Annotated in this window: 54 protein-coding genes (2 of these 54 only partly in view); 23 read left to right on the top strand and 31 right to left on the bottom strand. The window is 56.8% G+C overall.

Annotated elements, in window-relative coordinates; translation table 11 throughout:
- The 8 genes from ACZ5FP_RS18945 to minC form a co-directional block, all read right to left on the bottom strand.
- Nucleotides 1-429, bottom strand: partial view of an amino acid ABC transporter ATP-binding protein gene (locus tag ACZ5FP_RS18945; RefSeq protein WP_464663596.1) — the 5' portion only. The gene continues 324 nt to the left of window position 1, outside the view; only the first 429 of its 753 coding nucleotides appear in the window; the start codon lies at nucleotides 427-429; its stop codon lies beyond the left edge, outside the window.
- Between the two features lie 22 nt (nucleotides 430-451).
- Entirely contained in the window at nucleotides 452-1423 is a 972-nt protein-coding gene (locus ACZ5FP_RS18940) for an amino acid ABC transporter permease (protein WP_464663594.1), read from the bottom strand.
- 14 nt (nucleotides 1424-1437) lie between these two features.
- Nucleotides 1438-2721, bottom strand: coding sequence for an NAD(P)/FAD-dependent oxidoreductase (locus ACZ5FP_RS18935; RefSeq protein WP_464663593.1), 1284 nt, complete (start codon nucleotides 2719-2721; stop codon nucleotides 1438-1440).
- Between the two features lie 95 nt (nucleotides 2722-2816).
- Complete coding sequence (locus tag ACZ5FP_RS18930; protein WP_464663592.1) at nucleotides 2817-3644, bottom strand: transporter substrate-binding domain-containing protein; 828 nt, start codon at nucleotides 3642-3644, stop codon at nucleotides 2817-2819.
- Between the two features lie 364 nt (nucleotides 3645-4008).
- Nucleotides 4009-4191: a hypothetical protein gene (locus tag ACZ5FP_RS18925; RefSeq protein ID WP_223614463.1), complete on the bottom strand. Its 183-nt coding sequence runs from the start codon at nucleotides 4189-4191 to the stop codon at nucleotides 4009-4011.
- 57 nt (nucleotides 4192-4248) lie between these two features.
- A complete protein-coding gene (gene minE, locus ACZ5FP_RS18920) occupies nucleotides 4249-4512 on the bottom strand; it encodes a cell division topological specificity factor MinE (protein ID WP_464663590.1) in 264 nt (87 codons plus the stop codon).
- Entirely contained in the window at nucleotides 4509-5324 is an 816-nt protein-coding gene (gene minD, locus ACZ5FP_RS18915) for a septum site-determining protein MinD (protein ID WP_223614465.1), read from the bottom strand. Before minD ends, minE begins: the two co-directional genes overlap by 4 nt.
- Before the next feature lie 29 nt (nucleotides 5325-5353).
- On the bottom strand, nucleotides 5354-6106 hold the full coding sequence (minC, locus tag ACZ5FP_RS18910) for a septum site-determining protein MinC (protein WP_464663588.1): 753 nt from the start codon (nucleotides 6104-6106) through the stop codon (nucleotides 5354-5356).
- 368 nt (nucleotides 6107-6474) lie between these two features.
- On the opposite strand from minC, the gene ACZ5FP_RS18905 reads away from it, so the two are divergent.
- The 3 genes from ACZ5FP_RS18905 to ACZ5FP_RS18895 are packed head-to-tail and all read left to right on the top strand — an operon-like array spanning nucleotide 6475 to nucleotide 11146.
- Nucleotides 6475-9300 (top strand): xanthine dehydrogenase family protein molybdopterin-binding subunit, encoded by a 2826-nt coding sequence (locus ACZ5FP_RS18905; RefSeq protein ID WP_464663586.1) that lies wholly within the window; start codon nucleotides 6475-6477, stop codon nucleotides 9298-9300.
- A complete protein-coding gene (locus ACZ5FP_RS18900) occupies nucleotides 9297-9842 on the top strand; it encodes a (2Fe-2S)-binding protein (RefSeq protein WP_463012558.1) in 546 nt (181 codons plus the stop codon). Before ACZ5FP_RS18905 ends, ACZ5FP_RS18900 begins: the two co-directional genes overlap by 4 nt.
- A gap of 11 nt (nucleotides 9843-9853) precedes the next feature.
- Nucleotides 9854-11146 (top strand): c-type cytochrome, encoded by a 1293-nt coding sequence (locus ACZ5FP_RS18895; RefSeq protein WP_464663584.1) that lies wholly within the window; start codon nucleotides 9854-9856, stop codon nucleotides 11144-11146.
- 191 nt (nucleotides 11147-11337) lie between these two features.
- On the opposite strand, the gene ACZ5FP_RS18890 is transcribed toward ACZ5FP_RS18895, so the two are convergent.
- Nucleotides 11338-11688, bottom strand: coding sequence for a YciI family protein (locus ACZ5FP_RS18890; protein ID WP_464663583.1), 351 nt, complete (start codon nucleotides 11686-11688; stop codon nucleotides 11338-11340).
- Nucleotides 11689-12006: 318 nt separating this feature from the next.
- Here ACZ5FP_RS18890 and ACZ5FP_RS18885 point away from each other — a divergent pair, with 318 nt between their 5' ends.
- The 3 genes from ACZ5FP_RS18885 to ACZ5FP_RS18875 all read left to right on the top strand — a co-directional run bounded on the left by ACZ5FP_RS18885 (nucleotide 12007) and on the right by ACZ5FP_RS18875 (nucleotide 15102).
- Nucleotides 12007-12981 carry a DUF2971 domain-containing protein gene (locus ACZ5FP_RS18885; RefSeq protein WP_464663581.1) on the top strand — a complete coding sequence of 325 codons (975 nt, stop codon included), beginning with the start codon at nucleotides 12007-12009 and terminating at the stop codon, nucleotides 12979-12981.
- Nucleotides 12982-13170: 189 nt separating this feature from the next.
- On the top strand, nucleotides 13171-14193 hold the full coding sequence (locus ACZ5FP_RS18880; protein WP_464663579.1) for an LLM class flavin-dependent oxidoreductase: 1023 nt from the start codon (nucleotides 13171-13173) through the stop codon (nucleotides 14191-14193).
- 177 nt (nucleotides 14194-14370) lie between these two features.
- Nucleotides 14371-15102 carry a response regulator transcription factor gene (locus tag ACZ5FP_RS18875; RefSeq protein WP_464663577.1) on the top strand — a complete coding sequence of 244 codons (732 nt, stop codon included), beginning with the start codon at nucleotides 14371-14373 and terminating at the stop codon, nucleotides 15100-15102.
- A 142-nt stretch (nucleotides 15103-15244) separates the two neighbouring features.
- Here the strand turns inward: ACZ5FP_RS18875 and ACZ5FP_RS18870 are convergent, their stop codons facing one another.
- The 10 genes from ACZ5FP_RS18870 to ACZ5FP_RS18825 all read right to left on the bottom strand — a co-directional run bounded on the left by ACZ5FP_RS18870 (nucleotide 15245) and on the right by ACZ5FP_RS18825 (nucleotide 27242).
- Nucleotides 15245-16684, bottom strand: coding sequence for an HlyD family type I secretion periplasmic adaptor subunit (locus ACZ5FP_RS18870; RefSeq protein ID WP_464663575.1), 1440 nt, complete (start codon nucleotides 16682-16684; stop codon nucleotides 15245-15247).
- An 11-nt stretch (nucleotides 16685-16695) separates the two neighbouring features.
- Nucleotides 16696-18411, bottom strand: a complete 1716-nt coding sequence (locus ACZ5FP_RS18865) for a type I secretion system permease/ATPase (protein ID WP_464663573.1) — start codon at nucleotides 18409-18411, stop codon at nucleotides 16696-16698.
- A 97-nt stretch (nucleotides 18412-18508) separates the two neighbouring features.
- Nucleotides 18509-19087 carry a PE-PGRS family protein gene (locus ACZ5FP_RS18860; protein ID WP_464663572.1) on the bottom strand — a complete coding sequence of 193 codons (579 nt, stop codon included), beginning with the start codon at nucleotides 19085-19087 and terminating at the stop codon, nucleotides 18509-18511.
- Nucleotides 19088-19414: 327 nt separating this feature from the next.
- The gene (locus ACZ5FP_RS18855; protein WP_464663570.1) at nucleotides 19415-20494 is read right to left on the bottom strand and encodes a hypothetical protein; all 1080 of its coding nucleotides are present in this window, start codon (nucleotides 20492-20494) and stop codon (nucleotides 19415-19417) included.
- 287 nt (nucleotides 20495-20781) lie between these two features.
- A complete protein-coding gene (locus tag ACZ5FP_RS18850) occupies nucleotides 20782-22101 on the bottom strand; it encodes an MGH1-like glycoside hydrolase domain-containing protein (protein WP_464663569.1) in 1320 nt (439 codons plus the stop codon).
- 22 nt (nucleotides 22102-22123) lie between these two features.
- A complete protein-coding gene (locus tag ACZ5FP_RS18845) occupies nucleotides 22124-23182 on the bottom strand; it encodes an ABC transporter ATP-binding protein (protein WP_464663567.1) in 1059 nt (352 codons plus the stop codon).
- A gap of 13 nt (nucleotides 23183-23195) precedes the next feature.
- Nucleotides 23196-24029 (bottom strand): carbohydrate ABC transporter permease, encoded by an 834-nt coding sequence (locus tag ACZ5FP_RS18840; RefSeq protein WP_464663565.1) that lies wholly within the window; start codon nucleotides 24027-24029, stop codon nucleotides 23196-23198.
- On the bottom strand, nucleotides 24026-24877 hold the full coding sequence (locus tag ACZ5FP_RS18835; RefSeq protein ID WP_464663563.1) for a carbohydrate ABC transporter permease: 852 nt from the start codon (nucleotides 24875-24877) through the stop codon (nucleotides 24026-24028). The genes ACZ5FP_RS18840 and ACZ5FP_RS18835 overlap by 4 nt, the downstream gene beginning before the upstream one ends.
- A 36-nt stretch (nucleotides 24878-24913) precedes the next feature.
- A complete protein-coding gene (locus ACZ5FP_RS18830) occupies nucleotides 24914-26191 on the bottom strand; it encodes an ABC transporter substrate-binding protein (RefSeq protein WP_464663561.1) in 1278 nt (425 codons plus the stop codon).
- A gap of 16 nt (nucleotides 26192-26207) precedes the next feature.
- Nucleotides 26208-27242 (bottom strand): LacI family DNA-binding transcriptional regulator, encoded by a 1035-nt coding sequence (locus ACZ5FP_RS18825; RefSeq protein WP_464663559.1) that lies wholly within the window; start codon nucleotides 27240-27242, stop codon nucleotides 26208-26210.
- A gap of 340 nt (nucleotides 27243-27582) precedes the next feature.
- Between ACZ5FP_RS18825 and ACZ5FP_RS18820 the strand changes: the two genes are divergently transcribed.
- From ACZ5FP_RS18820 to ACZ5FP_RS18800, 5 genes are all read left to right on the top strand, one after another.
- The gene (locus ACZ5FP_RS18820) at nucleotides 27583-28191 is read left to right on the top strand and encodes a CDP-alcohol phosphatidyltransferase family protein (protein ID WP_464663557.1); all 609 of its coding nucleotides are present in this window, start codon (nucleotides 27583-27585) and stop codon (nucleotides 28189-28191) included.
- A 28-nt stretch (nucleotides 28192-28219) separates the two neighbouring features.
- Nucleotides 28220-29998 carry a bifunctional alpha/beta hydrolase/class I SAM-dependent methyltransferase gene (locus ACZ5FP_RS18815; protein WP_464663555.1) on the top strand — a complete coding sequence of 593 codons (1779 nt, stop codon included), beginning with the start codon at nucleotides 28220-28222 and terminating at the stop codon, nucleotides 29996-29998.
- Complete coding sequence (locus tag ACZ5FP_RS18810; RefSeq protein ID WP_464663554.1) at nucleotides 29995-31338, top strand: phosphatase PAP2/dual specificity phosphatase family protein; 1344 nt, start codon at nucleotides 29995-29997, stop codon at nucleotides 31336-31338. Before ACZ5FP_RS18815 ends, ACZ5FP_RS18810 begins: the two co-directional genes overlap by 4 nt.
- Before the next feature lie 159 nt (nucleotides 31339-31497).
- Nucleotides 31498-32154 carry a lysophospholipid acyltransferase family protein gene (locus tag ACZ5FP_RS18805; protein ID WP_223614486.1) on the top strand — a complete coding sequence of 219 codons (657 nt, stop codon included), beginning with the start codon at nucleotides 31498-31500 and terminating at the stop codon, nucleotides 32152-32154.
- Complete coding sequence (locus tag ACZ5FP_RS18800; RefSeq protein ID WP_463012565.1) at nucleotides 32147-33088, top strand: phosphatidate cytidylyltransferase; 942 nt, start codon at nucleotides 32147-32149, stop codon at nucleotides 33086-33088. The genes ACZ5FP_RS18805 and ACZ5FP_RS18800 overlap by 8 nt, the downstream gene beginning before the upstream one ends.
- Nucleotides 33089-33175: 87 nt before the next feature.
- On the opposite strand, the gene ACZ5FP_RS18795 is transcribed toward ACZ5FP_RS18800, so the two are convergent.
- The 4 genes from ACZ5FP_RS18795 to ACZ5FP_RS18780 form a co-directional block, all read right to left on the bottom strand.
- Nucleotides 33176-34033, bottom strand: coding sequence for a sigma-70 family RNA polymerase sigma factor (locus ACZ5FP_RS18795; protein WP_464663552.1), 858 nt, complete (start codon nucleotides 34031-34033; stop codon nucleotides 33176-33178).
- A gap of 66 nt (nucleotides 34034-34099) precedes the next feature.
- Nucleotides 34100-34414 (bottom strand): EthD family reductase, encoded by a 315-nt coding sequence (locus ACZ5FP_RS18790; RefSeq protein ID WP_464663550.1) that lies wholly within the window; start codon nucleotides 34412-34414, stop codon nucleotides 34100-34102.
- Nucleotides 34415-34466: 52 nt separating this feature from the next.
- Complete coding sequence (locus ACZ5FP_RS18785; RefSeq protein ID WP_464663548.1) at nucleotides 34467-34772, bottom strand: putative quinol monooxygenase; 306 nt, start codon at nucleotides 34770-34772, stop codon at nucleotides 34467-34469.
- A 394-nt stretch (nucleotides 34773-35166) separates the two neighbouring features.
- Complete coding sequence (locus tag ACZ5FP_RS18780) at nucleotides 35167-36891, bottom strand: FAD-dependent oxidoreductase (protein ID WP_464663546.1); 1725 nt, start codon at nucleotides 36889-36891, stop codon at nucleotides 35167-35169.
- Nucleotides 36892-37052: 161 nt separating this feature from the next.
- Here ACZ5FP_RS18780 and ACZ5FP_RS18775 point away from each other — a divergent pair, with 161 nt between their 5' ends.
- Nucleotides 37053-37577, top strand: a complete 525-nt coding sequence (locus tag ACZ5FP_RS18775; protein ID WP_464663544.1) for a LysR substrate-binding domain-containing protein — start codon at nucleotides 37053-37055, stop codon at nucleotides 37575-37577.
- 58 nt (nucleotides 37578-37635) lie between these two features.
- On the opposite strand, the gene ACZ5FP_RS18770 is transcribed toward ACZ5FP_RS18775, so the two are convergent.
- A complete protein-coding gene (locus tag ACZ5FP_RS18770) occupies nucleotides 37636-38268 on the bottom strand; it encodes a LysE family translocator (protein ID WP_464663542.1) in 633 nt (210 codons plus the stop codon).
- A gap of 227 nt (nucleotides 38269-38495) precedes the next feature.
- On the opposite strand from ACZ5FP_RS18770, the gene ACZ5FP_RS18765 reads away from it, so the two are divergent.
- Both ACZ5FP_RS18765 and ACZ5FP_RS18760 read left to right on the top strand, forming a co-directional pair.
- Nucleotides 38496-39485 (top strand): cupin domain-containing protein, encoded by a 990-nt coding sequence (locus tag ACZ5FP_RS18765; protein ID WP_464663540.1) that lies wholly within the window; start codon nucleotides 38496-38498, stop codon nucleotides 39483-39485.
- Between the two features lie 59 nt (nucleotides 39486-39544).
- Complete coding sequence (locus ACZ5FP_RS18760) at nucleotides 39545-40753, top strand: MFS transporter (RefSeq protein ID WP_464663538.1); 1209 nt, start codon at nucleotides 39545-39547, stop codon at nucleotides 40751-40753.
- Nucleotides 40754-40898: 145 nt separating this feature from the next.
- Here ACZ5FP_RS18760 and ACZ5FP_RS18755 read toward each other — a convergent pair whose 3' ends face one another.
- Complete coding sequence (locus ACZ5FP_RS18755; RefSeq protein WP_464664005.1) at nucleotides 40899-41837, bottom strand: AraC family transcriptional regulator; 939 nt, start codon at nucleotides 41835-41837, stop codon at nucleotides 40899-40901.
- A 133-nt stretch (nucleotides 41838-41970) separates the two neighbouring features.
- Here ACZ5FP_RS18755 and ACZ5FP_RS18750 point away from each other — a divergent pair, with 133 nt between their 5' ends.
- Entirely contained in the window at nucleotides 41971-42687 is a 717-nt protein-coding gene (locus tag ACZ5FP_RS18750) for an SDR family oxidoreductase (protein ID WP_464663537.1), read from the top strand.
- Between the two features lie 76 nt (nucleotides 42688-42763).
- On the opposite strand, the gene ACZ5FP_RS18745 is transcribed toward ACZ5FP_RS18750, so the two are convergent.
- From ACZ5FP_RS18745 to ACZ5FP_RS18725, 5 genes are all read right to left on the bottom strand, one after another.
- Complete coding sequence (locus tag ACZ5FP_RS18745; protein ID WP_464663535.1) at nucleotides 42764-43579, bottom strand: SDR family NAD(P)-dependent oxidoreductase; 816 nt, start codon at nucleotides 43577-43579, stop codon at nucleotides 42764-42766.
- Nucleotides 43566-44048 carry a MarR family winged helix-turn-helix transcriptional regulator gene (locus tag ACZ5FP_RS18740; RefSeq protein ID WP_464663533.1) on the bottom strand — a complete coding sequence of 161 codons (483 nt, stop codon included), beginning with the start codon at nucleotides 44046-44048 and terminating at the stop codon, nucleotides 43566-43568. The genes ACZ5FP_RS18745 and ACZ5FP_RS18740 overlap by 14 nt, the downstream gene beginning before the upstream one ends.
- A gap of 256 nt (nucleotides 44049-44304) precedes the next feature.
- Nucleotides 44305-47043, bottom strand: a complete 2739-nt coding sequence (locus ACZ5FP_RS18735) for an autotransporter outer membrane beta-barrel domain-containing protein (RefSeq protein WP_464663531.1) — start codon at nucleotides 47041-47043, stop codon at nucleotides 44305-44307.
- Between the two features lie 672 nt (nucleotides 47044-47715).
- Nucleotides 47716-47979: an autotransporter domain-containing protein gene (locus ACZ5FP_RS18730; RefSeq protein ID WP_464663529.1), complete on the bottom strand. Its 264-nt coding sequence runs from the start codon at nucleotides 47977-47979 to the stop codon at nucleotides 47716-47718.
- 205 nt (nucleotides 47980-48184) lie between these two features.
- Complete coding sequence (locus tag ACZ5FP_RS18725; RefSeq protein WP_464663527.1) at nucleotides 48185-49231, bottom strand: LacI family DNA-binding transcriptional regulator; 1047 nt, start codon at nucleotides 49229-49231, stop codon at nucleotides 48185-48187.
- A gap of 201 nt (nucleotides 49232-49432) precedes the next feature.
- Between ACZ5FP_RS18725 and ACZ5FP_RS18720 the strand changes: the two genes are divergently transcribed.
- From ACZ5FP_RS18720 to ACZ5FP_RS18690, 7 genes are all read left to right on the top strand, one after another.
- Nucleotides 49433-50458: an ABC transporter permease gene (locus ACZ5FP_RS18720; protein WP_464663525.1), complete on the top strand. Its 1026-nt coding sequence runs from the start codon at nucleotides 49433-49435 to the stop codon at nucleotides 50456-50458.
- A gap of 29 nt (nucleotides 50459-50487) precedes the next feature.
- Complete coding sequence (locus tag ACZ5FP_RS18715) at nucleotides 50488-51498, top strand: substrate-binding domain-containing protein (protein ID WP_464663524.1); 1011 nt, start codon at nucleotides 50488-50490, stop codon at nucleotides 51496-51498.
- 269 nt (nucleotides 51499-51767) lie between these two features.
- The gene (locus ACZ5FP_RS18710) at nucleotides 51768-53333 is read left to right on the top strand and encodes a sugar ABC transporter ATP-binding protein (protein ID WP_464663523.1); all 1566 of its coding nucleotides are present in this window, start codon (nucleotides 51768-51770) and stop codon (nucleotides 53331-53333) included.
- A complete protein-coding gene (locus tag ACZ5FP_RS18705; RefSeq protein ID WP_464663521.1) occupies nucleotides 53330-54355 on the top strand; it encodes an ABC transporter permease in 1026 nt (341 codons plus the stop codon). Before ACZ5FP_RS18710 ends, ACZ5FP_RS18705 begins: the two co-directional genes overlap by 4 nt.
- 23 nt (nucleotides 54356-54378) lie before the next feature.
- On the top strand, nucleotides 54379-55380 hold the full coding sequence (locus ACZ5FP_RS18700) for a dihydroxyacetone kinase subunit DhaK (protein ID WP_464663519.1): 1002 nt from the start codon (nucleotides 54379-54381) through the stop codon (nucleotides 55378-55380).
- A 9-nt stretch (nucleotides 55381-55389) separates the two neighbouring features.
- Complete coding sequence (locus ACZ5FP_RS18695) at nucleotides 55390-56034, top strand: dihydroxyacetone kinase family protein (protein WP_464663517.1); 645 nt, start codon at nucleotides 55390-55392, stop codon at nucleotides 56032-56034.
- Nucleotides 56035-56054: 20 nt separating this feature from the next.
- A complete protein-coding gene (locus ACZ5FP_RS18690; RefSeq protein WP_464663515.1) occupies nucleotides 56055-56648 on the top strand; it encodes a sensor histidine kinase in 594 nt (197 codons plus the stop codon).
- Nucleotides 56649-56720: 72 nt separating this feature from the next.
- On the opposite strand, the gene ACZ5FP_RS18685 is transcribed toward ACZ5FP_RS18690, so the two are convergent.
- Nucleotides 56721-57038 carry a hypothetical protein gene (locus ACZ5FP_RS18685; protein WP_464663514.1) on the bottom strand — a complete coding sequence of 106 codons (318 nt, stop codon included), beginning with the start codon at nucleotides 57036-57038 and terminating at the stop codon, nucleotides 56721-56723.
- Between the two features lie 66 nt (nucleotides 57039-57104).
- Between ACZ5FP_RS18685 and ACZ5FP_RS18680 the strand changes: the two genes are divergently transcribed.
- Nucleotides 57105-57407: the 5' portion of a hypothetical protein gene (locus ACZ5FP_RS18680; RefSeq protein WP_464663512.1), read on the top strand. 48 nt of this gene lie beyond the right edge of the window; only the first 303 of its 351 coding nucleotides appear in the window; it begins with the start codon at nucleotides 57105-57107; the stop codon falls past the right edge of the window.

Below are 57407 nucleotides of genomic sequence, written 5' to 3'. Positions count from 1 at the left end.
CGGATATTTGTTGGCCTGCTCGGGGATGCGCACACGCTCAAGATAATGCATGGCGATCTCGACGGCTTTTTTCTTTGGCGTTTTCCGCACCCACATGGGCGCCAAAATGCAGTTCTGCAATATGGTCAGGTGAGGAAACAGATTGAAATGCTGGAACACCATGCCGACTTCCCGCCGCACTTCATCGATCCGGTCTTCATCAGCGGTCAACTCAATCCCGCCCACGACGATCTTACCTTCCTGATGGGCCTCGAGCCGGTTGATACAGCGTATCAGGGTGGATTTACCTGAACCGGACGGTCCGCAGATCACCACCTTTTCCCTGGGAGCGATCACAAGGTTGATGTCGTCCAATGCATGGAAGCTCCCAAACCACTTATGGACGCTGTTCAGTTCAATTTCGACCGATGAAGCGGCGGATGTTGTCATGGCGTTTCCCTTGGAGCGAGCATTAGCGTTTCAACGACCGGCCGAACCGCTCTTCAATGCGGGCCTGCACAATCTCGAGGCCGATGGACAGGAGCCAGTAGATCATTGATGCCGTGATGAGCATTTCGATGTGCCTGAATTCTTTCTGGCCCATCGTGCGCGCCAGATACATGATCTCCCAGACGCCCACGACCGATACCAACGAGGAATCCTTGAGCATGGCGATGAATTGATTGCCGGTCGGCGGAATGATGACGCGCATGGCCTGCGGGAGGACAACCAGAAACATCGTATGATTGGGCCGCAGACCGAGCGCTGTTGCGCCCTCACTCTGGCCGCGCGGTATGCTTTCAATGCCGGCCCGGAAAATCTCGGTCATATAGGCGCCATAACAAAGCGACAGCGCAAGAATGCCGGCCGGGATCGCACCGATCACATAGCCCACCTGCGGCAAGCCCAGATAGATGATGTAAATCTGCATGAGCAGCGGCAGACCGCGGAACAGCGATGTGTAGAAACTCGCAAGTCCGTAGATGACACCGTTCTTGGAGAGCTTGGCGATTGCGCCAATCAGCGCAATGACCGTGGCAATGAAAATTGAGATCACCGATATATAAAGGGTCGTGACGACGCCTTGCGTTATGAGGAAGCCAATCTTCTTTGCAATGAATGTGAAACTGAGATCGAATGAATAGAAGAACAGCAACAGCAGGCCGAACAGTTCCGCCCATACGGCGCCGATCTGGTACGTCCTGGGCAGAAGCCCCAGGAGCTTCCAGTTAACTGCAATCAGCAAGGCGAAGCAGATCGCCGCTAAGGCGCGTGTTATCTCGGGCGAGGCTGCAATTCCCGGCGCCAATGAAGGAAACAGGGTCGTAATCCAGTTTCCGCCCACGCCCATCCAGTAGAGCATGGCCGCAACAAACACGACAGCGATGACGGCTGCGATGCGTCGTGTTGTCTTTGGGTAGGAAAGAACGAGAGTTGCAATCATTTTGATCCCCATAGTCAGACGGACGATCGTTCTCGCCACCAATCCTGAGCCTGTAGTTTCCAGTAAGTGAGTTGTGCCACCGTCAGCCCGGCCAAGCCTCCAGCCCAGACAAGGCCGAACGGCTTGAACAAATTGTATCGGTCGGATTGTCCCAGGATGGCCTCGGCCACGAGCTTGCCGCCAATGGCGGTCGTGTTCAAACCATGTCCACCAAATGCGGTGCAATACCAGACGTTCGTCTGCAGTTGCCCGATCTGCGGCATGAGGTGCCTGGCATAGGACATCAATCCGGACCAGGATGTTTCGATCTTAAGATCGGCAAGTTGAGGATATGTGCTTACCATTTCCCGCCGCAGCTCGGCGGCAAGCGCAGCCGGTGACGCTGCCCTTGTGGTAATCCGGCCGCCCCATAGCAGGCGTTTGCCCCCCTCGACGACCCGGTAATAGTCCCCTGCCCTGCGGTTGTCACCCACGGCGTGCGTCGTATCGACGGCCTGCCGGATCAGTTCGGGAGCTTCTTCGGAAAGCATCACGTAGGTCGCGATCGGCAGAAAGCTTCGCTTCAGTTTTGGCAGAAAACCGGTGGTGTAGCCGCCCGTCGTCACCACGATGCAACGCGCCTTGACCTTTCCCGTGTCGGTGTGAACAATCTTTTCAGGTTGGGAAAAGTCGTTGGCAATCGCGGGGCTCGCTTCGAAGATCTTTCCGCCCAACCGCTCAATCTCCGCGGCAACGCCGCGCAAATAATTCAACGGATGCATGTGAAAGGCTTGCGGATCGCGCAATGCCTGGAAATAGCGCTTGGACCGGAGTTTGGCCTGCACTTCATCACGGCTCAGATAGTCCACGCCATAGCCGAAATCCCGTTGAAGGACTGCAGCGCGGGCCTTCAGAGCCTCCCCATCGTCATATCGCAAGACAGACATGATCCCGTGGATAGGGTCTGCCGACGCAATGTTCAGATCGTTGATCGTGTCGCGTACAAAGCGCATGCCTTCAATGGACAGGGCATGAAGCTTGTGCGCGCTTTCAGGCCCAACCATGCGGGCTATGGCATCGCCGTCATTGGCAAAACCCGAACCGACGAAGCCGCCGTTTCGCCCGGACGCTCCCCAGCCGATACGCTCGGCCTCCAGCACAACGACCGTCTGGCCGGCCCGTGCCAACTGAAGAGCAGTGGTAATTCCGGCGAGACCACCGCCAATAACGCAGGTGTCGCACTCGACAGTGCCCGACAGAAGCGGAAATCGTCTGTCTTCGGCAATTGTCCGTCGATAGAACGTATCAATGTAACTCATTGCTTGCTCGCGGGGGGAATGCGTTTGAAGGATCGAATACCAGGAGGATGGAGCGCGGGTATTGCCACAATCGTCGGCGCCCGCGCTCTTCCTTGTCAGTTGGTGCTATAGTCCTTGCCGTACCATTTGGTGGTCAACGCCGTGAGCGTGCCATCCGATCGCATGGCCCCGATGATTTCACCGATCTTGGCGGTCCACTCGGGATCACCTTTTTCGGCGATCACGACAAGCGGTTCACGGAAGGCATAGCCGCCATCAAGAATTCGGACGGGATATCCGTTCTTGATTGCGTTCTGTGCTGTCTGCTCCGGGGCGATGACCGCATCCAGACGGACCCCGTCGCCAAGGCGAAGATCGTCAAATGGCAGCATTGAATCGGCAAAGGTACGAACTTCACCTGGTTCGACTTTATACTCGACTGGTGGCAGGCCCGGAGCATCGATCTCAAGCTGACGACGGATAAAATCTTCTGACGTCGTTGCCGTCTCGACACCGATGGTCTTGCCGTTCAAATCCGCGCTCGATTTGGCTTTGCTGTCCTTATGGACGACGTAGACATAGGGGCTGTAGTAATACACCGATGCGAAATCGATAACCTGCGCACGGGCTTTTGTCGGCGTTACGGAACCGACGCCCACGTCATACCGCCCTTGCCAGCGACCGCCCGTCAGAGTAGCCCAGTCCGGGGTCTGGAAGGAGACTTCGACGCCAAGTCGCTTGCCGATCTCCTTGGACATGTCGATATCGAAACCGACCATTTCGTTGTTGTCATCGAGATAACTTTGCGGCGGCCAACTGCTGTTGGTTGCAACAACCATGGCCTTTTTCTGCATTACCCGCTCAAGCGTTGTTCCCGCTTGCGCTGCCGGTGCGAACGAAAGTGCCAATATCCCGGCCGCCAAACTCTTGAATATATAACCCATGCCATCCTCCTGAATGCGACGTCGGTCCCCTGCATTTCAATGCTTATGTAAGACGTCAGACAATGCAGTTCATAGCCAATGACCTATGGAGTCAAGACGGCGCCTGCCATTTTATTCGCAACGCCCGCAAAAGTTGTTGCAATTTGAATATGAGATCATGAGAAATGAAAATGTCACGTTGCGGCTTGGAATCCGCACTGTTCAGATGATGCGCACAGCCTGCTGGAAAAGGGCACAGGCCAGCGATCGGATCATCGCCCCAAACGGAGCGATGAGGCGCGGCTGAGGAACACAAGGAACCGGAGCCGGCCCATGCCCGGAGTTGATCCCTCAGCCTATCTGTACAGAACCTTCGAAGCTGCGATCAAGATGCAGCGTGCGCTTTGCCAGGCTTAGGATCGATCCCAACAGCCTGTTCGCAAAGAGCCACGTGTTTGGCTAGCGCATCGATTGGCAGAAACGCACTGACCGTGCAAATATCGCGCTTTTGGAACTTTGGCATTCCCTGGAGCTCCTTCAGCCGTTCAAGAAGTGCAAACCGGTTCATACTCGTCTCCTTCATCCACTGGTTTGGCGTTTGCCCCGACCCCTTCTCATGTATCCATCAAGCAGCCCGAACTCCGGCTTTCAATGGAATCTCGATGTCGACCTCCAGCATCGAAACCTGATCATCACTGTTCATTGTCACGCGAACTTTTTCCCGATCGATTTGTATGTGCCGCGTGACGACTGCCAGGATTTCTTCCCTTAACAGAATGACCAGGTCGGAATGCCCGTGCGATGCACGTTCATGGGCAAGCAGAATCTGCAGACGCTCGCGTGCCTTGGGTGCCGAAGCTTGCTTATTGAAGAAACGGAAAATGCTCATGCTGCCCTCCGTCGGAATATTTTGCCCAACAGACCGCGCTTTTCACTGGGAATGGTGACAGGGATCGTTTCGCCGGCGAGGCGCCGTGCGGCATCCATATAGGCCAAAGCCGGTGCGCTATCCTTGTCAGCCAGGGTTACCGGCGAACCGATGTTGGATGCGCGCAGGACGTCCTGGCTTTCGGGAATGATGCCAAGCAGCGGAATGGATAGAATTTCGAGAACGTCTTCCACCTTCAACATATCGCCGCGTTCCGCCCGGTTTGCATCATAGCGGGTTAAAAGGAGATGTTTTTCCATTCTCTCACCGCGTTCGGCCTTGAGCGTCTTTGAGTCGAGAAGGCCAATAATCCGGTCTGAATCCCGAACCGAGGAGACTTCCGGGTTCGTGACGACGACTGCAATGTCGGCGTGGCGCATCGCCAGCGTCGCCCCGCGTTCAATGCCTGCCGGGCTGTCGCAAATGATCCAGTCAAAGGATTTCTTCAAATCTTCGATGACCTTTTCCACACCCTCAGCCGTGAGATTGTCCTTGTCGCGGGTTTGGGATGCAGGCAGCAGGAAGAGTGTATCGAGCCGCTTGTCGCGAATGAGCGCCTGGGGCAATTTCGCGTCGCCCTGGATGACGTTGACCAGATCGAAGACGACACGGCGTTCTGCACCCATAACAAGATCGAGGTTCCGTAATCCCACGTCGAAATCGATGACAACCGTCCTCTCATTGCGCTGAGCAAGTGCCGCGCCAAGTGCGGCGGTTGACGTTGTTTTACCAACGCCTCCTTTGCCCGAGGTAACTACCACCACTTTTCCCATATTTTTTCCTACCTTCCTCGAGCCCTGATTCAACCAAATGCCTCTGCCAGTATGGTGTCTCCCTCGAGCCACAGCTGTACAGCTTTCCCGCGAAGCCGAGGTTCCAAATCCTCGGCTGTCTTGTAAAGGCCATCTATGGCCAACAGTTCTGCTTCAAGTTTGCGGCAAAAAATGCGCGCCGATGCGTTGCCGGCCGAGCCGGCCATAGCTCTGCCTCGCAGCGTGCCATAGACATGGATAGAGCCACCCGCGACGACTTCAGCGCCCGAGGCGACCGATCCGATGATGGTCACATCGCCCTCCGGAAAAATCACCGATTGCCCCGATCGCACAGGCTCCTTGATGATAATCGACGGCATCACGCGGACCTGAGCTCCACTGGAAGCGTTCGCCGACGTTAAAGGAGGCTTGGCGTTTCCGCTGCGTGGTTCGATTGCCGTCGTTGCTGCGGGAGCCTGGAAATCCGTCGCGGATTTCCCGCCCCGCATTGCCGGTGGCATACCGGGAGCAAGCAGTGACGGGCGGGCACCTTCCATGCCCATGATCGATACCCCGCGCTTGGCAAGCTCTTCGATCAGCAGCGTCAGCCCAGCGCGGTCGGTTTGCAGGTTCTCAACGTCGAGAACAATCGGTTTACCCAGGAAGAACCCCGCAGAACGTGATGCAAGGTCGTCCAGTTGGAGCAGCCAACGATCGATCGGCGCTTCGGGCGAAAGCACAAGGGCAAGAAACGACCGGCCTTTGAGGCGTATTGGTTGAGAATCTGTTAGCACTTTGTTCATCTAAGTTAATTTTTCGTTCCGGCGGTATAGGCGGCGAATGGTTAACAGATGGTTAATTTCCGCCGATTTCACACAGGTGAAAATCTGCAATCCGGTCCATGCACGGAGGAAGCAGGCGGGTCTCGCTCGACCGATTTTGCCGGATGAGTACCGCCCCGAAAGCTGTCCCAAAATGATCTGAAGTTTGCCCGCGGCACCACAATCCTATTCGGCCCTGATATACGGGAAAGCTGCAAGTCCATCGCAACACATGCAACCTCCTTTCAGAAGCAACTGCATGTATTATTTGACTCCGAAATTGCGTCCGCTGTATCTATACGTCAGGCTGCGCGCTACACTGCCTGCAATTGTTTGGAGGAGGGGGAGACATGAAGCCCAATGTTTCGCGTAGAACCTTTATCAAAGGCAGCGTCGCGGCAGGCATCGCCATCAAGGTGTCTTTTCTCTCAGCGCCGGCGCAGGCTGCACTCATTCAAACGCCCCCCTCACCCGGGCCCGACTGGCTAAAGGCAGACGGTCGGCCGAAATTCCGGCTCGACGCCATCGCCAAGGTCACAGGCGAAAAGACCTTCGCCCGCGATTACCGTGCCCGCGATCTTGAAAACTGGCCGAAGGCGCAGGCGCACGCCTTCATGCTGCACGCGACCAAAGCGGATCGCATATTCGAAGGCATCGATTTAAGCCTTCTCGGCGACGACTTGAAACCCGACCGCCTCGTTCTTCACGAAGATCTCGTTGCCGACAACCTCACCATCCCGGGCGACGGCTTTTATGGTGACGTATTCTTCGTGCCAAAAGGGCAAACCGCCCGGCTGCTGGGGCAGCCGGTCGCACTTCTCGTCTATCATGACTTCGCCCGCTACGACGCGGCCAAGCGGCTGATACGCTTTGACGATACGGTGGTTCGCTATGGCGGCAAGGCGCCTTACAGCCATCCGGCGCACTATGGCGCGGCGCGTTATGTACGCATCGACGGCGGCACGCCTGATGCGGATGACCGATACTCATCGCTGAAGGATGCTGTGATCTATGGCGGTTTTGCCGGTGATGAACCGGCGTGGCCGGCAGCGGGCGACGGCAATGCCATGGCACGCGGCATGGCTGCCGCTGCGCAGATCGAGAAGGAAATCGGCGACGCCGGCAACGACCTGCTGGTCTTCAAACACAAATATTTTTCGCAGTCGGTCGACGCATCCGCCATGGAGGCGGACAACGGCAATGTCTGGTACGATGCATCAACCGGTATCCTTCACATCATGATGGCGACGCAGTCGCCTTATGAAGTGGCCGAGGTCTCGGCAAGCCTCGTCTCCAAATCGAAATTCCATCTCAAGGAGGTCGACCTCAAGGTCGGCTATACCGTCGGCTACGGCACCAAGGATCATTCCATCTTTCCGTTTTTCTGCGTTCTGGCGGGCCTCTACGGCGATGGCCGGCCGGTACGGCTTGCCAATGATCGCTACGAACAGTTCCAGATGGGACTGAAGCGGCACGCGTTCTGGATGGACAACACGCTGGTCGTTGACCGTCAAACCGGCCAGTTCCGCGCCATGACCGGCCATTTCAAGAACGACGGCGGCGGGCGCCCCAACTTCTCGTTTTCAGTGGGCTTCGTCGGGGCAACGGCGGCGCAGTCGATCTACTATCTGCCGAAAAGCGACTTTTCTGCCGCAGCCATTGCCTCGCGCGCTGTCGACGCGGGCTCGACGCGAGGCTATGGCACCCTCCAGTCGATGTCGGCGACCGAGATGATGGTCGATGAGGTCGCCGAAATCCTGAAAATGGATGCGATCGACCTCCGGTTGAAGAATGTTTTCAAGTCCGGAATGAAGAATACACAAGGGGCGATCCCCGCGGGCGCGCTGCGCAACGAGGAAATCCTGCTCAAGGCGCGCGACCATCCGCTGTGGACAAAGCGCGCCGAGAAGAAGGCCGCGTTCGATGCCGCCAATCCCGGCAAGCGCTACGGCGTTGGTTACGGTCACGTGCAGAAGGACTATGGCACGGGCGCGGAATCGGCACTCGCAGCGCTTGAGTTCGATGCATCGGGCCGGATCAGGTTCGCGCATGTGGCACATGAGATCGGAACCGGCACGACCACGTCGCAGGCGATCATGGTTGGCGACATTCTCGGCCGCGTCCCCGACGAGACGGAGTTCGGCAAGGTGCGCTGGCCGCAGATGCCGCTCGAAACCTCCGAAGAGCCATACACCATGTCTCAGGAAGACGAAGACAAGCACAGCCAAAACCCGCGCTGGACGCCAAGTTTCACTTCGCCGATGAGCGCGACCAACAGCGTCTATTATCTCGGCCATGCCACGCGGCAGGCGGCGCATGCGCTTGTCGACCTTGCTATTTGGCCGGCAGCCAAGTCGCTGTGGTCGCGCGGCATCGGCGGCGGATCGATGACCCCCTACACCGTGCGGCGGGAGGACATCCGGCTTGAAAACGGCCAGGTGAACGCGGGCGGACTGGCGCCGCTCAGTTTCGAGGCGGTTGCAGCCGAAGCGCACCGGCTCGGTCTCGTCACCGGCGTGACGGTCCATACCTTCAACCGCTGGCAATGGACGGAAGCCGAATTCGACATCCCGAATGCAGGACGGGTGCGGCTTCCAATCGATGCGCTTGCGGTGAAATATGGCGATGGCGCCTCCGCCGAAACCAGAACGCTCATGACACTGGACGGCTGGCAGTTCGTCAACCGGGCAGCGATTCACTATCCGCCCACCCAGCGCAACAATGCCGGCGTCACCTATTATGCGCCGATGGCGACACTGGCCGAAATCAGCGTCGATACGGCGACAGGCGAGGTAACGCTGCTTGCGCACCACTCGATCATGGAGTGCGGAACCCAGGTCGTCCCGGAACTGGTCTCCGGGCAAATCCAGGGTGGCATCGCCATGGGTATCGGCCATGCGCTGAAGGAGTATCTGCCGCTATACGAGGACGGTCCCGGCGACGGCACCTGGAACTGGAACCGCTACGAGCTGCCTCGTTCCAAAGACGTGGCAGTCTGGACCCAGACTGCGGAAATCCTCGCGCCGCTTTCGGAGACCGACCCGCCCAAGGGTATCGCCGAGGTCGTGATGATTGCGGTGGTGCCGGCGCTTGCCAACGCGGTGGCGCACGCCATCGGCAAGCGCTTCTACGATTTGCCGATTACACCGGAAAAGATACGGGGAGCGCTGGCATGACCCTGGCCACAAAGAAGCTGTCGCTGACCGTCAATGACAAGGCGATCGATCCCGTCGACGTGCCCGAGGGCATGATGATGCAGGATTTTCTCTACGAGTATCTCAATCTCACGGGTTCGCGCATGGGCTGCGGGCAAGGCATCTGCCATGCCTGCACGGTGATCGTGGAAAGGGATGATGGTACACTCGATGAGGTGCGCACCTGTATCACGGGTGCGCATTGGTTCAAGGACAAAAAGGTGCGCACGGTGGAGGGGCATGCCAGGCGCGATGCCTCTGGCGCCATTGTCGAACTCTCGCCAATTCAGCAGGCCTTCATCGAGAATTTTTCGTTCCAATGCGGTTACTGCACGCCGGGTTTTGTCACCGGTGCAACCGTTTTCATCGACCAGTTGAAACGAAAGCCGATCGCCAGGGCCGATCTGGAGCAGGCCATCACTGAAGCGCTTGATAATCATATCTGCCGCTGTACCGGTTACGTCCGCTATCACCAGGCCGTGCGCGACCTGGTGCTGAAGACACCCGGCCTCTTGAAAACCTGAGGGAGTAGTCCATGACGTTGCGTAGGCTACTCTGGATCATGGCGATACTGATCGTGTGCGGCGGTCTGGTTGCGGGCAGCGTTTTTGCCGGTCTGTTCGAGAAAAGCGCCGTGGCCAAGGACATCGAGCAGCCCCTGACTGCGGACCAGATGAAAGCATTGGCGCAACGCGGCGCCTATATCGCGGTTGCCACGGATTGCTATGCCTGCCACACGGCAAAAAGCGGGGCTGCCTGGGCCGGCGGGCTGCCGATGCAAACGCCGTTCGGCACGATCTATTCCAGCAATATTTCGTCCGACAAGGAGAATGGTATCGGCAATTGGACCCGGTATGAGTTCCAACGTGCTGTTCGCGATGGTATCGGCAAGGACGGGAAACATCTCTATCCGGCAATGCCCTATGCCTCCTACCGGCAGATGACAGCGGAAGACGTCGATGCGGTCTATAGCTATCTGATGACGCGCGAACCCATGCCGGTGAAAAACAAAAGCAACGACCTGGCATTTCCCTTCAATATTCGCCGCACGCTGACCTTCTGGAATCTTGTCAACCTGCCCGGCGCAGTGCCGGCAAATGATCCGGCACGATCCGCACTATGGAACAGAGGCCGATACCTGGCCGATGCCCTCGCCCATTGCGGCGAGTGCCACACACCGCGCAACCTGATGCAAGGCATGCAGCAGACGCGGTATCTGCAGGGAACGATCATTGAAGGCGTCTTAGCGCCCGACATCACGAAGGATGGGCTGACACGCATGGGATTTGACGTCCCTTTGCTGGCGAGCTTTATGAAGACCGGCATTTTCGCCGGAGGTGCGATGACCAACCAGATGTTCGAGGTAGTCCATTTCTCGACACAGTACATGACCGACGACGATATGCAGGCACTCTCGGCCTACCTGTTCAACCTCGATGCCGTGCCGGACCAATCCACGCCGCCACCAGCGCCCAAGCCGATCAATGTGGCTCCCGAGCTTGCAGCGTCGGCACGGGGAACTTATCTCAACCTTTGCTCGGGCTGCCATGGCGCCCAGGGCGAAGGTATTCCGCATGTCGCGGTTCCGCTGGCCACCAACACGTCACTGCGCATCAATGACGCGCGCAATTTCGTCCGCACAGTCCTGCATGGCATTCCCGCACAGCGTTTCCCGGGTCTCGAACGCATGCAGCCGATGCCAGCGTTCAAGGACCAGCTGACGGACCAGCAGGTAGCGGATCTTGCCAACTGGGCACGGGCAACATGGGGTGGTCAGGAAACGAACGTCAAGCCGGCCGACATTGCCTCGATCCGTCACAGCAATTAAAGGCAACCCTGTTGCCAACGGTCGCAAACGACGTGTGGCCCCTGACGGCTTTCCTTTGAGTAAGCCAGTTCGCGCAGCATTCTCGCCAGGCTGGCGATCAGTCGGGGTTACCCGCGCCGCCAGATGGCGAGAGCACCCGATGAATGTCGGCGGCCGTCACGGCCACCGACCGGATGAGCGGTTTTTTTGTCTCAAGGGCCGGCGAACGCACGAACCTCGCACGTGCCTTCCCATCCCGGCATGAAGTCCTTGTGCAGCTGCATGAACTCGACCGCCGACGCTACGGCCTCGTCCTTGTCGGCAAACTCCATGATTGCATAGCCGCCGATGACCTCTTTTGCTTCAACAAAAGGGCCGTCAATGACGCTGAGCTGCCCGTTTGCTATGCGCACCTGCGCACCCATGGTGACTGGTGTGAGTCCGCCCATGTCGAGCATGCGGCCAGCCTTGATCTCCCGGTCGGCGAGCTTGTTCATCGCCTCCATGAGTTCCGGCGTGGGAGGTTGGGAGTGGGCGGATGTGACGATTGACATGAATCGCATTTGACAATTCCTCCTTCGGCGAGCTGCGGGCACCATTGCCGCTGAACTGGCTCACTTATCAAGACAACGATCCAGCTCTTGCCAAATCGACATCCGCATTGAAAAAAATCGCACTTGTCTCAAGGTTGAGGGAATACACAATGCAAGATCGGGCTTTTGACATGGCGTTATGGCCGCCAATACTCCTGTTTCGCGATGCTCGACCATACACGATTTAGAGCCCAGCCTGGCTTTGAAATACCTTCTCCCGTAAAGGAATGCGCGCTAAACACGTACAGATGAGTTGGCGGTTTCGCGCCGAATCCAGGGGAAATATCTATGGAAAATTGGGATCCGGCCGTTATCAAAATGCTCAGCATCTTCATGCCGAGCACTTTTGAAAGCCGTGCAGCAATCAAACCGGAATCTCGGTTCGTCCATTACACCACGTCGAAAAATCTGCTCCAAATTCTTGACAGTGAAGAGATCGAGTTCAGAAACACCCGGGATATGAACGATCAGCAAGACATCGAGACCGGCTTGGAAAGACTGCAGCACTGGATCGACCATTCAGGCAGTGCTGCGCTCGCTGACGCGCTTGATCGATGTGCGCCGGGCGTCTGGAACGAAGGCGTAAAGAAATTTCAGGACTGGATGCCGGGTTTGAGAAACGAGTCCTATGTCTTGTCTGTAGCCGAACACGATCCCAACGAGAACAACACCGGACGCCTGTCGTTGTGGCGAGCCTTTGAAGGGGATGCAACCGGTGTTGCGGTCGTCGTCGACACGTCGCCGTTCATGCAGGTAGCACAGGCGCTGAAAGCCTATTCGAGCCCGGTTGCGTACTGGACAAGACAGCAGTTCGCTGGAGAGTTTGAAACCGTCACTGCGTCCATATTGGACAATCAGCAATTCATATCCCAGACCAACAGGCCCGTGCTACGCGAGATTATATTTTTGATGCTGCTTTTTGCGGCCGTATGTTCCAAACACCCTGGCCTTCGCGATGAGCGGGAATGGCGAGTCTTGACCAACCCGCTTCTGTGGCCTTCGCCCATGCTTATCAAACACAACCCTGCTGTCGAGGTCAGCAACAGAACGATCTATAAACTGCCACTCAAAAATCGGCCAACGGAGAACATCACTGGATTGGAGTTTCCTCAGCTGATCTCGCGGGTCATTATTGGCCCCACAATGAATGCCGACGCCATCCGGGAAGAGATCGTGTCAAAATTGGCGGAGAAAAACGTCCCGCAACCCGCGGCGAAAGTGATCATGTCCAAATTGCCTGTTCGCGCGAAAGCGATGGGGTAACACAGCGGAACACCAAGCTTGCTTGCCGCGTGGTCTGCCATCCATTGCCGCGCGAAAACTGTACCTATGCACGCGCCTCTTGTGCCACTCTTCGAACACTGTGTTCAACGCACTTACAACCATTGGTATCCGGCCCCATATTGAGCGCTCCGCGAGCGACGGGGTTTGCTCCTTTTCAGGGATGATATCATGAAGAAGATCGGTTTTCTTTCGTTCGGCCATTGGGCGCCTTCACTCCAATCGCAAACCCGTTCAGCCGGAGACGCTCTTCTTCAGTCGCTCGACTTATCTGTCGCCGCCGAGGAGCTTGGCATGGATGGCGCCTATTTCCGTGTGCATCACTTTGCCCGGCAATTGGCCTCCCCCTTCCCGCTATTGGCGGCAATTGGAGCGAAAACCAAAAATATCGAAATCGGCACCGCTGTCATCGATATGCGCTACGAGAACCCGTTCTATATGGCCGAAGATGCCGGTGCGGCGGACCTGATCTCGAACGGCCGGCTGCAGCTTGGGCTGAGCCGGGGCTCCCCGGAACAGGTCATCGACGGCTGGCGTTATTTCGGTTATCAGCCAAACGATGGCGCCACCGATGCTGACATGGGGCGTCAACACGCCGAGGTTTTTCTGAGCCTGCTCGGGGGTGAGGGGTTTGCTGAACCAAATCCGCGACCAATGTTTCCGAATCCGCCCGGTATGCTGCGCCTCGAACCGCATTCCGAAGGCCTGCGAAAGCGTGTCTGGTGGGGCGCCGGTTCGAATTCGACGGCGGTCTGGGCGGCCAAGCTAGGAATGAATCTCCAAAGCTCCACCCTTAAGAATGATGAGTCCGGAGAGCCATTCCATATTCAGCAAGCGGCGCAAATACGTGCTTATCGCAACGCCTGGAAGGAAGCGGGCCACAATTGGACACCGCGTGTTTCCGTCAGCCGAAGCATCTTTGCATTGATGAATGACCGCGATCGCGCCTATTTCGGAAATGGCAGCAAGGAAGGAGACTCGCTTGGTTACATTGATGAAAACACCAGAGCCATTTTCGGCCGCAGCTATGCAGCCGAGCCCGAAGCGCTTGTGAAACAGCTTGCGCAGGATGAGGCCATCGTGGAGGCGGATACTTTGCTGTTAACGGTGCCAAACCAGCTGGGCGTCGATTACAATGTACATGTGCTCGAGGCAATCCTGACGCACGTTGCGCCCGCGCTCGGATGGAGGTGACGGTATTCAGCGAAGTTCTCCGAATACTGGGAGTTGGACGGAAAGCGTATATAGACCAATTGATGTATATCGATGTAGAGTGGGAGCTAATCCCCCTATAGTCATGACATGAAGGAAGAACGGGAATAGTATGCGCTGCTAAAATGGATTGGAATACATCCAAATAGGGAGCAACACGTGTCCATCGGTCAAGATACAAAACGCCGCAAGGCACACAATACGCCGACGGTAATCGTTATAGAACAACATACACTCGTGCGCACAACGATCATCCGGCTCCTCCAGGATGAACTTGCGGGCTGGGACTTCATCGACATGGTCTCTGTCAAGACTCTCGATAGTGCTCTCGGGATGGATGTGCATCTCATCGCACTGGACATGGCTGGAAGAACTCTCGACAGCGCAAGTCTCTGCTACGATCTTGATGTAATTAGAGACATGTTTCCTGAGGCTTCGATCGCCCTTCTCTCCAACATGGATGATACGTTGGTCGCCTCTCAAGCACTTGAGATGGGCATTCGCGGCTACTTCACAACCTCAGTTCCGATCGACGTCGCCCTTGCGGGTATGCGGCTCATCCTTGCCGGTGGTGTTTTCTATCCGCACCCGTTTGTCGCACACGCGAACGCGTCGGCGATGCGCAACAAGTCCCCGGACAAGCCGCGCAGAATAATCGAAAACAACGCACACTATATGTCGATTGCGGATTTTACCCCGCGCGAAGCGGATGTTCTTGCCGAACTACAATGCGGACATCCCAACAAAGTCATTGCGTGCAAACTAAATCTTTCGGATCATACAGTGAAAATGCATTTGCAGCACATCATGCGAAAATTGCAGGTGCAGAACAGAACCGAAGTGGTCGCACGGCTCGGTCAAAGGGTAACGTCAGACATTCCCGCGCAGTAGCTCCCGGACTATTTTGAGTGATGCCTTCTCCGGAATCCTCAAGCGCAGTCAATAGTCCGGAACATGCCCGACGACGCCCCTTGCAAGAAGAGCCACCAATCCCTTCGCGCAACACCATCCGGATCGCTCCGCTTACTGTCGGTCAATCCTCGCGAAACGCGCGGGTGAAGCTGTCTAGGAGCGGCCTGACCGCGTAAAACGCCACACTGCTCTCCCCGGTTTCGATCAGCGCCTGCGCAGGCATGCCCGGAATCAGCGCAACATCGCGCATCTTCGCCAGCCGTTCGTCGGTCACGCGAATTGTCGCCGCGTAGTAAGCTTGGCCGCTTTGCTTATCGACGAGACGATCGGCGGAGACGTATTCGACCACACCTTTCAGCAATGGTACGCGACGTTGATTGTAGGGAAGCAGATGAATCTGCGCTTCGAGTCCAGAATGCACGCGGTTGATATCTTCTGGCCGCACATGTGCGGACACAACAAGACTGCCGTTGCGCGGCACGAGATCGACGAGCGGCTCGCCAGCGCCAATAATACCGCCGGCGGTATGGATGCGCAGGTCAATGACCACCCCATCCTCGGGCGCTCTGATTGCGGTCCGCGTGAGTTGATCGTCGATTGCCCGCAATCTTTCGCTCAGTTGCAATATCTGACTTTCAGTATCGCGAATGCCTTGAGCGACTTCGTTTAGCCGGTCACTTTCGATTTTCACAAGATAGGCCTGGCTTTCACTGATGACCTGGTATGCGCGTGATATCTGGGCGATAACTTCGCCGAGCTGGCCATCGAGATCCGCTATTTCCCGTCCCAGAACAAGGAGCCTGGTCTTTCGTTCAAGCCCCTTGGCCGCCAACGGGGAGACGGCATCAAGCTCTTGCCGCGCGATTTCCACCCTCTGCGTCAGCGCCGCTTTTTGCGCCATCAGACCAGAAATTTCCTCCTGCACCTGATCCATTTTCTTCTGCGTGATGGCGATCTCGGATTTCATCACCAGACGGCGCGTCTCGAAGATGTGATCTTGACCGTCGAGAATGCCGTTGATTGCCGGATTGGTCACTCTGAGGATTTCGAGATCCGCACCGTACATAACGCGGTCACTGCCCTTCTGTTCTGCACTGAGGCGCGCGTGACTTGCCTTGGCATCCCAGAGCTGTCCCTGGAGACTGTCGCGCTCCGAGCGTGATTTCGTGTCGTCAAGCTGGAAGAGAACCTGGCCAGCTTTCACAGCGTCGCCGTTCTTGACGAGGATTTGCCGCACGATACCGCCTTCCAGATGCTGGATAACCTTGCGGCTCGTTTCAGGCTCGACAACACCTGCAGCGATGGCCGCGCTTTTGAGTGGCGCAAAGATCGACCAGGTGCCAAGCCCAATAATGAAGACACCGATCAGCAGGTTGCCTAACAAGGCAACATTTCGAAGCCTCGGCATCGGGGAAGCAGGTGCCAGCGCCCCGCTGGTTGGTCCCGCGATTGGCACATAGACGAAGTGCTTCTTGTTTTGATCCGACTTGACGATGGCATGGCGCAATGTGTTGAGCACACCTGAAAACTTGAGCGGTATATCGAACTGAACGAGGGCCATTTCGCTGCCTCCTATGTCCCCGTTCGCGCTGGTGGCTGAAGGTACGTGTCGTAAATTTCGTCACTGTCTCCGAAAGCATCGATGGTGCCGTTTCGCATGATCGCAATTTTGTTGGTGACTGGAAGAACACCCAACCGGTGCGTGATAATGACGACCGTCATCCGCTTGGCTCGCATGCGTTGGATCGCATTGAACAGGACACGCTCGCCATCATAGTCCAGGCTTGAGTTTGGATCGTCAAGCACAACGAGGGCTGGATTGCCGTAAGCCGCCCTCGCCAGTCCGAGCTGCTGTCGTTGTGCGCGCAGGAGCAAGCTGCCGCCCTCGCCGATGTCGGTCTCATAGCCCTGCGGCAAGCGCATGATGGCTTCATGCAGGCCGACAAGCTTGGCCGCTTCGATTGCCTTGGCGGAATCCGCGCCATCAAGCCGGCCGATTACTTCCTTGATCGCGCCGCCAAACAATTCGATGTCCTGCGGCAGGTATCCGATATGGCGTGTACCGCCGCAAAGACGCAGCGCTGATATATCCACGCCGCCAAGCAGAGCGCTTCCACTCGTTGGCTGCAGAACGCCGGCCATGATCCGCCCAAGCGTCGATTTGCCGGATCCCGATGAGCCGATGAGCGCCACACAATCGCCGGGTGCGAGGCGCAATGAAACATCATTCAATATGTGCCGGTCGGCATACGGCACCGCGAAGCTCACGTTCTGAAGCACGAGGCTGCTGGATTCAGGCACCGGCACCATGCGCGAGCCGGCATCCGATGCGACAGCAACCAACATTCTGTTGAGACGGTTGAAAGCGTTACGCGCATAAGCAAAGGAACGCCAAGCGCCGATCGCACCCTCGATCGGTGTAAGCCCACGGCCCAGCAACAGGCTGGCAACGAAAATAATGCCAGGGCTGCTGCTCTCCGCTAGCACCAGCCACGTGGCGGCGCCCATCACCAGAATTTGCGTCAGGGTGCGGATGGATTTCGAGAATCCAAGAATGATCTCGGTCCGGTGCATTGCGTTGTCCTGCGCTATTCTCGCAAACTCCGCATCGCGGTAGACAACCTGCGCGGCGCCGTCCTGCATGCCCATTGCCCGGACCACCTGGATGTATTTTAGCGCCATTCCGAACCGGGAGTAGCTCCGCGCCAGTGCCGCGCTTGCGTGGGTCAGCGGTTCATGCGTGGCGAGCTCGGTTAGAAGGGCAAGAAACAGCAGCGCAAGTGCGCTTAAGAGGCCAATTGCTCCAAGCAGCGGGTGAACGAGAAAAAGCAGAAGCAGGAAGACGGGCGCCCAGGGGATGTCAAAAAGCAGCGCGCTCGCCGGGGAATCGAGAAATTGGCGCAGCGAAGCAAGATCCCGATAGCAATCGGCGGCAACATTCGTATTGACCCTGGCTGCATATTCGAATGCGGCGGTAAGGACAACTGGCCGCAGTCGATGATCGAGCCAACTGCCGATACGGGTAAGCGCAGCACGGCGCACGATATCGAGTACCGATCCAACAACAACCGCGACAGCGATGACAAGGGTCAACATCAGCAGCGTGTCGGTGCTCCGGCTCGACAGGACGCGGTCATAAATCTGGAGGAGATAGATCGACGGTGCGAGTAGAAAGATATTGTAACCGCAACTGTAAATGAAAACCAAACCAAAGGCTCCTGCGCAGGCGCGAAGGGCCACGACCAGATGCGTCGGTTGGCGCTCGGATTGTATGATATTCGTTGTCATTATCAGATCTCGGTTTTCGCGGTACTGACAAGGCAAACACCTGGCCGTCGATGAGGATCGTCGGTTTGAACCCGGCGATCCTCACGGGCCGGAAGCGTCAGATCAAATGGCTCAGATCAAGATCGACGTGACTATGGTCGAAATGATCGAGAGTATTTGATACGGACTGAGTCGTCGTTGTGGGATCGGTGTGAACCACTGCAGCCGAGATATCGCCACCGCGTGCAATATTGCCATTACCGCCATTGCCGCCGACGCCGGCGAGAATAGTGGCATGCTGATCTGCGAAGAATTGAGTGTTCTGGGTAGCAGTCGTTGCTGCAGAAACTGCGGCTATGTCACCACCACTGCCGTTTGTCTCGCTCCCGTTCGAGGTGGAAGCGCCGCCAGCGCCGCCAGCGCCATTGTTCGTGATGGAGGAAAGGGTTCCGTTCTCAGCTTCAGCTGAGCCACCGTGGCCACCAGGCCCCGCGCCCCAATCTGCAGTTTGCCAAACGTGATCGCCATTGTGCAGATCCGTATCTGCGCCATATACCGTCTGTGAATTGGCGACATACGCACTGGGATTGTAATTGATGTCTCCGTAGCTATAGCCGTCGCCGCCGTTACCGGCACTTGCGTCGCCTGCGTTGGAATGATTGAGCTGGATCGTGTCAGATAATTGTGGAACAGGCATAACTTTACTCCCTTTACAGTCTGTGTTTCTCCCACGTCCTGGTGCCCAGCGATGTCATCGCCAAGCAAGATAATCGCCCGAGAACAGTGCTCGCCATTTACATTGCGAGCTAGCTAGATATTCGGAGACGTTCTTTTGGGGAGGGTGCGGCTGCATTAGGGGGCGAATCGCCAAAACACCCGACCGGCTATAGCCGCGTGCTAGTGCGCGCCCCGTTCAGGCAATGCCGGCACTGCTGGCATTTCATTGCATTCGAGAGGGAAATGGGTGGAGGTTGGCTTGCGAGGGGGCACGCAGATCCGCAGCCATATCCGGTGGATCATGTGCTCACACATGAATGAACGAGAGAATGTCGTCTACCAGCGCTGAATGGGCATGCGAGATGTCGCCGCCATGACCACCGATGCCTGCCATTTGCAACGCATGCTGATCGTAAAGAACGTGATCAAGTTGTTGCGCATCGGCCGTGCCGCCGGCGGGTACAGCGATGTTGATCGGATGGAAATATCCTATGTTCACATCCACCATGCTGCCGTTCGAAAAGCCCGACCCGCCACTTCCCGATGAATGGTTGCCGGTGAAAATCGTATCGGAACTCAGATTGAAACCGCCGCCATTGCCTCCAATGCCCGCGATCTGAACGGCGCCCTGATCGAAGATTGCGTTGTTGGTCTGATGGGCCTCAGCCGAGCCGCCTGCCGCACCGACCGCAATATTGATCGGCGAGAAAATGGCTACGTTCAGATCGATCATGCTACCGATGAAATAGCCGTTGCCGCCATGCCCCGCATACAGATCGCCGCTATAGGTGAGCGCAGTTCCAGACCCGCCCGGGGAATCATGGATCGTTGCATTGTGATCGCCGCCCGAGCCGCCGATCCCGCCAATCTGGGTGGTACCCTGCAACATGGCCGAATTGTTCGATTGATCGGCAATCGCGTGTGAACCCGGCCCCCCGGCTACGGCAACATTGACCGGGACAAAGCTTCCGACATCCGAACTTACCATACCGCCGTAGAAAATCCCGTTGCCGCCACTGCCGGCATGATGGAGAGTGTCCCCACCGCCGCCGCTGAGTGCAGCGTTGCCGCTACCCCCGTTCCCGCCCATGCCAGCCATTTCGGTGGAGTGCTGATACATCAAGGAATTGTTGCCCTGCTGTGCCTCAACCACGGCGTGCGGACCTGCGATTGCCGCATTTGAAGGCGCGAAGATTGCCATGGGAGTGCTGCTTATGACGCCAATCGCGATGCCATCGCCGCCGCTACCGGCCGAACTGCTCGGCATAACCTCCAGGGGAAGCCACGTTGGGACGAGCGCCAAGTGCCCCGAGGCGGAACCCGGAATCGCATTCTGGCTGGTGCTCGTGTTGAACACCCCTTCCGCTATGGGACGATTATCCGCCATCGTCGTTACTCCACCCCAGTTGCAACCACCCGCCTCGCGAAGCTCTGCGGAACGCATGGTTCGACCAACCTCTATTGTGCAGTCAGATGAACAAAAAGAAGAGCCTGCAATTCATCTACAGCCATCCGGGCGTAGGGATAGCTATTTGGCCGTAGTCTTTTTCGGGCAAGTTCACGTTGCATCTGCCTGTGAGAATTGTCCCGACAATCAGGATTTCGGCGGTTCTCAACGCAAGGGGACAGCCAAGTTGGCGCGTTTCGCTGCACGGTGCCTCGCCAAGCGCATGACTACGATGGGCTTGTAAGCTCCGGTCGCTCGCGCCTCACTAAGCCATCTACCTCCAATCGCAGAAGCTCGATATAGGCTGCAGCGGTCCAGGAGAAACCCAATCCGCCACAACCTTCACCGGTCAAGGGGTCGAAATACTCGGCAAAGCCATTTGCTTCGATGGCTCTCGCCGTGGAAAGGCGCAATTTCTCGGCCATTGTATCTTTGCCGTTGCGTTGCAGACCATCAATCAGCAGCCAGTTGATGACCGCCCAGACCGGACCGCGCCAATAGCGCTTTGCCTCGAAACCGGAATAAGATGGTTGTGTCGATGGGAACAACACTTTCAGTCCATCAGACCAAGCGTTCATTTCAGCGATTACTGCTTCCAGCATGGTCTGTTCCAGATCAAGCGCCAGGAGCGGACAGAAACAGGCCTGCGTCGGCGCTTCAATATCAGTGCCTGAAATCAGATCGCGCGAAACGAAGCGCCGCAGTTCCGGCCGCCATTGCGCCAGCAGCGCCTTGCGGGATCGAGCATTGACTGTCTCAAGCTCCTCCGCGTCGGCCTCCTGGCCAAATTCGCGGGCGAGTTCGAGCAGTGCTTCGCCGGATGCCAGAAGAATGGCCGTCGTCTGGATTTCTGCGACTTTGAAGGGAGCGGCTGCCCATTGCTCCGCGGGATTCCATCCGCACGCGGCGTAGGTATCGACCAGATGAATAAAGCGGCGATAATCCTCGTCATGCGGCCGCATGGCAGCATCCACATGGCCGGTATCCTTGCGAATGACTTCGGTTTTCGTCGTTGTGGGAACGCGAGCCAGCGCAGTATCCCAGGCTGGTGAATTGTCGCTGCCACTTTCCCATGGGTGCAGCAGCGCGACCAGTCCCGTGCTCTCAGGATCGCGGGCTTGATACCACCAGCGGTGCCAGCGCAACGCCGCATCATAGAGGAACCGGCTGCGTTCCCCGGTGCCCGTTCGTCCCTGACGTTTTGCAGCATCATGGACTTTTTTCAGCGCCATTCCGAAGACAGGAGGCTGGGTAATGCCTGAAGTGGCAATGGCGTGGCGTGTGCGCCAGACATTCGGACCCGGAAAATATGTGTCACTTGGCGCGTGGAAAACGATATGCGGGATCATTCCATCGGCCCATTGGCCCTCGATCAACCGCTCAAGTTCACGATAGGCGCGCGGAACATCATAGGTCGCAAAACCCATTGCGACGAATGCGGAATCCCAGTTCCACTGGAATGGATAGAGCCGATCGGTCGGCACTGTGTAACCGCCACGATCATTGGCGGCCAGAATTTGGCGCGCGTCTTCAAGATAATCAGTCATGGCTTCCCGTTCAAAGGTGGAGTTATGCAATGGGGTGATTGAGGGAAAGACCGGTTTCAGGCGAAAGCCATGTCAAACGGTCTGCATCGAGCTTGAGGCCAATCGCGTCACCGGCCCTGACTGTTTCGCTCGGCGGCAGGATCACGCGTACGGGCTGTTCCGCGACGGTACCCGTCAAGAGCAGATGCGAGCCCATTGGTTCAGCCACGCGCACGTCGAGGCGCAAACCTTCAGCAAGCGGAGCGATCGAAACATTTTCGCCGCGAAGACCAAGCACAATGTCGCTGCCTGAATGAGCGGGCACTGCATGGCTGGTATTGCCGAGCTTTACAGTGCCATTCGTGACTGGCAGCCGGATAAAATTCATCGGTGGGCTGCCCATGAAACCGCCGACGAAGCGGCTCGCCGGGTGGCTGTAAATATCGACAGGCGCGCCGACCTGCTCGATGCGGCCATTATACATGACGGCGATACGATCGGAGAGGCCCATGGCCTCGGTCTGGTCGTGGGTCACATAGATGGTCGTCGTTCCCGACGCCTGCAGAACGGCTTTCAATTCCGTGCGCATTTCAAGGCGAAGCAGAGCATCGAGGTTTGAAAGCGGCTCATCCATCAACAGCACTTTCGGCTCGACTGCCAGCGCCCGAGCAACAGCGACGCGCTGGCGCTGGCCGCCGGAAAGCTTGTTCGGATAGCGATCAAGGTAGGGTTCGATATGCAGGAGCGCTGCAGCCTTGCCGACCTGTCTTTTCACCCGCTGTTCATCGGCCCTTTGCATGCGCAGACCGAAGGCCACATTCTCGAACACCGTCATATGGGGGAAGACCGCATAGTTCTGGAAAACCATAGCCAGACCACGATCCTTCGGTGCCAAACCAGTGATGGGAGTGCCGCCAATCAAAAGTTTGCCGGATGTTTCGGTTTCGAGCCCGGCAATGATCCTCAGCAATGTTGTTTTGCCGCAACCCGACGGTCCCAACAGAGAAACAAACTCGCCGTCGCGTATTTCGAGCGATATTTCCTTCAATGCCTCGAATGTACCAAAGGTCTTTTTAATGCGATCAATGACGATATTGGCCACGATGGTCGCTCCCTTATTTGCTGGAAATACCCCATATTGCGAACAGGTAGCGCCGGACCGCGAATATGAAGATGACGGAGGGAAGGATAAGCAGCAGGCCACCGGCAAAGCGGTAGTGCAGCGGACTTTCAGCGAGAACAGTCAGAAGATAGGCCGTCAGTGTACGGTGCCGGACTGTCAAAACGGAGGCGGCAAAGACCTCGTTCCAGGAAATGACGAAGGCAAAGACCGCCGTTGCGGCAAGTCCCGGCAGCGCCAGCGGTGCGACAATACGGAAAAAGGCCTGGGGACGCGAACAACCGAACACCCATGCAGCCTCTTCGAGTTCCCGTGGTACACCCATGAAAATGCCCTGCGTGACGAGAGCGGCAAAGGGCAGAGCCAAAACCGTGTGCACCAGCCCGACACCGATGATGGTGTCGTAAAGGCCGATCCGAATGAAGGACACGGTCAACGGCAGGGCTAGGATGGCGAGTGGAAAAGCCCGGGTCAGAAGCACGAGCAGACGAAAGCTCTCCTTGCCCTTGAAGTTGTAGCGGGCGAGCGCATAACCGGCAGGCGCGCCGATCAGAACGGACAGGACAACGGTGACCGCGGCTGCGCCAAGCGAGTTCATGAAAGCGCCGGCCACGCCTTCGGTTTTCAAAAAGAGTAGAAACGGCTCGAAAGAAACACCGGCCGGGAAAACGGTTTTCGGCCATTGATAGACCCCGCCTCGCCCGCCAAAGGCACCAAGTGCTACCAGATAGATCGGGACGAGAACCCAGGCACAAAGCACCGCGATGCCGCTCCAAAGAAGAACAGACCGGGCCGAACCAAAGCTTGACGGTTGGGAGCTGGTGCTCATGGCAGGCGCTCCGGATCAACCCTGACGGCTTTGAGATACACAAACGTGGCAGCCAGCGAGATGATCATGATCAGCACCGCATAGGCTGCGGCTACGCCATAATTCTGGTTCTGGTTTTGCCAGGTGTAGGCTTCGCCAACAAGCACAGGCATGTTGCTTCCACCCAATGCATAGACCACGGCGAAAACCTCGAAGGCGAGAACTGTTCTGAGGATCAATGCGGATTGGAGAGCCGGTTTGATCAAGGGCAATGTGATGCGGAAAAACCGCGTCCAGCGGCCTGCGCCGAAGACTTCCGCCGCTTCGCCAAATTCCTTTGGCACCTGATTGAGACCTGCCACAATGATGACCATGACAATGGCGGTGCCACGCCAGATTTCAGCGACAGCAATAGCAAAAAACAAGGCTATCGGCGTCTGATAGGACAGCCAGTTGGCCGGCCTCTCCATGAGACCAAGAGTGAACAACATGCTGTTCAGATAGCCACTGTTCTGCAGGATCGACAACCAGACGAGGCCCGCCGCGAGATCGGAAATGCCAAGTGGAATTGTCCATATCCAGAGAATGGTTTCGCGGCCGGCGCCAACTTTGGCGACCATGGAACCCATTGCCAGGGCAATCATGATCTGGATCGGTACAACCGCAAGTGTCAGCAGGAACGTGTTGCGGATGGCCGAGCGAAAGTTCAAATCCCCCGCCATGGTTTGCAGATTGGCGAGGGAGGGCATGCCGCCTTCGGAAATCGCGAGCCAGATTGTCTGGACCAGCGGCAAAAGAAAGAGCAGCGCGAGAAAGATCACGCAGGGCGCGATCAGCGCATAGGGAATCCAGGACTTGTCGTTCTGCATGATCAATTTCTCGGGGAGTGTGCACGTCCAATGATATTATTCGACGGGACAGGAACCTTGGCTTGGTGCATCCGGTGCCCAGCAAGGGGCGCCCGTATCGCCGATCAGTTTGCTCAGGCTCGCGGCTTGCTGGCTCAAGACATCGGTTACCGGTTCCCCGCGAATGACGATCCGCTGGAATGCATCCATATAGACTTTGTTGAACTCGCCGCCGCGATCCCCAAGACCCACCGGCAACAGTGAAATGACAGCATCAGGTGCCTGCTGCGTTGCCTGCACGCCGGCGGCCAGCATGGCAATGCCTGGTTCGATATCCGCCGGAAGTTTTGCGTCGACCGTTGGAAAGAAGCCAACATTCCTTGCCGTGAGAATTTGCGTTTCCGGTTTGACCAAATGTTCGATGACGCCTTTGGCTCCCGTTTCATCAGGTGCCCCTTGCGGGATTGCCAAGCCAGCCACGACCGGCATGTAGCCGCGCCCCTTCGGGCCAGCCGGAGCAGGGAAGATCACATACTGGTCCGGCTGTGATGCGACGGCTTCTTTCAGCCGGGCGATGTGATCCCAGGCAACCCATACTTCATCGGCAAGCAAGGGCTCCTGCATAAAATTGTAGTTGGTGGAATTTGGATTGACGACGGCCCAGAGCTTTTTGAAGCTTTCCCACCCCTTGGCCGCATCCGCGGATTTGAATGGGCGAACAACACCGCCCGTAAAGGACGGATAGAAATATCCTTGGAAATAGCGCGCCATCAGACCTTTGGGTCCAGCGGGAAAGCCGATACGCGGTTGTCCGGTCTCGGTTTGCATCTTCTGACCCCATTCAATGAGCTGATCATAGGTCAGTTTGTTGATGTCAGCCCCCGCAGGCAAATACTGGAGTGCCTGTTTGTTGGCCGCCATCACATAGGTTGCCTGCATCCACGGGATATATTGCTGTTTGTCCTTGCCGAGTTTTCCAAGATCGAGAAGTGCCTTTGGCATGCCCTTGTCGGCAAGTTGCTTAGCCAGATCGTCAAGCGGCACAAAGCCGTCCTTGGATGCAATGGGGGACAACTCGCCATGAAGTGCGCCGACAAGACTGATTGTATGTTTTCCCGCCTGGCGCTCGGCTTCCATGCGCACGGCAAATTGTGGCGGTTCTTCAACGACATACTCCACGGGGGCGGCCAGACCCTTCAGGATCACATTGCGCACGGCCGTTGCCTCTTCAATGGGACGCAGCTGGGTCGATAGGAAAACTGTTTCGGCCTTGGCGACGGTAGCAGTCAAAAAGCCAGAGGCCGCGAGCAGCCCGATGAGCAGGGATCGTTTCATTGCTTCTCCTCCATTATTATTCGTGAATGCCTGCGTCATTGTCGGCCAGCCGTTGCGACCGGCAATGACTGACACGCGGTATGAATTCGACGGGGTGTATTTCCTGGAGGGATTCCGGCGCCTCGCCATCGATGGCACGCAACAGCAGAGAAGCGATGCGAACGCCAATGTCTTCGCCGGTCACGCGCATGGTCGAAAGTGGCGGATCCGTAAACGCACTCATAGGCAAGTCGTCATGTCCAGTAATACAAACGGTGTTGCCGCCCGCAACTTCACGCAATGCCCGCAATGCGCCGACCGCCATTTCATCGGTTGCGCAAAGAATGGCTGTGGGTTTGACAGGACCGCTCATCAGCGCCTTCGCAGCGGCATATCCGCCATGCTCGGTGGGTTCGCCTTCAGCCATGAGTTCCGATGCAAGCCCGGCCTGGCGAAGGGCATCCTCCCACCCCAAACGCCGGTGATGGGCGAAGGAAAATTCCTGTGGCCCCGCCACATGCCCGATATGCGTATGGCCATCGGCAATGAAACGCAGTGTGGCATCCCGAAAGCCCGAGAAGCCGTCACCGTCAAGAAACGCATGCGGTTTCGCCGATTCCGTCCGGCCGTGCGTAACAAACGGGACACCCCGTGACTGAAGCAATTCCACGCGCTCGTCATGGCGCCTGGTACGTACAAGCAGCATGGCATCGACCCGCTGTCCGTCGACGAAGCGCCGACACATTTCGAGTTCACTCTGCCCGCGCGGGACAGGTGCAATGACAAGGTTGAGGCCTGAAATGGCCAGATGCTCCGCGCACGCGGAAAGGATATCGAGGAAATGCGGTGGTCCGATATGACCGGGGGCAGTTGGAAGCGTGACTGCGACAAGTTCAGCGCGTTGCCGCCGCAGACGCCGCGCTGAAGCATTCGGCTGATATCCCGTCTTGGCCACAGCTTCGAGCACACGCGCCTTTGTCTTGGCCGAGACGTCAGAATAACCGTCAAGCGCCCGCGATACCGTTGTGATGGATAGGCCAAGCGATTGCGCAAGTTGTTTCAGATTGGACATGCCCCCTCCCAGAAGTGTGCGGTATAGTTTTCCAAAACGTTTTGGATGTCAATTATCAATACAAAAAATGAAGAATGGGCCTGATTTTGGGTCATAGGGCTGAGAGGAACAACGTGCTGAAACCCGCACTAGCGGCCTCGATGTGCCAAAAAGGAAGCCGGCAACATCATCGCGACAGAAAAGGCGCCCGCTCTCGACGTTAAATCAGCGGCTTTTGTGATAGACTCGCAAGTGATTTCATTTCCGAAACAAATATCTCATGCGGGAAAACCAGTCCGAAGTGGATTTTCTGCTACAAGCTGTTGAGTGGTGAAATTAAGCACAACCATGGGGGGATTTCATGCCGACGCTTTACTCCATCAAACCAGCTTTTCAGAACCTGCTCCGCCCCTTGGCCACTGGACTTGTTTCCGTTGGCGCCACCGCAAATCAGGTGACCGTCGCCGCCACAATCATCTCGGTTGTAGCGGGTGCGTTGATTGCGCTTTTCCCCCAGAATGCGTTGCTTTTCTGGCTATTGCCGTTGGTGCTTTTTGTCCGCATGGCACTCAATGCCATTGATGGAATGATGGCTCGTGAATTCGGACAGGCATCGAAACTCGGCGCGTATCTGAACGAGCTTGGCGATATCGTTTCGGATGTGGCCTTGATCCTTCCATTCGCATTTGTTGCACCGTTTGCCACTGCAGGGGTGGTTGCCTTTGCCGTCACCGCGATGATTGCCGAATATGCCGGCGTGCTCGGTGTCATGACCGGCGGCGGGCGTGGTTATGACGGGCCGTTCGGAAAGAGCGACCGCGCATTGGCCCTCGGCATCATTGCCGCGCTTATCGGTAGTGGCATCATCCTGCCCTCATGGTTCGGCTGGGTTTTTCCCCTCATGGCCGTGCTATCCGTTGTCACCGCCGTGAATCGTGTTCGTGCTGGCCTACGCCGCGCCAATTCCTGAAAATCAATTCTGCTTCCGGAGCAAGCTTATGTCGACAGATCCATCCTCCAATCCTGCGGCATTAGACGCAGTAGAGGAAAGTACCTTTCCCACCGACGACGGGACCAAACTTTTCTATCGGAAATGGCCGGCCAGATCGGGAAAGCCGAGAGGTGCAATTGTTCTTCTGCATCGTGGTCACGAACATGGTGGACGCGTTGCCCATCTGGTTGAGGAACTTGGCCTTGGTGATTTCACATTCTATGCCTGGGATGCCCGCGGCCATGGCCGTTCACCGGGCGAACGCGGCTATTCCCCATCCTTTGCAGCATCGGTGCGCGATCTCGACAGTTTCGTAAAGCACATATGCAAAACCGGCGGTTTTGCCATCGAGGACATTGCGGTTATCGCCCAGTCGGTGGGTGCCGTGCTCGCGGCAACGTGGGTCCATGACTATGCGCCGCGTATCCGGGCGCTTGTGCTGGCTTCTCCGGCTTTCAGCGTGAAACTCTATGTTCCATTCGCGCGTGAAGGCATCTGGCTCTGGCAGAATCTGAAAGGACAATTCTTCGTCAATTCCTACGTCAAGGCCAAGTTTCTGACCCATGATCCGGCGCGCATCGCGTCGTTCGACAATGACCCGTTGGTCACGCGGGCCATCGCATCGAATATACTGCTCGATCTTTATACGACCGCTGAGCGGGTGGTTGCGGATGCCCGCGCGATCATCGTACCGACGCAGTTGCTTATCTCCGGCAGTGACTGGGTGGTCCGGCACGGGCCACAGCATCGCTTCTATGAAAATCTGGCCCACCCCCTCAAAGAGCGCCACGTGCTCAAGGGATTTTACCATGACACTCTCGGCGAGAAGGAGCGTGCAATTGCCGTGGCACATGCACGCCGGTTCATTCTTGCATGCTTCGACACAGAACCGGAGCCACTGGATGTAACGAACGCCCATCAAACGGGCTTTACCCGCGATGAACAGGACAGGCTGTCATCCCCGCACGACCTGCTTTCCCTGAAAGGCCTCTATTGGGCGATCTACCGCTCGTCCATCCGCTTCAGTGCATTGTTCTCGAAGGGACTGAAAACAGGCGTCGAGACCGGTTTCGACTCCGGCTCAACCCTCGACTATGTCTATGAGAACGAACCGAGAGGAATGGGACCGGGCGGCAGGCTCATCGACAAGCAGTTCCTGAATGCGATCGGCTGGCGGGGCATTCGTCAGCGCAAGCTGCATCTGCAGGAGCTTATCGGCTTCGCCCTGACAAGACTGCAGGATGCCGGCCGCACGACACATATTCTCGATATCGCAGCCGGTCATGGCCGTTATGTCCTCGATGCGATTGCCAAATCCGCAGTCAAGCCGGCAAGCGTCCGGCTGCAGGACTATGCGCCGATCAATGTCGATGCCGGACGCAAATCCATCGCCGAGAGGGGCATCCAGGATATAGCGAGCTTTCATCAGGCGGATGCGTTCGATGCCGAACAACTGGCCGCAATCCAACCTGCGCCCGATCTTGCGATTGTATCTGGCCTATATGAACTCTTTCCCGACAACGCGCTTATCAAGCGCTCGCTTGGCGGGCTTGCAACGTCGATGCAATCCGGCAGCCTGCTGATCTACACCAACCAGCCGTGGCATCCGCAACTGGAAATGATAGCACGGGCGCTCACCTCGCACCGTGGCGGCGAAGCATGGGTCATGCGCCGCCGGACGCAGGCTGAAATGGATCAGCTGGTTGCGGCAGCGGGTTTCAGGAAGATCGACCAGCTTGTCGATGAATGGGGCATATTCACTGTTTCCATCGCTGAGCGCACATGACCGAAAACACCGTCGCACCGATTGGACAATGGCGCTTGAACCGAGCCGTCGCGAAACGTGCACTGATCTGGCTCGTCTGCCTGGCACCATTGTTCTACGCGACCTATGGGACAGCCAATTGGCTTGCCTCGCAGCGGGAGAACGTTCCAAATATTACCTTTACCTGGGAACAAGCCATTCCTTTCATTGCCTGGACCATTTTCCCCTATTGGTCGATCAACCTGTTCTACGGACTTTCCTTGTTCTTGAACGATACAACCGCTGAGGTCGATCGCCTGGCGAAACGCTACCTGACCGCACAGATCATCGCGGTTACCTGCTTCATCGCGTTTCCCCTGACCGTCATCTTCCACAAGCCGCCGACCAGCGGCGCATCAGGCTTTCTGTTCGATATGCTGGGTGGCTTCGACAAGCCCTTCAACCAGGCGCCCTCCCTGCACATCGCTCTCCTGGTGATTATCTGGACGCATTGGCGCGTTCGTCTGTCGGGTATTGTTCTTTGGATCTGGCATCTCTGGTGCGCATTGATCGGCATTTCCGTTCTCACGACCTATCAGCATCATTTTATCGACATCCCCACTGGTCTGCTTTTGGGTCTTTTTACTCTTTGGCTCTTCCCGGCACACATGCCCTCACCCGTGGCCGCATTCCGCTTAACCGATGATCCCAAGGCACGGCGCATTGGCACCTATTATGCAATGGCCAGTCTGATCTTCTTGCTTGCGACAATCATCGAAACGCCGACATCGGCGGCATTCCTGTTTTTCCTGTGGCCGGCGCTGGCCCTCCTGCTCGTATCAATCGGCTATTTCGGTGCGGGCCCCACCGCCTTTCAGAAGTGCGCTGACGGCACGCTTTCCCTGGCCAGCACATGGCTGCTAGCCCCTTGCCGCCTTGGTGCCATTGTCAACAGCTGCATCTGGACACGCCAGCTCCCGCCCTCTGTTGCGATCGGCAAGAACGTGTATTTGGGGCGGCTGCCGCGGGTATCTGAACTGTCGAAATTCATGACCGTGATTGACCTGACCGCCGAACTGGCAAAGCCTTCCGGCGTGGAGATTGCATGGCTGTCGTTCCCGGTGCTTGATCTCGTTTCGCCTCAACACGACGAATTGCGCAAAGCGGCCGACGCCATCGAACGTGCCCGGCACAAGGGCCCCGTTCTCGTTTGCTGTGCACTTGGATTCCAGCGCAGTGCGGCAGCAATTGCCGTTTGGCTTTTGCAGTATGGCGATGTCAAAACCGCAGCCGAAGCAATCAGCGTAATCGAAGCCGGCGGCAGGCGCATTCATCTGGCAGAAGACATGGTGTCTTTTGCGCAAGAGGTGAAACAACCATGAATGAACGGGCCTCTGCACTCGCCCACCGATTGCACGCCAAGGTAACGGCCATCGCGTCATGACTGTAACAAACTGCCTCTTGTTGAAACTGCATCTTGCTTTTGCATTTTTTCTTGTTCTATTCGCCGTAATTACAACCTATGGGTTGTGGGGGCGCATATGAATGCAAGAGAAACGTTAAGGCGAATTTCCGCCATGGTGCTTGCCGGATTGGCTCGCGGCATTACGGGCGTGCGCCCGATCTGGCAGGGATGCGCGCCTTCGGACCGGCAGCGCATTTTCTTTGCGAACCATTGCAGTCATGGCGATTTTATTCTGCTTTCCTCCAGCCTGCCGCCACGCGAGCGGCAGCGCACACGTGCCGTTGCTGGTGCCGATTATTGGAAGCGCAATAAATTGCGGAACATTCTCGCCAAGGACTTGCTGAACACCGTGCTGGTTGACCGCAATTGGGTCGAGCGCTCGGAGGATCCAATGGTCGTCATGCTCGATGCATTGCAGGAAGGAAGCTCACTCATTGTCTTTCCCGAAGGCACCCGCAACATGACCGAGGAACCGTTATTGCGCTTCCGCTCCGGTCTCTACAATCTTGCTGTGGCCCGGCCGGATGTGGAGCTTATTCCCTGCTGGATCGAGAATATGTCACGCGTCCTGCCGAAGGGCACCTTCCTGCCAGTTCCCCTCCTGTGCCGCGTTGTCTTTGGCTCGCCAATCGCACTTGAACCGAATGAAGACCGGAAAGAGTTTCTTCAAAGGGCGCGCCAATCTCTGCTCGATCTTTCGCCGGAACATCAGAAAGCGCTCAATCATGGCTGAAACGGTCTGGCTCTTTCTCGGCCTGCTCGGTGTGCTCACGCTCGCCAGTGCCATTGCAACAATGCTTACCTGGAAAAGCCGGCGCACGGCGGAGGTCTTGCCATCAACGCTCGTGAACCTCAATTCACGCATAAAGGCGTGGTGGATCATGATCGGCGGCATTTCCGTCGCTTTTCTCTTCGGTAAAAATGGTGTCATTTTCCTGTTCGCCTTTGTCTCCTTTGCTTCGCTGCGCGAATATGTGACCCTCACCCATACGCGGCGCGGCGATCATCGTATTCTCATCGGCATGTTCCTCGTCATCATTCCTATCCAATATTACCTTCTCTGGATTGAATGGTATGGGCTCTATTCCATCTTTGTGCCGGTCTACTGCTTCCTTGCCATGCCGGCCTTGACGGCAATTTCGGGTGATACGGAGCGCTTTCTCGAGCGCGTCAGCGAACAGCAATGGGGCATCATGCTGTCGGTCTATTGCATCAGCCATGTCCCTGCCCTGCTCACACTTTCCATCCCCGGTTTTCAGGGCAAGGGATTGCTTTTGATCGCATTCCTGATCGCGACTGTTCAGGGGAGTGATGTGCTGCAATATGTGTTCGGCAAGCTTTTCGGCAAACACAAGGTTGCACCGAAAATCTCGCCATCCAAAACCTGGGAGGGTCTGATCGGCGGTATTGTCAGCGCATCATTGCTCGGCGCAGCGCTGACGTGGTTGACACCCTTCAGCGTCCTGCAAGCCGGGCTCATGGCGGGACTTGCCTGCATCATGGGTTTTTTCGGCGGGCTGGTTGCTTCGGCGATCAAGCGCGACCGCGGCGTCAAGGATTGGGGCCACATGATCGAGGGGCACGGTGGCATGCTCGACCGGGCGGACAGCTTGATTTTCGCCGCACCGGTCTTCTTTCACATCGTTCGCTATTTCTGGACAGCCTGAAGTAAACCCGCCGGCACGAGATCGTGCAGCAAATGGCCGGATCGCTGGTAGCTTCGCCGGTTGGGGTTGGAACTCGACCATAACCATTTAGCCCAACTGCACCCAATTTATGCCTTCGAGCACATAGGGCGCGAACAGGAAGTCGCGGATCTCGATAATCCGGCTATCCGACCAGCCGATCAGGACAAAATGCGCAGGTCTGTCCATCGGGCCGGTTTTATCGAAGACGAGCATGGCCGGCTGCCCTTCAACCGCGCCGAAGGCGAACCGCCATTTCGTCTCTTCCGCATAGCGCGTGAAATAAAGGCCAATCTTGTCACGCCCTTTCCATTCGAGCCGGTTCACCAGATCAAGCTTGACGTCATCGGCGAGCATGGCGCGGATTGCATCGAAATCACCGCTTCGAAACAGATGGACGTAAGCCGTGATCTTCCGCCGGTCCGGATCGGACATCAGCGGCAGCCGGGTGTCTTCAGGCGCCTGCGCGAGTTGCCGCAGCGCTACGCGCCCGCGCTGCAGCGCCGATTTGGCCGCAGCCGGTGTGCTGCCGGCGATCGCCGCGATCTCTTCGACCGAGTGGCCAAGGACGTCCTTGAGAATCACGGCGCAGCGCTGAAGTTCGGGCAGTCGCAGAAACGTTTGAAAGCCGACCGCGACGATATCCGCCTCGGGCATCGTCGCATCTTCCAGATCTTCTGTGAGCGAGACAACGTTGCTCCGGGAGCGCCGGCGCAGGAAATCCAAACTCGTATTGTGGGCGATACGGAACAGCCAGGCTTCGAGATTTTCGACAATAGTGCCTTCCCCACGCGCCCGCAGGGCTTTGATCAGGGTATCTTGCAGCACATCCTCACCATCCACACTCGAACCGGTCATGCGCGCGCAGTAGCGGTGAAGCCGTGGCCGCAGCGCTTTCAGTCGATCCTCGAATTCGTCCGTATTCATGTGTCGAGACCTATAGTGCTTCCACTCTGTTCCGCCAGGGATTGGCTACCAATATCACGGCTGGGTTCAAACCTCTCTGTTGTCAAAGAGGAACATTTGAACGCCCGAGTCATCCGGCGCAAAAATCCGGCGATCCTCACCGGCTGCCCGTCCCTCCGCGCTTGCAAACACCCTTTCGATCGCTGCAAGGTCGTCGAAATACAAGGTTCCAATCCGATGGATATCAGGGGTTCCCAGCGGTGTCGCGATGGGACCGTCGCTGACCTCGTATTTCCGGAGACCCGGAATCTTCTTGGCGAGAGGCACGTGGATATCGAAGTAATGTCGATCAAATGCCTCTACGTCCTTCGGTGTCCGGTAAATCACGACCATCCGGGCCATCGCGGTTCTCCTTTGTAAATTGTGTGGCGCAAACTTACTTGTGTGTTCACCCTCACCGGACTTCGCTTAACACCGCCGAGCCCATGACCGAGTCCAAGCTCGCCAACTCGATGATCTTCGGGAAATAGGCTTGCATGTGCGGATCGCTGCGCATCGCCTCGACGGCTGCCGGGTTCTCCCACTCGGAGTAAATAACGATGCCGGCGCCGTCCTTTGCCGCGATCAGCCGGGTTGTCTTCCATCCGGGGAGCATGCGGACCACCGTATCGATGTTCTGCTTCAAAAGCGCGATCAGCGCCTCCTGCTTTCCAGGTTTGACCTTCAGCAGATTGATCAAAATGACGGATTCGTCGGACATGGCATATCTCCTTCTGTTTCAGATATACCAAGGACGACCCAAAGGATTAAAACGGATCGCGGCGCCGAAGATTTTTCGATTATCTGTCGAAGGAGCGTGCCTTGCCGAGTTTTGCAACGCCAGTTGCAATGACCCGACATAGCCAGGCATCGTTGACACAGGGCATCCAGATACCACGCGCAACCATCATTTCTTTCAGGTCACGCAGCCTCATAGAACGCTTTACTCGCTATCCGCGATGTGACCCTCGGTACCCACGATCACGAGCAGCGGATCGCCGTTACGCGCGCCCGGCCCGTCGGCAGTTCCACGGCGCGGTTGACGCCGACAGGGCGCCAATCATTTGCTGCGAACCCAACAGTTCAAAGCCAATATGCTTATCGCAAATTTCTGCCTATCGATTTTTGGCGTCCGGAACCTGCTTGAGATATTGGTGAATGGCTTGAACCACGACTGATCCTTCCCCTACCCCTGACGCCACCCGTTTTACCGATCCCGCCCGAACATCGCCAACGGCGAATACGCCAGGAGCCGAGGTTTCAAAGGGAGAGCCGCTGGTCAAAACCCCGGCCATGAGTCCAGTCTCAATAAACCCGGACTTGTCCAGCTTAACACAGCCATTGAGCCATTCCGTGTTTGGTGCAGCTCCAATCATCATAAAGATATTCGAGATATTTTTGGTTTCGCTCTGTCCAGACATACGATTGGTCCAGGTCACCGTGTTCAGGTATCTGTCACCGTCGATAGCGGTGATTTCAGTATGCGCGTGCAGTGAGATGCGCTGTGATTTTTCGATGCGCTGAATCAGATAGTCCGACATTGTCTCCTTCAAACCCGGCCCCCGGACCAGAATGTGCAGGTGTTTGACCCATTGCGACAGGAACATCGCCGCCTGACCGGCCGAATTGCCGCCGCCGACAACAATGACCTCCTGTTCCCGGCACAACTGCGCTTCCATTGCCGTGGCCGCGTAGTGAATGCCCTGCCCTTCAAACCGCTCGTAGTTCAACAGGTCCGGCTTGCGGTAACGGGCTCCGGTGGCAACGACCATTGCCCGCGCGGAGACGATTTGTCCGTCATCGAGCAGGACGCGGTAAGGCGACCTGTCACAATCGACGGAGACAGCCATGCGGGAAATGGCCAGGCGCGCCCCGAACTTCTGGGCCTGAACCTGTGCACGGCCTGCCAGAGCCTGCCCGGATATACCAGTCGGGAATCCGAGATAATTCTCGATCTTCGAGCTTGTTCCTGCTTGCCCGCCTGGGGCTACCCCTTCGATCACGATCGTTTTCAATCCTTCCGATGCGGCGTAGACTGCCGAGGCGAGGCCGGCCGGTCCAGCGCCGACAACCATGACATCGTAGACTTCGGCCGGATCAATGATTTCTGTCAGCCCCAGCACATCCGCCAGTTGGCCCGTTGTCGGATTCTGCAGGACCGCTTTTCCTGGCGGAACGATAACAGGCAGCGACAAGGCACAGATTTTCAACGCAGTGACCATTTCCTTCGCTTCGGGATCGACGTCGGAATCGACCAATCGGTGGGGATAACCGTTACGCGTTAGAAAGCGCTGCAATCTCAACGTGTCAGCAGCGTGGCTCGGCCCTATCAACACAACGCCTGCCTGACCGTGTTTGATAAAGCCGACGCGGCGCAGAATAAGTGCGCGGGTAATGATTTCACCGATATCCGGCTCCGCCGACATCATCCGCAGGAACGAATCCCGCTCAACGCGGATAAGATGCGAATCCTCAGCCGCCCTCGCCGTCACCAAATTCTCCCGACTATTGAACAGGTCGAGTTCTCCGGTGAATTCCCGCTCTCCCTGCAGAGCCAGGACCCGGCTTGAGCCATCGCCGCCGAGATCAAGTATCTCAATGGAACCAGACTTTATCAGGAAGAAATCCGTCTGGCGTTCGCCGCGACTGAACAGAACCGTGCCCTTGGTGACTGAGGTCTCGGATCCGAACGCGGAAACGCGGTCCATCATGCCCTTATCGAGCTGCGGAAAAGTTTGTGTCCTGCGGGCGTAGGGGTCGCTCGCATCGGCCGAGACGTTATCGCTCAATTCCACCTGGTTCATTCCGGCGCACTCTCTCTCGTGGTCCGATTTTGACATTTGCACCCCCTTGATACAAGCCATGCAGGCAAATGTCAGATCAGGTGAACCTCAACGCCGCATATATGTGACGAGATCGGCTGAGACGCGCTTTGCTATTTGCCGGGAGCGCGCTGCCAACGTGCGGAACCGACGCGTCCGCTTTTCTTCGTGGCGGGACTTTGCAACGGTTCCACGATCTTGCGGTCACCCTTGATAGTGTCGCCAAGCAGACATCCTTACCTCTCTTCGAAGAAGCGCTCTACATCGTTGGGCCGTCAGGGCAGTTCACGCCCGATGCGGAAGTGACAGTGGAACATGCCCTCGGCCTGCCGCTGATCCTGCCCACACGTCGCCACGGGATCCGCATACTGCTTGAACGGCAGGCTCTGATGTCCGGACGGGAACTTAACATCGTGCGCGAAATCGAAGGTGTGGCGAGCACGAAGGCGGCAATTCGCGCGGGTCTCGGACTGACGATCCTCGGGCGCAGCGCGGTCCATCCCGAGCAAGAAAACGGAACTCTGTCCGCCATCGCTCTCACCCGCCCCGGTCTCACCCGCCGCCTCGTTCTCGACATGCCGGCCGACCATCCGCCGACGCGGGCCGTCATCGAGGTGCAAAAAATTCTGCTCGCGGTTGTCAGAAAGCTCGGTGCTGATGGTCACTGGAGTTGCCTCTCACCAACGCTGTCCGCAATCCGGTAGGTGTTCTGCCGCAGACATCTGAAGCAATATTGGATCTGTGCGTTCAGTTCCTTCAGATCTATTTTTGTGCTTCCGTGGCCATTCGAATAGCCAGGCCAGCCAAAACAGTTCCCATAAGATAGCGCTGAACCGTCATCCAAAATGGACGATTGGCAAGAAATGCTGCGATCGAACCAGCAGTGACCGCGATCACGGCATTGACAGTCAAGCTTATGGCAATTTGTGTAAAACCGAAGCTGATTGACTGCAAGAACACGCTTCCAAGCTCCGGCTTTACGAACTGCGGCAAAAGAGACAGATACAGAACCGCTGCCTTGGGATTAAGGAGATTGGTTACAAAACCCATGACAAACAGTTTTTGTGGTGTGTCCTTTGGCAGTTCTCGAACAACGAATGCCGAGCGTCCACCCGGCTTGAGGGCGTTCCAAGCAAGCCAACCGAGATAAATTGCTCCGCCAAATTTCAAAACCTCGTAGGCAAACGGCACCGCAAATACGAGTGCCGTAATGCCAAGAGCAGCGGAAAGCATGTAAAAAACAAATCCCAGCGCTACACCCCCAAGGGAAATCAATCCCGCTTTCGGGCCCTGGCAGATTGAACGGGATATGAGGTAAATCATATTGGGGCCAGGGGTACAAACCATACCAAAGGCAATTAATCCGAATGCAAGCAGACTCGTTACTTCAGGCATCTGTCACCTTTTGAGAGTGTACGTTGCTACCCATGTTTTGAGAGTGCTCACTACCGCTGCAGCCGCATACGCTGCAAGCATCCAATTGTCTGCATGACAAGTTTACGCGCTGGAAATAGGGCAAGGGCTATTGGTAAACCTTGCCCTGTGAATAGTGACTGGAAAGGCGGTTGTTTAGGACAACCACCCCACTTGCCTGCCGGACGTTCGGCATATATATTAGACGAATGTCTGATAATTCGTCCCGACCATCTTCACCGCCACATATCCCGATGGATGCGCTAAGCGAAGTCCTGCAGGACTTTCGCTTGAGTGGCGTCAATTATGGCCGCTGCGAGCTCCGGCATCCATGGAGCATCGCCTTTCCGCAACAACAGCTGCTTCGTTTTCACTTTGTCAGCCAGGGTCCGTGCTGGATCCATACCGAAGTGCAGGGCTGGCAGGAGTTGCGCGATGGCGACCTGGTGCTGCTGCCGCAAGGCATCGCCCATCGGCTGGCCAGCGCGCCGGACGTCGTGGGCGACTCGCTCAAGGGTTGCCACGTGACCAAGCTGGGAAGCAACGTCAGCGAAGTGGTGCGGGAGGGAACGGGGGCGACCAGCACCCTTTTCTGCGGCTCCATGGCCCTGGGTGCCTGTGCGCTCAACCCCTTGATCACTTTGATGCCGCCGATCATCAAGGGCTGCGACGTAGCCGGTAATGACCCGATCGTCGGTCCCTTGCTTGCGGCAATGACGGTCGAGGCCGCACAGCCGCAGATGGGCAGCGCCACCATCCTGTCGCGGATGGCGGACCTGCTGACCGCCCGGCTCATCCGCTGCTGGGTCAATTGCACCGGAGCCCCGACCACCGGCTGGCTCGCCGCCATCCGCGACCCCCATATCGGCCGCGTTCTGGCGGCCATGCACCGGGACCCCGGCCACAACTGGACCCTTGAAAGCCTCGCCGGCCTGGCAGGGCAATCGCGCTCGATTTTCGCCGAGCGTTTCAGCGCTGTTTTGGGGGAAGGCGCGGCACGCTATCTCGCCCGTCTTCGTATGCAACTTGCCCGCGAATTGTTGGGGCAAAACGGCATGTCGGTTGCCGAGGTCGCGACTCGTTTGGGCTATGAGTCCGAGGCATCCTTCGCACGCGCGTTCAAGCGTATCACCAGCGTCTCGCCCGGCGTTGTGCGTCGCACCATTTCCGGACGAACGGACATGCATTTCGGATTTTAGGATACATATCATCCGAAAGGACTCGTCTATGAAGATCTCCAAACCTTGGAGATACTTCAATGACAGACACAACATTACAGCTTGAAGGCACCGCAATAGATCTTGATGCCGCTCCGCCAGTCGCGTGGAGCCCGGCCACCTGGTTCGCGGTTCTTTCAATGGCGGCCGCCAGCTTTGCGCTGGTGTCAGCCGAATTTCTGCCGGCAGGCCTGTTGACGCCGATGGCGCGCGATCTCGGTATCAGCGAAGGAACGGCCGGACAGGTCGTCACTGCCACCGCTTCCGTCGGCGCCGTCACGGCCATGTTGAGCAATGTTCTCATCGGCCGATTGAACCGCAAGACAGTGCTGGTTGGTCTCAGCGCCTTGGCAATCGGTTCCAATATTCTTGCGGCGGTCGCGACCGATTTCTGGCTATTGTTGCTGGGTCGGGCCGGGCTGGGCATCGCCCTCAGCGCTTTCTGGGCACTTTCCGTTGCCGTCGTAGCGCGGCTGGTTGGCGCCAACGCCACGGGCCGGGGCATGGCTATAGTCACTCTCGGCGTCTCGCTCGCCACCATTGCCGCACCGTCGATGGGTGCATTGATCAGCGACTGGGTGGGCTGGCGCAGCGCCATGGCCATGACAGCGGGGCTGGCCGCGGTTGCCATGGTGCTGCAATTTCTCAGCCTGCCGACCCTGCCTGCCACCACGAGCAACAGTCTCGCCGACGTCTTTCGGCTGACACGGCGGCGCGGCATTCAACTCGGCATGCTGGCTATCCTTCTGCTCATGACCGGGCATTTTGCCGGCTCGGTCTATGTGCGCCCCTTCCTCGAACAGGTTACGCACCTTGGAACCGGGCCGATTGCCCTGGCGCTGCTCGGGTTTGGTATCGCCGCCGTGATCGGCAACGTTGTTGGTGGCCGCATGGCCGACGCCAATATCCACACGGCTCTCATGGCTACCGCCGCCTTGATGGGGCTTGCAGCGCTCGCTTTGGTACTGTGGGGCGTGCACATCGGCGTTGCCTTCGGTTTCGTCACCTTGTGGGGGCTCGCCTTCGGTATGGCGCCCGTGGTGCTGCCGACCAACCTGTCCCGCGCAGCGCCTGACGCTCTGGAAGCAGCAGGCAGCCTGATGGTCACCTCTTTCCAGGTCGCCATCACGATTGGCGCGGTTGTCGGCGGCTATGTCGTGGACACCTATGGCGCTACAGGGCCCCTGACCCTCACCGCCATCCTTGCCGCATCGACAGTCGTGCTGGCACTGCTCCAGCCCCGCAGCTAATCTTTGTTGCTGTGCAGCAGATGGAGCAACCAGAAGTCACAACGAGGTTGCAATGGTTGCAGATGCGGCACTCACGCCGCATCCGCACAGCGTCTGGCCAGAGCCGTGATGGGGTTCGACCCATGAACCCTTTGAGGGTCGATGGTTAGCGTGCGGACCCGACGCTCGTTTGGGCGTCATCGGAAGCGTCCGGTGTCACGTGGGCAATGGTCTTCGCCCGAAGCCGGCTTGCATCGCGCGCCGGCGGTAGTCCGAATAGCCGCGCATATTCCCGGCTGAATTGGGACGCGCTTTCATAGCCAACGGCGAAGGCTATGCGAGCGGCGTCGCCCGGGGTCTCGAGCAACTGACGGCGCGCCTCGTACAAACGGAACCGTTTCTGATACTGGATCGGTGTCATTGTGGTTGCCGCCTTGAAATGACGATGGAACACCGAGACACTCATTCCTGTCATCCGCGCCAGATCCTCGACTTTGAACGGTTTGGTGAAGTGCTCGCGAATCCAGGCGAGCGCCCGCCGAACCTGGGACTGACGCCCATCAACCTGAGCGATCTGCCGCAGCTTCGCTCCTTGCGGTCCCTGCAACAGGCGGAACAGAATTTCCCGCTCGATCATAGGCGCCATGACGGGAATTTCATTTGGCCTATCGAGAAGCCGCAACATGCGCAGAAAGGCTTCGTCGAGCTGCGGATCGGTCGGGCTTACGCCGAGGCCGCACAGGAAATCCGGATCGCGCATCTCAGGCATGTCGATCAGAAGGTCGCTAATCCCACGGGAGTCAAAACTGAGCCCGACCCCGAGAAATGGTTTCTCGCGGCTCGCTTCGGATGTTCTGGCAATGACAGGGATCTCAATCGAGGCGACAAAGTAGCTGCCCGCACCGTATTGCAATATGTTCTCGCCGCAAGTGACCGCCTTGGCACCCTGCAGCACCAGGCACGTGACGAGCTCCGTCATACCTGCAGTCGGCCCAGTCGTCCGCTCTGCCCTCAGCAAACCGACACGCGGGATAGCCGTCAGCGTACTGTCGCCGCGCGCGTGCCTCTCTATCAGGAACTTCAGTTCCTCGCCTACATTTTCCATACTTTCTAGATCGCACCAGTCTCCGATACGCGCAAGGCCTTCGGCAGGATTAGGCAAGAGTTCAATAGAATTTGGCACGCCGCTGGAAGGCCGACCGCCCATATTGGGTGGGCAATCAGAATGGAGAACAATCATGTCGAAGAATGTGTTGATCACGGGTGCCAACAGGAGCATCGGCTATGAAACGGCACGCCAGTTGGGCGAACGGGGCTATCATGTCTGGCTCGGTGCGCGCGATGCCCGGCGCGGCGAAACAGCGGCGAAAGCCTTGCGCGCACTCGGCCACCACGTTCGCTTCATCGAGATCGCCGTCGAGGACGACATAAGCGTGAACGCCGCCGCGGCGCGCGTAGGCCAGGAAGATGGCAAACTCGACGTGCTCATCAACAATGCGGGCATATCCGGAGCATTCGTCGATCCGGCTGCTCAGAGCTTGGACGATATCCGCAACGTATACGAGATCAATGTTTTCGGGCCCATTCGAATGACTCAAACCTTCCTGCCTCTGCTCAAGGCCGCAGGTTCCGCCAGTGTGGTCAATGTCAGCAGCGAACTCGGTTCGCTCGGTGCCCTGACAGACCCGCAGAGCGAATTTTATGGCGTGAACAGCCTTGGCTATAACAGCTCGAAGACAGCGCTCAACGCAGTGACCGTATCGTTCTCCAAGGCCCTCGCTTCGTCCGGCATCAGAGTCAACAGCGCGGATCCGGGATACGCAAAGACGGATTTCAACAGCAACACAGGCTATCGGACAGTCGAGCAGGCCGCAGAGATCATCGTGCAGCTTGCGACTGCCGACGATGGTCAGACCGGGACCTTCATCAATGACGCGCGCACCCTACCCTGGTGAGCCTGACTTGATCGGCAGGGCGTAACGCCAGGCGTGCCCTGCCCTCACCATGGCTCCGCGGAAACGCGAAGCCGGTTTAACCCGCGAGAAAGCCGCCATCCGTGCAGAGGATATGGCCGACAACATAATCAGCCTCACTTGACAGCAGCCAGCAAACCGCCGCCGCAACTTCCTCGGGATGGCCCATGCGCCGCAGGGGCAGGCTGGCCGCGACCTGACGCATGTCCGCAATACCCGACGCCAGCATCATATCCGTCACCACGCGCCCCGGAGCGACGCCATTGATCCGCACGCCCTGCGGTGCATATTCCATGGCCGCCGAACGCGTCATGGAAATGGCGGCCGCTTTCGACGCAGAATATAGCGACAATCCAGGATTGGGATTACGTAGTCCGCTCACGCTTGTGTTGTTGACAATCGCCCCGCCACCAGAGGCCAGGAGCGTGGGTATTTGGTAGCGCATACAATGAAATATAGCCCGCACATTGGTGTCAAACACCCGGCTATAGACAGCATCCGTCTGGTCAGCCAGGGAAGCTCGCTTCTCCTGGAACCCGGCATTGTTGAAAACCGCGTCCAGCCTCCCGAAGCGTTGCAGAAGCGTTCCGACCAGGTGCTCTACCTCTGCCTCGCAGGCAACATCTGCAGCAACAAAGAGTGCCTCAGCGCCGATGGTCTCAAGTTCGGCAGCGACGTTTTGCCCGATAGCCTGCCTGCGACCCGCTATGACGACTGCCGATGCACCCTCGCGAGCCATTCGAAGCGCAGTAGCGCGGCCGATGCCAGTTGCACCTCCCGTGACCAGACATACTTTGCCTGCCAGCTTGCCACCCGGCCGCCATTGTGGAACGGGTCCTGCCAGAATCACCGGATCGACATCATTCAACGCCATGCTCTTTGTCTCCAGTCTTATTTTCTGTTCGGCTGGCCTGCAGGGCGCAGGCATAGGAATCCAAGCTCTCCGGCAAGTTACGACCCGCCCCGACGCCCATCCTCGTCAGCGCCTCCATCACCTGATGCCGTGCAAACGCATCGACCCGCTGCAGCGTCGATACCCCTTGCGGGGTAAGCGACAAGGGCTTTACACGCGCATCGTCATTGCTGATTTCCTCTGCCAATTCACCGGCTTTGACCAGCTTGCGTACCATTCTGCTCACCGTGGATTTTTCCAGGATGAGGACTGCACTGAGATCGGAAGCCGTCATGGACCCGCGTGCACCGATTTCAACCAACGCATGCACAGCAGAAGGCGGCAGATCAGTTGCCGCCAGTGTTGGCCGCAGGAAGCCAAGCTCCCGTACAAGTCGGCGAGAGGCATCGCGAATCCGGGCAATATGAGATTCATCGTTGTAAGCAGTCATACCGCGTCACCCAATATAGTTGCTCCATACAACTATATTGGAATTCTGCATCACTGAAAAGAGACCACATAATAGAAACTTGGCGTGAGCGCCTAAAAAGAGCCGACCCTTTGTCACCCGTTTCAAACAACGAGGCAATGCGGCCAACCAAATGCGTAATCACCGATCGCAAGCCATGGCAGAACGGGCAGCAATCGGTGGCCAGACCGTCTGAAACGGTCAGCACGAACCCTTCAAACAACGGGACATCACCCTGTCAGAACTTGAACGAAATATCCGCCTTGAACGCATTGTCCTGCGCCTTGCTGGCAAACTGTCCGGAATAAGAAATGCCAATCGTTGCCTGTGGTGAAAGCTTGAAATCGAGACCCGCTTCAAGCACCAGCGCGTCTTTGGTAATGGCGACGCCGGAAATATCAAAGGCAGTGCTACCGGTAAACGCAAGATTCGAATGGGATACGGTGTCACCGAACGCATGACGCCAACCCAGCATGCCACGCGCAGCCGTTGTTACATTGCCCAACATGAAGTCCGAAGAGGCCCTGACGCCCAGCGTCGTGAATGTAACATCCGTATCCGTCTTGCTGCCGATAAGAGCCGCTGCTCCGCCGGTTTCAGCAAAGGCGTCATGCTTGAAGTTCACATAGGCCAGATTGGCGAAAGGCTCAAAGGCAACGCGATTGGTATCAATTCGATAACCGAGCTCACCGAATACCTGTGCTGTGTGCGCATTGTATTGGGCAGATGTATCGTCTGAGAAACCGGGGAAGACGACCGACCGGCGGATATTGATATCGTGCCACGTATAGGTCGCACCTGCCCTAAAACCAAGATTACCCCATTGCGAGCCGCCATATACGCCGAGGTGATAATTGTCGCTGTCACCTGAAGAATTTCGATCATCCACTTTAAAGGAGGTGTGACTATACCCGGCAAGCAGACCAAGGCGCCAGTTGTCAGCGATTTGGGTATCTGCTCCGATCAGAAAGCCACCGGTCGTGCTCTCAAGACTCGCGGCGTGTCCGTTGCTATCGCCTGAACCCCAATTGCCGAACCCTGTGCCCCATACGCCAAATTGATCCGTCACCGAGGGTGCAAGTTTGGGACCGTCATCACCATAGGCCATAATCGGGACCGCTACCGCTGCGACACCGCTGAAAGAACCACGGATTCTATTGATTGCCGCATCTCGGATGAAGCGGCTATCTTCCAAAAGAACGGTTGTTGCAGAGGCATAAACTTCGCCGGACAGCGCATCAAAGGCTTTCCGTGCAGATGCTGCATCCAAGACGAGCAGTGTATTGTACAGCGCAAGTGCATTGCCGCTTTGCGGCAGAGTGTTAAGAGCGCCAGCAGTTGCTATTTGATGCGGAGTGGTGGCCGCTATGGGGAATGGACCTCCGCCCGTCGTTGAGGATTGCTTGACCGCTATAGTGAGATCGACAGCTTTTGCAGTGTTCGCGAGCGTTGCATCTAGAAAGGCGGAATTGGTCAAGACATTAGGATCGAATGTTCCGCCAACGCCGCCTTGCGCGGTGAGGATCCGATAGGTCTGGCCTGTGTGATAGCTCGTTGCGGGATCAAGCGCACGAACCGAAACCGCTCCACCCTGCAGCGTTGCAATCCCCGTTGCCGCGATGAGATCCGAAGTGCCGGCTGAGGTGATCTCCACGTTGTAGACCGAACCGTTGGCAACGGTTACATCTCCAGCAATGTTGAGCGTGCCGACCGAATTGCCGGGCGCAATCACACCACCTGAGGCAATTGCTGTGGTTCCGACTGTTCCTGTACCGGAAAGTGTACCGCTATTGAGCACCTGAACTGTTCCGATCAGAGTCCCGTTGACAGCAAGAATACCTGCCTGAACGGTTGTCCCCCCGGTATAAGCATTGTTTCCGGACAGGGTGAGTTTGCCCGTACCCGTCTTTACCAGAGATGCTCCGGTACCGCCGCCGGTACCCCCATCCTGAATAATGCCGGAGACGTCCGTCGATAGATTGTTCGCGCCGACTGTTAACGCAGTCCCGCCAAGGAAGAATCGGCCGCTACCTTCAAGAGAACCGGCCGTGTTTGTGGCAGGACCATTGGAAAAATCGACGAGCCCGGTACTGTTGGCAATCAACCGCGCATTGCCACCGGTGCTGTTCGTAAAGAAAACGGTTTGACCGCCAGCGTTGGAAGTAATTGTCGCGTTGCCAGCCGATCCGCTGTCATCAAAGAGCGTTCGACCACCGCTGTTGTTGGTGATGACAGCGCTTCCAGCTGAGCTGGTTCCGCGAATAAGTGTCAGACCGGTATTGTTGTTGGTGATCGTGGCATTGCCGGCAGTACTGGCGTCGAAGAATGTCACTCGTCCATTGTTGGCGTTGATCAGAGACGCACTACCAGCGGTGCTGGTGTCATCGAATTCGGTATTTCCTCCGTTGTTGGAAATATTGGCAGTGCCTGCAGTACTTGAATTGATGAAAGCGGTTGCACCACCAACGGTGTTCGTTATGACAGCATTGTCTGCTGTGCTGGTGTCACCGAATAACAATGCACCGCCATTGTTGGTTATGATGGCATGCCCAGCGACGCTGTTGCTGAAGAAATCAGTGCGGCCATCGACATTGTTGACAATGGAGGCATTGGCTGCCGCGCTCGTACCGAAGAAGAGGGTCTGTCCCCCATTGCCATTTGTAATGGTCGCGCTGCCCGCATTGCTGGCGCCGGAAAAGAGTGCCAGCCCGCCAAGGTTGGCAATATTTGCATTCTCGGCAGTACTGTCATTGGTGAAGTCCGTTTCGCCGCCAGTAAGGTTTGCAATGGTAGCCGTACCGCCTTGGCTTGTGTCCTGAAACGTTGTGAGATCGCCAGAATTGTTGACTATTGCGGTATTGCCGGCAGAACTGTTGCCCGAATATGTCGTATTGCCGGCGTAGGCAGTTCCAGCAAGCAGTGCCATTGTAAGCGCTGTCGATGCACATGTCGCTTTATACAGGGCCATGGCAGTCATTTCCCCCCTCGTTTTACACCGAGCGCAACTGGGCGAGTACGGGGTTATTTCACGATGTCCTGCCCCTCCGCCCGAATGTGCGGGCAACCTCACCTAGATCCTCGATCACATAATAAGAGCCGGCGACTCCCAAGATGCCGAGCCGCAATCCGTCCCAACACGCCCAACCGGGGGCGCATTCAGTACAACCGATCCATGCTCGTCACGTGTAGATGGATGATAGACTTAGTTGGCGGAATTCACGGACGCCCAGTTTCAAACTGCTACCTAGAATGGCTAATCACGGCCATCCCAATGGCGGGCCATTGCAGAAAGCTGGCACATTGCTTGGAAGACGAATGCGCCCAATGACTGAGATGGGCCGTTCAAGCCATATTGCTGGTTGCGTTGCCCGCACCGGTTCCCATACCAACGATTTGAACGATGATGCCTGATTGATTCAAGGGAGCTGTTGGACGTTTATTCAGCCTCTTTGTGCATCATCTGTTAGAACCTCACGTTGAAATCTGCCTTGAAGCCATGCTGACGGACGTCGGCGGCGATCCACCCCTGATAAGAGAGACCGAGGGTTGCTTGCGGGGGTAGCTTGAGATCAAGGCCAGCCTCAACGAGGGCAGCGTCGCGTGCGATGGGAACGCCGGCGACTGTAAAAGCATTGCCCGCCGAGAAAGCCTAGGTTGCGAGCGGGGTGGTGTCGCCATAGGCAGGCCGCCAGCCGAGCGTGCCACGTGCAGAGACGTTTTGTTCGCCCAGGTTGAGGCTGGTGGAGGCTCTCAGGCCCAGTGTCGTGAAGGCCGCGTTGGCTGTCCAGCCGTTGGCGTGAAGTGCCGGCGCACCGCCTTGCTCAGTATGGCAGAGTGCAAAGCTGTGGCGGGAGCGCCCGTCTGAAATCGAAGCTGTGCCGATTGTTGCCCACAATTGAGATTTCCGCGACATCGCCCGAGGAATTGGTTCGCCATATAGTCCGCGAGGGATGAACATATTCGCGGACAACCGGCCGGTCCTTGAAAACGGAAAAAAGCGAAGGAGAAAACGGGACTTGACCACGGCGCCAAACCCGAAACATACGTAAAAGGCAGGTCAAATCTCGGTGGAAATACCGGGGCAGTTCCTGGTGGAAATCAACACGACAACACCTTTGTTAAATCTTTGAAGCTGCAAAATCAGAATCGCTGGCTCTGACAACGAGATTGGCTCCAACCAATATCTTCACTGCTGGCTGCACCTCGGAACTATTGATCAGATCATCAAGTATTGTCACGGCAAGATTGCCGATCTTACGCTTGGACACATCAACCGTCGTTAGCATTGGCTCCATAGTCGCACTTTGGGGCAGATTATCAAAGCCGATGATCGAAACATCTTCCGGAATCCGGATGCCTTTACCCTTCAACGCTTTGATGAAGCCATAGGCGATGATATCGTTGGTACAGAAATAGCATTCCGCCAGATCCAGACCCGAATGCAACAGGGCGCATGTATCACGATAAGCGCCTTCATAGGTCGATTCAACCGAGAGAATATCGCGTTCCTGGACGCTCAGTTCCAGACGCTTCATATTTTTGAGAAATGCATCGCGACGGAGGCTAAAATTCGTCGTCTCGGTGTGGCTGGCAACGAACCCAATGCGCGAAAAGCCAAGTTGCTTGAAGCGAGACAAGACCTTGAAGACGGCATCTTCATTGTTCATGTCGACGAAATTGGCCTCTATGACCTCATAAAACGTATCGATGAATACAGTCGGCAGTCCCAATCCCTGAATCATGTGGATATCTGCAGCTGTCAACTCGGTTCCCAACGCAATCACCCCGCGGATCGGGGCGCCAGCCAGGGATTCAGCGACCGCGCTGATAGGCTGCCCCTCAAAGCTGACGACCTCGAGCGTATAGTTGCGGCGGGTCGCTTCGGACGACATGCCGTCGATGTAATCAGAAACAAACACGCTATGATCACGATTGACCGTTTCACCATGCTTGGCGATCTTCAAAAAGCGGATCGTCTCGCCTGCGCCTGTGCCGGCTTTGGCAGTGCGCGGCACATAGTTGAGCCTCGAAACCGACTCAAGAACACGCGCTCGCGTCTCGCCTGAAATCTCACCTTTGCCATTCAAAACTAGCGAAACGGTAGCGGGGGAAACGCCCGCATTCTCAGCAATATCCCTGACTGTAAAGGACTTTTTCTTCTTCATATTCTCCGCGCGACTATTCGGCATTAGGGGAAAAATGACAAGTCGTTTAGTAAACATAAACGCCGTGATTTAAAACGATTAGGGGAAATCCGTGCGTTAGGCAATCGAAATCCAACGATAACAGGCTTGACAGCCCACCATCTTCTGTTCAATGATTTAGTGAATAAAATATTTGTTTACTAAACATGGTAGGAGGAGACCATGCAGAAAACAAGCAACCAGCTTGCTATGCTTGTTGTCATCAATCTGGGATTGCTCGCCCTTGGCGCGTATATTTCCGTAGGATCGTTCCTTTCGCTGTTCAATCTCCAGTCCATGGCTGGTCAGGTTCCCGAAATCGGGCTTCTGGCCATCGGCGTGATGCTGGCGATGTGCGCCGGCAATGGCGGTATTGACCTGTCTGGCATTGCGCTGGCCAACCTTGCTGGCGTGCTCTCCGCAGTCATCGTCTCGATGTTCATCTCCAGTGCGGAGAACCAGCTTGGCTTCAGCCTCGCATTTATGGGGCTGGCGCTGGCAATTGGTCTTGCCGGTGGACTTATCAATGGAATCCTGATTGCGCGGTTCAATATCACGCCCATCCTCTGCACCCTTGGCACCCAGATGGCATTCATGGGGCTGGCTGTCGTGGTTTCAAGTGGTCGTGCGGTCATGGTGGGTAGCCCGGATCTGCTATCACGTATCGGCAACGACATGTTCCTCGCGGTTCCGATCAGCTTCCTGATTTTCATAGCGGTCGCATTGCTGATTGCAGCCGTGGTGCGCTTTACGCCTTACGGCTACTGGTTGATGCTGATGGGGACGAACCCGAAGGCCGCAGTTTTTGCAGGCTTTCCACGCAGCGGCGTGCTGATTGCCACCTATGCAACCAGCGGCCTGCTGGCAGGCTTTGCAGGCATCATCATTGCTGCGCGCAACGTCAACGTAAAGTTCGACTATGGCAGCTCGTACCTTCTGGTCGCAATTCTCATCGCCGTCATGGCGGGTGTGAAGCCCGAAGGTGGTTATGGGCGTGTCATCTGCGTGGTGCTGAGCGCTATTGCATTGCAGCTCATGTCCAGCCTGCTCAATTTCGGCGGCCTTTCCAATTTTGTACGCGACTTCGCGTGGGGCCTGCTGCTGCTCGCTTTCCTCGCTGTCGCCAAATACGACATCGCAGGATTTTTCACCCTCGGCAATCGCCACAGGGGAACCATCGGTGCCCAACCCTCAGGCACCAGAACATAACACTGGGGGCTGTAAGTGTGGAGGAAATCATGAAAGCAATAACGAAGAAACTACTCGCCGGCACGCTCATTGGCGCAGCAACGATCGCGGGCAGCGCTGGCACACTGGTCGCGCAGGAAAAGCCTGTTATCGCAACGGTCGTCAAGATCAGCGGCATTCCATGGTTTGACCGCATGAATACGGGTGTCGAAGCCTATCAGAAAGCAAATCCCGACGTGGTTGCAACGCAGAGCGGCCCTGCCACGGCCGACGCAGCGCAGCAGCTCCAGATCGTGCAGGACCTCGTCGCCAAGGGCGTCAACGCGCTTGCGGTCGTTCCCATGGACCCGGCTGTTCTCGAAGGTACGTTCAAGCGCGCCATCGAACGCGGCATCGTTGTTGTGACTCATGAAGCCGACAACCAGATCAACACGATGGCCGACGTTGAAGCCTTCGACAATGCTGATTACGGCACAGCGCTGAACGAACGTCTTGCAGAGTGCATGGGCAAGGCTGGCAAGTGGACAACGTTCGTTGGTTCGCTGGGCAGCCGCACACATATGCAGTGGGTTGGCTCGGCAGAAAAAAATGCCAAGAAATATGCTGACATGCAGCTCGTCGATCCAAACAACGAATCCTTCGACGATGCCAATGGCACCTATGAAAAGGCCAAGGAAATCCTGCGCAAGCATCCTGACCTCAAGGGCTTCCAGACTTCTGCCGGCAACGACGTACTCGGCGTCGGCCGTGCAATCGATGAAGCCGGTCTGAGTGGTAAGGTTTGCCTGGTCGGCACCGGCCTGCCAAATCCGTCGGCCGATCTTCTGGAATCCGGTGCCATCACGGCCATCGGCTTCTGGGATCCGCAGAAAGCTGGCATGGCGATGAATGCAGTCGCAAAGCTTCTGCTTAAAAAGCAGGACGTCAAGGACGGCACCGATCTTGGCGTTGAGGGCTATAACAGCGTCAGCGTGAAGAAGGGTGCTGGCGAAGGCCTTCTTGTGGTCGGTAATGGCATGGTTGTCGCGGATAAGAGCACCTACAAGAAGCATCTTTTCTAGGCGTTCTCACGCAGGCTGCCGGCCTATGCTGCGAGGACATCGTTCAGCCTCGTAGCATGGCGTCAAAAGCTTGGATGCTTTCTGAACGCGGAAAGCATCCAAGTACCTGAACCGGGCTGATTTGTCATTTCAAACCCACGATTTAGAGCGCATCCCGAAAAGGGTGAAATGTTTCCGGAAAACATGCGCGGCAAATAAAAATCCAACCGGTCCGACAGCTGGCGCCAATCGCAATGTTGCGTGTTGGTACGGCAACAAAGGAATTCAACGTGTCGACTACGACGAACAATAGGGCGAACAACGACCTGTCGGCGGAACGTTTCCTCGAACTGCGCAACATCCACAAGCGGTTTGGTGGCGTCCACGCGTTGCGTGGCATTGATCTGACGATTGATCTTGGCAAGGCCTATCATCTCTTGGGCGAAAATGGCTGCGGCAAGAGTACCGTCATCAAGATCATGTCTGGCGCCCACGCGCCAAGCGAAGGCGAGATTATTCTTGGCGGCAAAACCTATACATCGCTGAACCCGATCCAGTCTCTGGCCGCTGGTATTGAGACTGTCTACCAGGACTTGTCGCTCATTCCCAATCTGACCGTCGCTGAAAACGTGGCGCTGAATGAGCAGCTCGTTGAAGGCAATGGCAAATTGTTTCGCAGTGTCAAGCTTTCGCAACTCCGTCAGACGGCAGAACGGGCGCTGAGCACGGCTGGTCTGCCAACCGACAAAGCTTTCCTGAACACCATCGTATCCGAACTCCCGCTTGCAGTGCGCCAGCTCGTTGCCATTTCGCGCGCCATCGCGACACGCGCCAAGCTTGTCATCATGGATGAGCCGACGACATCGCTGACACGCCGCGAAGTGGACAATCTCATTGCAGTCGTCGAACATCTGCGCACTGAGCGCGTTGCTGTGCTTTTCGTGACGCACAAGCTCGATGAATGCTACCGCATCGGCGGTAACGCAGTCGTATTCCGCGATGGCCAGTGCGTGGCACAGGGACCAATCGAGAATTACACCAAGAAACAACTCTCCGAACTGATGATCGGCAGAGCAATTGATGCCGAACGCTATCGCACGGCCAAGCCCGGCGAAGCAGAACTGCTGAAACTTGAAGACCTAACGGCACGGGGCTTCAAAGACGTCGGATTTGCACTGCGCAAGGGTGAAATCCTCGGCATCACGGGGCTTGCCGACTCCGGGCGCAATGAACTTGCCATGGCAATCACCGGCGTCTCTCCGGCAGATTCCGGCTCGATCAGCCTCGAGGGCCGTAGAGTTGCAGTCAAAAGCCCGGCGGACGCTATTGAGATGGGCATCGGCTATGTTCCGGAAGACCGACTTGCGGAAGGCCTGTTTCTCGACAAGTCGATTTTTGAGAACGAAATCGCATTGATCTTCAGAAGACTCAGCAACAGCCTGGGCATTGTCGATCAGAAGCAAGGGCGAACCATCGCAACTTCGCTGATGAAGGAAATGCGGCTCAACACAACAAATCTCGACCTGCCGGTGGGCGCACTTTCGGGTGGAAACCAGCAACGCGTTCTGATCGGCCGGTGGCTGAGCATCGGGCCGAAACTGCTGGTACTGCATGGCCCGACCGTCGGTGTCGACGTGGGATCCAAGGATACAATTTATCGCGCAATTCAGGCCTTGGCGGAAGCCGGTATGGGGCTGATCATTGTCAGCGATGATCTGCCCGAGCTCCTGCAGAATGCCGACCGCATCCTCGTCATGAACTCGGAAAACGTTGTTGCCGAGTTCGATGCGTCACAGGCAACCGAAGACCAGCTCTATCAAGCCATGATGTCGCCGCAGAAGGAATATGCCCAATGAGTGCGCCGCAATATCATCAAGATCTGGGCCGCGCCCACGCCTTCAAGCCGGGTGAGTTCATTCGCAGACACCCGGAATCCATCACATTCTTTCTGCTCGTCGCGATCTGCACGCTTGTTTCCGTCGCCAACCCAGCCTTCCTACAGGCGTCGACGCTCATCGATATTGGTCGCGCCAGTGTTGTGATGGGCCTCTTTGCACTGGGTGTTTTCATCATTCTTGCAGCCGGCGGCATTGATGTTTCGTTCACCGCGATTGCGGCCTGCACGGTCTATTCATTGACTCTGCTGGTGCAAGCCTACATGCCGGAACTGCCGATTATCGTCATCATTTTGATGGCGATTGCGGGCGGCGTTTTCCTTGGCGTTCTCAATGGTTTGCTGGTGCATTATCTCGACGTGCCATCCCTGATCGTCACCATCGGCACCCAGTATCTTTTCCGCGGCTTCCTGCTGGCTTTTGTCGGCACGGTCTGGATCATGTCACTGCCGCCGACAATGGGCGCTTTCGGTCGCCTGCCACTGTTCCAGTTTAAATCTGCAACGAGCGCCACCATCACCATGCCGTTCTATTTCCTGGTGCTACCCGCTGCCGCCATTCTGACATGGTGGATTTTAAACCGCACACTGATGGGACGCGCCATTTTCGCGATGGGTGGCAATAGCCAGATCGCCAGCCGTCTCGGATATAATCTGCGCACTATCCGTATCTTCCTATTCGGCTATGCAGGTGGTCTGGCCGGACTTGCAGGCATCATCCATGTCTGCGCCAACCGCCAGTCCAGCCCGTTCGACTTTGTCGGAACCGAAATCAGTGTCATTGCAGCCGTGGTTCTCGGCGGTGCGCGTATCACAGGCGGCACCGGCACCGTGTTCGGCACTCTCCTTGGCGTGCTGCTCATTGTCGTCATCAACAGTGTTCTGGTGCTCGTCGGCATTCCCAGTACGTGGCAGCGTCTCGTCGTCGGCTGCTTCATCCTGCTGGCCGCTGCCTTCTTCGTCACCCGCCAACGCAAGAAATAACCCGATACTCTCAAGAGGAAATCATGAAGAAATTCCTGAACGATCCCGTCAATTTCGTGGATGAGATGCTTGAAGGCATCTATCGAGCGCATCCAGAACTCACCTATGTCGATAATGACAAGCGTTGCATGGTCACGGCCAACACGAAATCCGGCAAGGTTGGCATTGCAACCGGCGGCGGTTCCGGCCATCTGCCGCTGTTTCTTGGCTACATCGGCGAAGGCATGATCGATGGCGCAGCCGTCGGCGGCGTCTTCCAGTCGCCAAGCTCGGAGCAGATGTATCAAGTGACAAAAGCCATCGATCAGGGCGCCGGCGTCCTTTACATCTACGGCAATTACAGCGGCGACCTTATCAATTTCGATATGGCTGCGGAACTCGCCGACCTCGATGGCATCGCGGTCAAGCAGGTGGTCGGCAATGACGACGTGGCGTCCTCGGTCGTCGGGGAAGAACACAAGCGCCGCGGCGTTGCCGGTATCTTCTTTGTCTACAAGGCAGCCGGCGCAGCTGCTGCCAATCGTCTGTCGCTTGACGAAGTGACGCGCCTCGCCGACAAGGCACGTCTGCGCACACGCACCATGGGTGTTGCCCTTTCGAGCTGTGTCGTACCGGAAATCGGTCATGCAACCTTCTCGATTGGTGAAGACGAAATGGAAATCGGCATGGGCATCCATGGCGAACCGGGAATCAGCCGCAAAAAACTGGCAAGCGCTGATGCCGTTGTCGACGAGCTGATGGAGCGCATTTTCGCCGAACAGGCGTATGCAAACGGCGATGAAGTCGCTGTTCTGGTCAACGGTCTAGGCGGCACGCCGCTCGAAGAACTCTACATCATGTTCCGTCGTGTTTCGCAGCTCTTTGGCGAACGTGACGTCAAGGTCAAACACGTCTGGATCGGCGAGTTTGCCACCTCGATGGAAATGGCTGGTGCTTCGGTTTCCGTTCTGCATCTTGATGAAGAGCTGGAACCTTTGATTGCCGCCTCGGCAAATACGCCGTTCTTCAAGCATTTTGCAGGTTGAGGTCAGGTTATGAACGTCATTACAGCATCAGACCTGATCAATCTGTTCGATAACTGGAAGCAGCTCTTTGCCGAGCAGCGCGAGTTCCTCATTGCACTTGACGGCAAGGTCGGCGACAGCGATCTCGGCATCACCATGAGCAAGGCCTTTGCCGCCGCTGCCGAAGTGGCCCACGCTGAAGGCGACGCTGCCGGTATCGCAAAATTGCTTCGCACCGCCGGTGCCGCCATGGCCCGCGTTGCGCCATCGACAATGGGCACGCTGACCGCAACCGGCTTTCTGCGTGCGAGCAAAGCCTGCGAAGACGTGAGCGAACTGGGCGCAGGGGAAATAGCTGCTTTCTGGCGGGCATATCGCGATGGCATTGCCGAACGCGGCAAAGCGAAAGTCGGAGACAAGACCCTTCTCGACGTGCTTGACCCGATTGCAGTCACGCTCGAAAGTCAGGCCGCTGCTGGCGCCTCACTGGCTGAGGCGCTTTCAGCAGCATCCAAAGCCGCCGAAGATGCTCTCGAAGCAACCAAATCGATGGTCGCCCAGCACGGTAAGGCTGCAGCCTTTCAGGAAAAGACAGTCGGCCTTCAGGATGCAGGCGCTACAGTCGGCGTTTTGCTAATCAAGAGCATGGCGGCTTTCGTATTGCCCAACGCTTAATCGCATATATAATTGTTAAATTGGGCCCGAACCTCATCGAGGTGCGGGCTTTCGATTCTGTCGCACATTGGAACGGCCCGCACTATAATTGTGGCTCGCTCGCTTCGACATTTTCAGCCCCGGCTGCGCCGTGCCTGGATATCGAACGGCACGGTGTCTCTCTCGCCCGGCACCTTGCGGAGCCATCACCTGTTGCCAACATCAACAAAACAGAACTTGAGCAGGTGATCTACAACCTTCTTCGCAATGCACTTGACGCGCTGCACCTGTCGGAGCAGATGAACAAGCGTATCACGATTGAAACGCGCGCGGAGCCAAACGAATCCGTCATTCGCGCATCGGACAACGGACCCGGTCTGGGTGATGATACCCTTTCGCAACTGTTTCAACGCTTCTTCACCACCAAGAGCGGCGGCATGGGATTGGGCCTTTCCCTGTGCCAAAGGATCATGCTGCGTGCCAGCGGAGTACTCACGGCTGCAAACAATGACGGCGCCGCCTTCACGATCAAGCTACCGAGGACGGAAGCGGTTAGGCAAAGTTTAATGACAATGGACGAGGTCTTTGCTGTCAGTGATCGCCATATCGATCAACAATGCGTTCAAATAGCCTGACGGGACCTGTTTTTGAAACAGATCAATCATCTACCTCCCTAACGAACTTGCCATTGGATTTGGCGGCAACCCTTACGTCTCCAACCCAGAAGTTCCAGGCCTTTGCTCCCAGGAACTCCCAGCTGCAAGAATGCAGCTCTTGCCCGAGACATCTGTGATGACGATGGTCCATGTGGCCCCATGGGGAGAAAGAAACAGCTCAAGGATCGCTTTATCTCCAATCAGACCGAAAGCCCCTTGAAGTTCTTGGAACTCATTCTTCAAATATTCGGCAATCAGAGCATGCTTTGCGCAGACGATTTCCTGCGTGTTGGCAGCCGTGCCGCTTGCGGCAACCAATGCTGCCGCAAGCATGGATATCATAGTCCTATGGATGTAAATGCGCTTCATAACGCACCTCCTTGGCCGAATCCGATCCGGCAACAGGCGCGTTGTTGCGCTCAGTATACCGGAAGGATGACAGCCCGTCGCTTCATACGCACCGTCTCGCTCCTTTCTGCGTTTCGGTTCCTGTCCGTGGAACCAGCAAGCGCTGATTTCACTTATGAATCACGTGGGGATTTTTCATCCGAACTTCAAGCCGAGAGCCCCAGCATCAATGCCGCAGCCCCATTTTTGTGCAAACAACCTGACAGCACCCGGCGAGTGTTATCCCATTGTTTTTGTTTTAGCGGGGCGGCGATATTGATCATAGGCATCAGCCAGTTCATCGCCGATTACAACAACAACCGTTTTCCGCCTGAGATCATTGCTTGGCCT

The sequence above is a fragment of the Phyllobacterium sp. T2-21 genome (genome assembly GCF_055378485.1).
This window is presented reverse-complemented; position numbering and strand designations above follow the sequence as displayed.

Coding starts and splice junctions, on each gene's coding strand:
- ACZ5FP_RS18735 (WP_464663531.1), bottom strand. CDS start 47,043: ATGACTGCCATGGCCCTGTATAAAGCGACATGTGCATCGACAGCGCTT.
- ACZ5FP_RS18720 (WP_464663525.1), top strand. CDS start 49,433: ATGCAGAAAACAAGCAACCAGCTTGCTATGCTTGTTGTCATCAATCTG.
- ACZ5FP_RS18740 (WP_464663533.1), bottom strand. CDS start 44,048: ATGACTGCTTACAACGATGAATCTCATATTGCCCGGATTCGCGATGCC.
- ACZ5FP_RS18730 (WP_464663529.1), bottom strand. CDS start 47,979: ATGTCGCGGAAATCTCAATTGTGGGCAACAATCGGCACAGCTTCGATT.
- ACZ5FP_RS18865 (WP_464663573.1), bottom strand. CDS start 18,411: ATGACAACGAATATCATACAATCCGAGCGCCAACCGACGCATCTGGTC.
- minE (WP_464663590.1), bottom strand. CDS start 4,512: ATGAGCATTTTCCGTTTCTTCAATAAGCAAGCTTCGGCACCCAAGGCA.
- ACZ5FP_RS18820 (WP_464663557.1), top strand. CDS start 27,583: ATGCCGACGCTTTACTCCATCAAACCAGCTTTTCAGAACCTGCTCCGC.
- ACZ5FP_RS18760 (WP_464663538.1), top strand. CDS start 39,545: ATGACAGACACAACATTACAGCTTGAAGGCACCGCAATAGATCTTGAT.
- ACZ5FP_RS18855 (WP_464663570.1), bottom strand. CDS start 20,494: ATGGCGGATAATCGTCCCATAGCGGAAGGGGTGTTCAACACGAGCACC.
- ACZ5FP_RS18825 (WP_464663559.1), bottom strand. CDS start 27,242: ATGTCCAATCTGAAACAACTTGCGCAATCGCTTGGCCTATCCATCACA.
- ACZ5FP_RS18700 (WP_464663519.1), top strand. CDS start 54,379: ATGAAGAAATTCCTGAACGATCCCGTCAATTTCGTGGATGAGATGCTT.
- ACZ5FP_RS18905 (WP_464663586.1), top strand. CDS start 6,475: ATGAAGCCCAATGTTTCGCGTAGAACCTTTATCAAAGGCAGCGTCGCG.
- ACZ5FP_RS18805 (WP_223614486.1), top strand. CDS start 31,498: ATGAATGCAAGAGAAACGTTAAGGCGAATTTCCGCCATGGTGCTTGCC.
- ACZ5FP_RS18880 (WP_464663579.1), top strand. CDS start 13,171: ATGAAGAAGATCGGTTTTCTTTCGTTCGGCCATTGGGCGCCTTCACTC.
- ACZ5FP_RS18685 (WP_464663514.1), bottom strand. CDS start 57,038: ATGAAGCGCATTTACATCCATAGGACTATGATATCCATGCTTGCGGCA.
- ACZ5FP_RS18935 (WP_464663593.1), bottom strand. CDS start 2,721: ATGAGTTACATTGATACGTTCTATCGACGGACAATTGCCGAAGACAGA.
- ACZ5FP_RS18940 (WP_464663594.1), bottom strand. CDS start 1,423: ATGATTGCAACTCTCGTTCTTTCCTACCCAAAGACAACACGACGCATC.
- ACZ5FP_RS18755 (WP_464664005.1), bottom strand. CDS start 41,837: ATGGAAAATGTAGGCGAGGAACTGAAGTTCCTGATAGAGAGGCACGCG.
- ACZ5FP_RS18745 (WP_464663535.1), bottom strand. CDS start 43,579: ATGGCGTTGAATGATGTCGATCCGGTGATTCTGGCAGGACCCGTTCCA.
- ACZ5FP_RS18885 (WP_464663581.1), top strand. CDS start 12,007: ATGGAAAATTGGGATCCGGCCGTTATCAAAATGCTCAGCATCTTCATG.
- minD (WP_223614465.1), bottom strand. CDS start 5,324: ATGGGAAAAGTGGTGGTAGTTACCTCGGGCAAAGGAGGCGTTGGTAAA.
- ACZ5FP_RS18830 (WP_464663561.1), bottom strand. CDS start 26,191: ATGAAACGATCCCTGCTCATCGGGCTGCTCGCGGCCTCTGGCTTTTTG.
- minC (WP_464663588.1), bottom strand. CDS start 6,106: ATGAACAAAGTGCTAACAGATTCTCAACCAATACGCCTCAAAGGCCGG.
- ACZ5FP_RS18840 (WP_464663565.1), bottom strand. CDS start 24,029: ATGAGCACCAGCTCCCAACCGTCAAGCTTTGGTTCGGCCCGGTCTGTT.
- ACZ5FP_RS18890 (WP_464663583.1), bottom strand. CDS start 11,688: ATGCGATTCATGTCAATCGTCACATCCGCCCACTCCCAACCTCCCACG.
- ACZ5FP_RS18900 (WP_463012558.1), top strand. CDS start 9,297: ATGACCCTGGCCACAAAGAAGCTGTCGCTGACCGTCAATGACAAGGCG.
- ACZ5FP_RS18810 (WP_464663554.1), top strand. CDS start 29,995: ATGACCGAAAACACCGTCGCACCGATTGGACAATGGCGCTTGAACCGA.
- ACZ5FP_RS18860 (WP_464663572.1), bottom strand. CDS start 19,087: ATGCCTGTTCCACAATTATCTGACACGATCCAGCTCAATCATTCCAAC.
- ACZ5FP_RS18695 (WP_464663517.1), top strand. CDS start 55,390: ATGAACGTCATTACAGCATCAGACCTGATCAATCTGTTCGATAACTGG.
- ACZ5FP_RS18795 (WP_464663552.1), bottom strand. CDS start 34,033: ATGAATACGGACGAATTCGAGGATCGACTGAAAGCGCTGCGGCCACGG.
- ACZ5FP_RS18765 (WP_464663540.1), top strand. CDS start 38,496: ATGTCTGATAATTCGTCCCGACCATCTTCACCGCCACATATCCCGATG.
- ACZ5FP_RS18715 (WP_464663524.1), top strand. CDS start 50,488: ATGAAAGCAATAACGAAGAAACTACTCGCCGGCACGCTCATTGGCGCA.
- ACZ5FP_RS18790 (WP_464663550.1), bottom strand. CDS start 34,414: ATGGCCCGGATGGTCGTGATTTACCGGACACCGAAGGACGTAGAGGCA.
- ACZ5FP_RS18725 (WP_464663527.1), bottom strand. CDS start 49,231: ATGAAGAAGAAAAAGTCCTTTACAGTCAGGGATATTGCTGAGAATGCG.
- ACZ5FP_RS18930 (WP_464663592.1), bottom strand. CDS start 3,644: ATGGGTTATATATTCAAGAGTTTGGCGGCCGGGATATTGGCACTTTCG.
- ACZ5FP_RS18925 (WP_223614463.1), bottom strand. CDS start 4,191: ATGAACCGGTTTGCACTTCTTGAACGGCTGAAGGAGCTCCAGGGAATG.
- ACZ5FP_RS18870 (WP_464663575.1), bottom strand. CDS start 16,684: ATGGCCCTCGTTCAGTTCGATATACCGCTCAAGTTTTCAGGTGTGCTC.
- ACZ5FP_RS18785 (WP_464663548.1), bottom strand. CDS start 34,772: ATGTCCGACGAATCCGTCATTTTGATCAATCTGCTGAAGGTCAAACCT.
- ACZ5FP_RS18815 (WP_464663555.1), top strand. CDS start 28,220: ATGTCGACAGATCCATCCTCCAATCCTGCGGCATTAGACGCAGTAGAG.
- ACZ5FP_RS18705 (WP_464663521.1), top strand. CDS start 53,330: ATGAGTGCGCCGCAATATCATCAAGATCTGGGCCGCGCCCACGCCTTC.
- ACZ5FP_RS18770 (WP_464663542.1), bottom strand. CDS start 38,268: ATGCCTGAAGTAACGAGTCTGCTTGCATTCGGATTAATTGCCTTTGGT.
- ACZ5FP_RS18835 (WP_464663563.1), bottom strand. CDS start 24,877: ATGCAGAACGACAAGTCCTGGATTCCCTATGCGCTGATCGCGCCCTGC.
- ACZ5FP_RS18800 (WP_463012565.1), top strand. CDS start 32,147: ATGGCTGAAACGGTCTGGCTCTTTCTCGGCCTGCTCGGTGTGCTCACG.
- ACZ5FP_RS18895 (WP_464663584.1), top strand. CDS start 9,854: ATGACGTTGCGTAGGCTACTCTGGATCATGGCGATACTGATCGTGTGC.
- ACZ5FP_RS18780 (WP_464663546.1), bottom strand. CDS start 36,891: ATGTCAAAATCGGACCACGAGAGAGAGTGCGCCGGAATGAACCAGGTG.
- ACZ5FP_RS18850 (WP_464663569.1), bottom strand. CDS start 22,101: ATGACTGATTATCTTGAAGACGCGCGCCAAATTCTGGCCGCCAATGAT.
- ACZ5FP_RS18750 (WP_464663537.1), top strand. CDS start 41,971: ATGTCGAAGAATGTGTTGATCACGGGTGCCAACAGGAGCATCGGCTAT.